This window comes from Dactylosporangium sp. CA-233914, from assembly GCF_050942935.1.
In the GTDB taxonomy this organism is placed as follows: Bacteria; Actinomycetota; Actinomycetes; order Mycobacteriales; family Micromonosporaceae; genus Dactylosporangium.
This window is the reverse complement of sequence record NZ_CP192030.1, coordinates 2225176-2282846: the sequence shown is the minus strand read 5'-3', so window position 1 is coordinate 2282846 and position 57671 is coordinate 2225176. Positions and strand designations below refer to the sequence as shown.

Annotated in this window: 50 protein-coding genes (2 of these 50 only partly in view); 14 read left to right on the top strand and 36 right to left on the bottom strand. The window is 71.7% G+C overall.

The window, feature by feature from the left end; genetic code table 11:
• From xylB to ACQPY0_RS10415, 3 genes are all read right to left on the bottom strand, one after another.
• Positions 1 to 1243, bottom strand: partial view of a xylulokinase gene (xylB, locus tag ACQPY0_RS10425; RefSeq protein WP_432987305.1) — the 5' portion only. The gene continues 152 nt to the left of window position 1, outside the view; 1243 of the gene's 1395 nt are visible here — the first part of the coding sequence; its start codon is at positions 1241 to 1243; its stop codon lies beyond the left edge, outside the window.
• On the bottom strand, positions 1240 to 2400 hold the full coding sequence (xylA, locus tag ACQPY0_RS10420) for a xylose isomerase (protein ID WP_432987303.1): 1161 nt from the start codon (positions 2398 to 2400) through the stop codon (positions 1240 to 1242). Before xylA ends, xylB begins: the two co-directional genes overlap by 4 nt.
• A gap of 91 nt (positions 2401 to 2491) precedes the next feature.
• Complete coding sequence (locus tag ACQPY0_RS10415; RefSeq protein WP_432987301.1) at positions 2492 to 3733, bottom strand: ROK family protein; 1242 nt, start codon at positions 3731 to 3733, stop codon at positions 2492 to 2494.
• A gap of 100 nt (positions 3734 to 3833) precedes the next feature.
• Here ACQPY0_RS10415 and ACQPY0_RS10410 point away from each other — a divergent pair, with 100 nt between their 5' ends.
• Positions 3834 to 4289, top strand: a complete 456-nt coding sequence (locus ACQPY0_RS10410; RefSeq protein ID WP_223102116.1) for an RrF2 family transcriptional regulator — start codon at positions 3834 to 3836, stop codon at positions 4287 to 4289.
• Between the two features lie 46 nt (positions 4290 to 4335).
• Positions 4336 to 4560, top strand: a complete 225-nt coding sequence (locus ACQPY0_RS10405) for a hypothetical protein (protein ID WP_432987299.1) — start codon at positions 4336 to 4338, stop codon at positions 4558 to 4560.
• 2 nt (positions 4561 to 4562) lie between these two features.
• Here the strand turns inward: ACQPY0_RS10405 and ACQPY0_RS10400 are convergent, their stop codons facing one another.
• From ACQPY0_RS10400 to gltB, 11 genes are all read right to left on the bottom strand, one after another.
• Positions 4563 to 5057, bottom strand: coding sequence for an NADPH-dependent FMN reductase (locus ACQPY0_RS10400; RefSeq protein WP_432987297.1), 495 nt, complete (start codon positions 5055 to 5057; stop codon positions 4563 to 4565).
• A gap of 59 nt (positions 5058 to 5116) precedes the next feature.
• Positions 5117 to 5572, bottom strand: coding sequence for an RrF2 family transcriptional regulator (locus tag ACQPY0_RS10395; protein ID WP_432987295.1), 456 nt, complete (start codon positions 5570 to 5572; stop codon positions 5117 to 5119).
• Positions 5573 to 5576: 4 nt separating this feature from the next.
• Positions 5577 to 6446 (bottom strand): acyl-CoA thioesterase, encoded by an 870-nt coding sequence (locus ACQPY0_RS10390; RefSeq protein WP_432995156.1) that lies wholly within the window; start codon positions 6444 to 6446, stop codon positions 5577 to 5579.
• A 47-nt stretch (positions 6447 to 6493) separates the two neighbouring features.
• On the bottom strand, positions 6494 to 7915 hold the full coding sequence (pyk, locus tag ACQPY0_RS10385) for a pyruvate kinase (RefSeq protein ID WP_432987293.1): 1422 nt from the start codon (positions 7913 to 7915) through the stop codon (positions 6494 to 6496).
• A gap of 370 nt (positions 7916 to 8285) precedes the next feature.
• Positions 8286 to 9440, bottom strand: a complete 1155-nt coding sequence (locus tag ACQPY0_RS10380) for a mechanosensitive ion channel family protein (protein ID WP_432987291.1) — start codon at positions 9438 to 9440, stop codon at positions 8286 to 8288.
• Between the two features lie 85 nt (positions 9441 to 9525).
• Positions 9526 to 10602, bottom strand: a complete 1077-nt coding sequence (locus tag ACQPY0_RS10375; RefSeq protein WP_432995154.1) for a S8 family serine peptidase — start codon at positions 10600 to 10602, stop codon at positions 9526 to 9528.
• A gap of 29 nt (positions 10603 to 10631) precedes the next feature.
• The gene (locus ACQPY0_RS10370; protein ID WP_432987289.1) at positions 10632 to 11822 is read right to left on the bottom strand and encodes a hypothetical protein; all 1191 of its coding nucleotides are present in this window, start codon (positions 11820 to 11822) and stop codon (positions 10632 to 10634) included.
• Positions 11822 to 12220, bottom strand: coding sequence for a hypothetical protein (locus ACQPY0_RS10365; protein ID WP_432987287.1), 399 nt, complete (start codon positions 12218 to 12220; stop codon positions 11822 to 11824). The genes ACQPY0_RS10370 and ACQPY0_RS10365 overlap by 1 nt, the downstream gene beginning before the upstream one ends.
• A 279-nt stretch (positions 12221 to 12499) precedes the next feature.
• Complete coding sequence (locus ACQPY0_RS10360; protein WP_432987285.1) at positions 12500 to 12694, bottom strand: hypothetical protein; 195 nt, start codon at positions 12692 to 12694, stop codon at positions 12500 to 12502.
• Between the two features lie 175 nt (positions 12695 to 12869).
• Positions 12870 to 14345, bottom strand: a complete 1476-nt coding sequence (locus tag ACQPY0_RS10355; RefSeq protein ID WP_432987283.1) for a glutamate synthase subunit beta — start codon at positions 14343 to 14345, stop codon at positions 12870 to 12872.
• A complete protein-coding gene (gene gltB / locus ACQPY0_RS10350; RefSeq protein ID WP_432987282.1) occupies positions 14338 to 18879 on the bottom strand; it encodes a glutamate synthase large subunit in 4542 nt (1513 codons plus the stop codon). Before gltB ends, ACQPY0_RS10355 begins: the two co-directional genes overlap by 8 nt.
• Positions 18880 to 19327: 448 nt before the next feature.
• Between gltB and ACQPY0_RS10345 the strand changes: the two genes are divergently transcribed.
• The 3 genes from ACQPY0_RS10345 to ACQPY0_RS10335 all read left to right on the top strand — a co-directional run bounded on the left by ACQPY0_RS10345 (position 19328) and on the right by ACQPY0_RS10335 (position 22727).
• Complete coding sequence (locus tag ACQPY0_RS10345) at positions 19328 to 20584, top strand: Ig-like domain-containing protein (protein WP_432987280.1); 1257 nt, start codon at positions 19328 to 19330, stop codon at positions 20582 to 20584.
• A gap of 154 nt (positions 20585 to 20738) precedes the next feature.
• On the top strand, positions 20739 to 21527 hold the full coding sequence (locus ACQPY0_RS10340) for a hypothetical protein (RefSeq protein WP_432987278.1): 789 nt from the start codon (positions 20739 to 20741) through the stop codon (positions 21525 to 21527).
• Positions 21528 to 21635: 108 nt separating this feature from the next.
• The gene (locus ACQPY0_RS10335) at positions 21636 to 22727 is read left to right on the top strand and encodes an IS630 family transposase (protein WP_432987276.1); all 1092 of its coding nucleotides are present in this window, start codon (positions 21636 to 21638) and stop codon (positions 22725 to 22727) included.
• A gap of 72 nt (positions 22728 to 22799) precedes the next feature.
• On the opposite strand, the gene ACQPY0_RS10330 is transcribed toward ACQPY0_RS10335, so the two are convergent.
• A complete protein-coding gene (locus ACQPY0_RS10330) occupies positions 22800 to 23579 on the bottom strand; it encodes a transposase family protein (protein ID WP_432987274.1) in 780 nt (259 codons plus the stop codon).
• Between the two features lie 128 nt (positions 23580 to 23707).
• Between ACQPY0_RS10330 and ACQPY0_RS10325 the strand changes: the two genes are divergently transcribed.
• On the top strand, positions 23708 to 24031 hold the full coding sequence (locus ACQPY0_RS10325) for a hypothetical protein (protein ID WP_432995152.1): 324 nt from the start codon (positions 23708 to 23710) through the stop codon (positions 24029 to 24031).
• Positions 24032 to 24293: 262 nt separating this feature from the next.
• Here the strand turns inward: ACQPY0_RS10325 and ACQPY0_RS10320 are convergent, their stop codons facing one another.
• The gene (locus ACQPY0_RS10320) at positions 24294 to 25190 is read right to left on the bottom strand and encodes a hypothetical protein (RefSeq protein WP_432987272.1); all 897 of its coding nucleotides are present in this window, start codon (positions 25188 to 25190) and stop codon (positions 24294 to 24296) included.
• Positions 25191 to 26068: 878 nt separating this feature from the next.
• Between ACQPY0_RS10320 and ACQPY0_RS10315 the strand changes: the two genes are divergently transcribed.
• A complete protein-coding gene (locus ACQPY0_RS10315; protein WP_432987270.1) occupies positions 26069 to 26401 on the top strand; it encodes a PadR family transcriptional regulator in 333 nt (110 codons plus the stop codon).
• A gap of 261 nt (positions 26402 to 26662) precedes the next feature.
• Here the strand turns inward: ACQPY0_RS10315 and ACQPY0_RS10310 are convergent, their stop codons facing one another.
• The 7 genes from ACQPY0_RS10310 to ACQPY0_RS10280 all read right to left on the bottom strand — a co-directional run bounded on the left by ACQPY0_RS10310 (position 26663) and on the right by ACQPY0_RS10280 (position 34294).
• Positions 26663 to 27373 carry a permease prefix domain 1-containing protein gene (locus ACQPY0_RS10310; protein ID WP_432987268.1) on the bottom strand — a complete coding sequence of 237 codons (711 nt, stop codon included), beginning with the start codon at positions 27371 to 27373 and terminating at the stop codon, positions 26663 to 26665.
• Between the two features lie 3 nt (positions 27374 to 27376).
• Positions 27377 to 28930, bottom strand: coding sequence for a thiol reductant ABC exporter subunit CydC (gene cydC, locus ACQPY0_RS10305; RefSeq protein ID WP_432987266.1), 1554 nt, complete (start codon positions 28928 to 28930; stop codon positions 27377 to 27379).
• Complete coding sequence (gene cydD / locus ACQPY0_RS10300; protein WP_432987264.1) at positions 28927 to 30603, bottom strand: thiol reductant ABC exporter subunit CydD; 1677 nt, start codon at positions 30601 to 30603, stop codon at positions 28927 to 28929. The genes cydC and cydD overlap by 4 nt, the downstream gene beginning before the upstream one ends.
• Positions 30604 to 30616: 13 nt before the next feature.
• A complete protein-coding gene (locus tag ACQPY0_RS10295) occupies positions 30617 to 31588 on the bottom strand; it encodes a cytochrome d ubiquinol oxidase subunit II (protein ID WP_432987262.1) in 972 nt (323 codons plus the stop codon).
• A complete protein-coding gene (locus ACQPY0_RS10290) occupies positions 31585 to 32853 on the bottom strand; it encodes a cytochrome ubiquinol oxidase subunit I (protein WP_432987260.1) in 1269 nt (422 codons plus the stop codon). The genes ACQPY0_RS10295 and ACQPY0_RS10290 overlap by 4 nt, the downstream gene beginning before the upstream one ends.
• 107 nt (positions 32854 to 32960) lie before the next feature.
• Positions 32961 to 33494, bottom strand: a complete 534-nt coding sequence (locus ACQPY0_RS10285) for a hypothetical protein (RefSeq protein ID WP_432987258.1) — start codon at positions 33492 to 33494, stop codon at positions 32961 to 32963.
• A gap of 23 nt (positions 33495 to 33517) precedes the next feature.
• Entirely contained in the window at positions 33518 to 34294 is a 777-nt protein-coding gene (locus tag ACQPY0_RS10280; protein ID WP_432987256.1) for an amino acid-binding protein, read from the bottom strand.
• 222 nt (positions 34295 to 34516) lie between these two features.
• On the opposite strand from ACQPY0_RS10280, the gene ACQPY0_RS10275 reads away from it, so the two are divergent.
• Both ACQPY0_RS10275 and ACQPY0_RS10270 read left to right on the top strand, forming a co-directional pair.
• Positions 34517 to 35539, top strand: coding sequence for a phosphotransferase family protein (locus ACQPY0_RS10275; protein WP_432987254.1), 1023 nt, complete (start codon positions 34517 to 34519; stop codon positions 35537 to 35539).
• A complete protein-coding gene (locus ACQPY0_RS10270; RefSeq protein ID WP_432987252.1) occupies positions 35539 to 36750 on the top strand; it encodes an acyl-CoA dehydrogenase family protein in 1212 nt (403 codons plus the stop codon). The genes ACQPY0_RS10275 and ACQPY0_RS10270 overlap by 1 nt, the downstream gene beginning before the upstream one ends.
• 79 nt (positions 36751 to 36829) lie before the next feature.
• Here ACQPY0_RS10270 and ACQPY0_RS10265 read toward each other — a convergent pair whose 3' ends face one another.
• The 13 genes from ACQPY0_RS10265 to ACQPY0_RS10205 form a co-directional block, all read right to left on the bottom strand.
• The gene (locus ACQPY0_RS10265) at positions 36830 to 37810 is read right to left on the bottom strand and encodes an NAD-dependent epimerase/dehydratase family protein (RefSeq protein WP_432987250.1); all 981 of its coding nucleotides are present in this window, start codon (positions 37808 to 37810) and stop codon (positions 36830 to 36832) included.
• Positions 37807 to 38247, bottom strand: a complete 441-nt coding sequence (locus tag ACQPY0_RS10260) for a MerR family transcriptional regulator (protein WP_432987248.1) — start codon at positions 38245 to 38247, stop codon at positions 37807 to 37809. Before ACQPY0_RS10260 ends, ACQPY0_RS10265 begins: the two co-directional genes overlap by 4 nt.
• A 145-nt stretch (positions 38248 to 38392) precedes the next feature.
• On the bottom strand, positions 38393 to 38638 hold the full coding sequence (locus tag ACQPY0_RS10255; RefSeq protein WP_432987246.1) for a hypothetical protein: 246 nt from the start codon (positions 38636 to 38638) through the stop codon (positions 38393 to 38395).
• A gap of 664 nt (positions 38639 to 39302) precedes the next feature.
• Entirely contained in the window at positions 39303 to 39491 is a 189-nt protein-coding gene (locus ACQPY0_RS10250; protein ID WP_432987244.1) for a hypothetical protein, read from the bottom strand.
• Positions 39492 to 40230: 739 nt separating this feature from the next.
• Complete coding sequence (locus ACQPY0_RS10245; RefSeq protein WP_432987242.1) at positions 40231 to 40668, bottom strand: hypothetical protein; 438 nt, start codon at positions 40666 to 40668, stop codon at positions 40231 to 40233.
• Positions 40669 to 40738: 70 nt separating this feature from the next.
• A complete protein-coding gene (locus ACQPY0_RS10240) occupies positions 40739 to 41806 on the bottom strand; it encodes a LacI family DNA-binding transcriptional regulator (protein WP_432995150.1) in 1068 nt (355 codons plus the stop codon).
• A gap of 61 nt (positions 41807 to 41867) precedes the next feature.
• Positions 41868 to 44297, bottom strand: a complete 2430-nt coding sequence (locus ACQPY0_RS10235; RefSeq protein ID WP_432987240.1) for a GH36-type glycosyl hydrolase domain-containing protein — start codon at positions 44295 to 44297, stop codon at positions 41868 to 41870.
• Between the two features lie 19 nt (positions 44298 to 44316).
• Positions 44317 to 45375 carry a LacI family DNA-binding transcriptional regulator gene (locus tag ACQPY0_RS10230; protein WP_432987238.1) on the bottom strand — a complete coding sequence of 353 codons (1059 nt, stop codon included), beginning with the start codon at positions 45373 to 45375 and terminating at the stop codon, positions 44317 to 44319.
• A 1-nt stretch (position 45376) separates the two neighbouring features.
• Positions 45377 to 46780 carry a GH1 family beta-glucosidase gene (locus ACQPY0_RS10225; RefSeq protein WP_432987236.1) on the bottom strand — a complete coding sequence of 468 codons (1404 nt, stop codon included), beginning with the start codon at positions 46778 to 46780 and terminating at the stop codon, positions 45377 to 45379.
• Complete coding sequence (locus ACQPY0_RS10220) at positions 46777 to 47691, bottom strand: carbohydrate ABC transporter permease (protein WP_432987234.1); 915 nt, start codon at positions 47689 to 47691, stop codon at positions 46777 to 46779. The genes ACQPY0_RS10225 and ACQPY0_RS10220 overlap by 4 nt, the downstream gene beginning before the upstream one ends.
• Complete coding sequence (locus ACQPY0_RS10215; RefSeq protein WP_432987232.1) at positions 47688 to 48665, bottom strand: carbohydrate ABC transporter permease; 978 nt, start codon at positions 48663 to 48665, stop codon at positions 47688 to 47690. The genes ACQPY0_RS10220 and ACQPY0_RS10215 overlap by 4 nt, the downstream gene beginning before the upstream one ends.
• Before the next feature lie 97 nt (positions 48666 to 48762).
• Entirely contained in the window at positions 48763 to 50073 is a 1311-nt protein-coding gene (locus ACQPY0_RS10210) for an ABC transporter substrate-binding protein (protein ID WP_432987230.1), read from the bottom strand.
• A 393-nt stretch (positions 50074 to 50466) separates the two neighbouring features.
• Positions 50467 to 51012, bottom strand: coding sequence for a plasmid pRiA4b ORF-3 family protein (locus ACQPY0_RS10205; RefSeq protein ID WP_432987228.1), 546 nt, complete (start codon positions 51010 to 51012; stop codon positions 50467 to 50469).
• 74 nt (positions 51013 to 51086) lie between these two features.
• On the opposite strand from ACQPY0_RS10205, the gene ACQPY0_RS10200 reads away from it, so the two are divergent.
• From ACQPY0_RS10200 to ACQPY0_RS10180, 5 genes are all read left to right on the top strand, one after another.
• Positions 51087 to 51797 carry a pyrimidine reductase family protein gene (locus ACQPY0_RS10200; RefSeq protein ID WP_432987226.1) on the top strand — a complete coding sequence of 237 codons (711 nt, stop codon included), beginning with the start codon at positions 51087 to 51089 and terminating at the stop codon, positions 51795 to 51797.
• Between the two features lie 193 nt (positions 51798 to 51990).
• Positions 51991 to 53763: an ATP-binding protein gene (locus ACQPY0_RS10195; RefSeq protein ID WP_432995148.1), complete on the top strand. Its 1773-nt coding sequence runs from the start codon at positions 51991 to 51993 to the stop codon at positions 53761 to 53763.
• A gap of 14 nt (positions 53764 to 53777) precedes the next feature.
• The gene (locus tag ACQPY0_RS10190; protein WP_432987224.1) at positions 53778 to 54923 is read left to right on the top strand and encodes an exonuclease SbcCD subunit D; all 1146 of its coding nucleotides are present in this window, start codon (positions 53778 to 53780) and stop codon (positions 54921 to 54923) included.
• Entirely contained in the window at positions 54920 to 57397 is a 2478-nt protein-coding gene (locus ACQPY0_RS10185) for an AAA family ATPase (protein ID WP_432987222.1), read from the top strand. The genes ACQPY0_RS10190 and ACQPY0_RS10185 overlap by 4 nt, the downstream gene beginning before the upstream one ends.
• Positions 57394 to 57671 carry the 5' portion of a hypothetical protein gene (locus ACQPY0_RS10180; protein ID WP_432987220.1) on the top strand. The gene runs 658 nt beyond the window's last position, so the window shows 278 of its 936 coding nt (coding positions 1–278); its start codon is at positions 57394 to 57396; the stop codon falls past the right edge of the window. The genes ACQPY0_RS10185 and ACQPY0_RS10180 overlap by 4 nt, the downstream gene beginning before the upstream one ends.

Sequence of the window (57671 nt, the reverse complement as noted above, 5' to 3'; positions counted from 1 at the left end):
CCAGCGCCACGTACTCCCCCGGCTCCGGCACGCTCACCGGCACCCCGAGCAGCCCGGGCGCGATCGCCCGGACCGCCGGCGACGCCGCCGCGCCGCCGATGAGCAGCACCCGCTCGACCGGTACGCCGAGCGACCGGACCGCGTCGAGGCCGTCCGCGAGCCCGCACAGCATGCCCTCGTACGCGGCCCGGGCCAGGTTCGCCGGGGACGCGTTGCCGCGCGTGAGCCCGTTGAGCAGGCCGCGGGCGTCGGGCAGGTTGGGGGTACGCTCGCCGTCGAGGTAGGGCAGCAGGGTCAGTCCCCCGGCGCCCGGCTCGGCCGACAGCGCCAGGTCGTCCAGAGTGGACAGTGCCACGCCGAGCAGCCCGGCCGCCGCCGTGAGCACCCGGGCCGCGTTGAGCGTCGCCACCAGCGGCAGGTGGCGGCCGCTCGCGTCGGCGAAGCCGGCCACGGCGCCGCTCGGGTCGGCGACCGGCGCCTCGCTGACCCCGAACACGGTGCCGGACGTGCCGAGCGACACCACGAGGTCGCCGGGGCGCAGGCCGAGGCCGAGCGCCGCGGCCATGTTGTCGCCGGTGCCGGGGGCGAGCAGCGCGCCGGACGCGGTCTCGCCGACGACCTGCGCCGGCCCGGCGACCCGGGGCAGCGCGAGGTCGCGGCCGAACGCCATCCGGACCAGATCGGGGCGGTACTGCCCGGTCGCCGGCGACCAGTATCCGGTCCCGGACGCGTCGCCCCGGTCCGTGGTCGGTCCGCCGCCGCGGTCCGCGCGCAGCAGGTGCGTGATCCAGTCGTGCGGCAGGACCACCGCGGCCGCTCGGGCCGCGACCTCCGGCTCGTGCCGGGCGACCCAGCGCAGCTTGGTGACGGTGAAGCTCGCGACCGGCACCAGCCCGACGGCCTCGGCCCAGCCGGCCGCTGCGCCGGGCAGCTCGGCGATGAGGTCCTCGGCCGCGCCGGCGGAGCGGGTGTCGTTCCACAGCAGCGCGTCGCGCACGACCTCGCCGGCCTCATCCAGCAGTACCATCCCGTGCTGCTGGCCCCCGACGCCGATCGCGGCCACGCCGTCGAGCAGGCCGCCCGCCGTCGCCTCCTGGAAGGCGCGCCACCAGTGCCCGGGCGCGACCTCGGTCCCGTCGGGATGCCCGGCGCGGCCCTCCCGCACGACCGCACCGGTGTCCGCGTCGCAGACCAGCACCTTGGTCGACTGGGTGGAGGTGTCCACCCCGGCGACGAGCGTCATGAACGGACCCCGAGCAGGTGCTCCATCGCGAGCTGGTCGAGCGCCTCGAAGGCGCCCCCGCGCGCGGCGAGCTTGTCGACGTCGAACTCCTCCTCGCGCAGCGACTCGATGGTCTCGCCCGCGGCCAGGGTCGGCTGGGACAGCTCGTCGACGCGCGCCGCCGCCAGGGCCGCCCGCACGTCCGGGTCGGCGCGGAACGTGCGGACCCGCTCACGCAGGATGAGGTAGTTGCGCATGCAGGCGCGGGCGGTCTCCCACACCCCGTCGTAGTCCTCGGTGCGCGGCGGCTTGTAGTCGAAGTGGCGGAAGCCGGTGTAGCCGCCGGTCTCCAGCACGTCGACGGTCCAGAACGCGCCGCGCAGGTTGCCCGCGCCGAAGCGCAGGTCCTGGTCGAAGCGCGGCCCGTGCTGGCCGTTGAGGTCGATGTGGAACAGCTTGCCGTGCCACAGGGCCTGGGCGATGCCGTGCGCGAAGTTCAGCCCGGCCATCTCCTCGTGGCCGACCTCGGGGTTGAGCCCGACCCGGTCGGGCTCGTCGAGCGTCGCGATGAGCGCGAGCGCGTGGCCGATGGTGGGCAGCAGGATGTCGCCGCGGGGCTCGTTCGGCTTGGGCTCGAGGGCGAAGCGGATGTCGTACCCCTGATTGCGCACGTACTCGCAGAGCAGGTTGAGGCCCTCGCGGTAGCGGTCGAGCGCCGCGGCCACGTCCTTGGCGGCCCCGGACTCGGCGCCCTCGCGGCCGCCCCACAGCACGTAGGTCTCGGCGCCGAGCTCGGCGGCCAGGTCGATGTTGCGCAGGACCTTCTTGATCGCGAAGCGCCGTACCGCGCGGTCGTTGGAGGTGAAGCCGCCGTCCTTGAAGATCGGGTGGCTGAAGAGGTTCGTGGTCACCATCTCCACGCGTATGCCGGTCTCGGCCAGCGCGTCCTTGAAGCGCCCGATGAGCTTGTCCCGGGTCGCGTCGTCGCTGCCGAACGGGAACAGGTCGTCGTCGTGGAACGTGACCGCGGCGGCGCCGAGGTCGGACAGGCGGTGCACGGCCTCGACCGAGTCCAGCGGGGCACGGGTGGGGCCGCCGAACACGTCCTGGGCCTGCCAGCCGACGGTCCACAGCCCGAAGGAGAACTTGTCTTCGCGGCGGGGCTGGTAATCGTTCATGGGCACCTCTTCGCGGCGGGGTGTTGGCGGATGTGGGGCCCAGGTTACGCCGACCGCAGGGGTTTGTTCAAGATAAGAACTAACCCCGGGCTCAGGCCCGGAAGACCACCCGGTAGTACGTCTCGGAGTGCTGCAGCGCCAGCAGTACCGCCCCGCGGACCTCGGCGTCCGGCCCCAGCTTCGACGCGCGGATCTCGACCCCGCGCAGCGCCGGCGCGAGCGTGTGCCGGGCCGCGGCCGCGCGCAGCGGGCCGAGCAGCGGGTCCCCGATGGCGGCCAGGCCGCCGCCGACGACGACGAGCGCCGGGTTGTACGCGTTGATGAGCCACGACGCGGCCAGCCCGAGGTGCTCCCCGGCCTCGGCGATGACCCGCCCGGCGACCGCGTCCCCGTCCCGGGCCGCCGCGGCCACGTCCCGGGCGTCGAAGTTGTCGATCCCCGCCAGCCTCGTCGGTTCCCCCGCCTCGACGGCCCGGCGCGCGGCCCGCACGATCGCCGGCCCGGACGCGACGGTCTCCAGGCACCCGACCTTGCCGCAGTTGCACGGCTCGGCCAGCCCCGGCACCGCGTTGTGCCCGATCTCGCCGGCGGTGCCGCCGACGCCGTGGAAGACCCGCCCGTCGGAGAGCACGCCCGCCGACAGGCCGGTCCCGGCGTACAGCAGCGCGAGGTCCCCGGCCCGCTCCCCGGCGCCCTCGAGGTTCTCGGCGACGGCGGCGGCCTGACCGGCGTTGTGGACGTACACCGGAGCGCCGTCGAGCTCGGCCGCCAGCACGTCGCGGACCGGCACGTCCCGCCAGCCGAGGTTCGGCGCGAGCAGGCACACGCCGGCGTGGAAGTCGGTGAGCCCGGGCAGCACCGCCCCGACGGCGGCGATCTTCGCCCCCGGCAGCCCGGCACCGGCGATCGCGTCCTTGGCCTCCGCCGCGACCCGCCTCAGCACGGCCGCCGGCTCCCGGTCGCCCGCGCCGGTCGGGGTCGCAAGCTCCCGCCGGACGATCTCCTCGCCGGCGGCGTCGCCGATCGCGACGGTCGTGCGCCGCGCGCCGATGTGCACACCGACCACGAGCTGGGAGCGGGCGTTGAACTCCAGCAGGATCGGCGGCCGCCCGCCGCTGACCGCGGTCGAGCCGGGCCCGATCTCGCGCACGAGCCCGTCGGCGATGAGCTCGTCGACGATCGCGGAGACCGTCGGCTTGGCCAGCGTCGTGGAGCGGGCGATGCTGGCGCGTGAGACCGGCCCGCCCTCCTTGACCAGGGCCAGCACCAGCGAACGGTTGACCTCCCGCATCACGTTGTGGTCGGCGCCGCGGCGGGGCTCTTCTGGTCGCATAATCCGACAACGCTACCCCGGCGATCTCCCGCGAACGGGCACCCTACATTGTTATCGGACAAACCTTCCTCACCAGCCCGGCCGGAAAGGCAGTCTTTCGATGCACATCTCGGCGCGCGGGGACTACGCGGTACGCGCCTCCCTGGGGCTCGCGGCGGCCTACCCGGCGGTGGTTTCGGCCGCCGGACTCGCCGACGAACAGGACATGCCCAGAAAGTTTCTCGAGGCCGTCCTGGGCGACCTGCGCCGCGCGGGCCTGGTCCGCGGCCAGCGCGGCGTCGACGGCGGCTACGTCCTGACCCGGCAGCCCTCCGAGATCATGGTCGGCGACGTCCTGCGCGCGGTGGACGGCCCGCTGGCGGAGGTGCGGGGCGTGCGCCCGGAGGAGGCCATGTACTCCGGCACCGCCGAACACCTCCAGCAGCTGTGGGTGGCGGTCCGGGCGGCGGTGCGCAACGTCCTGGACGAGGTGAGCCTGGCCGACGTGGTCCGCGGCCGCATGCCGGCCCACGTCCGCCGGCTGACCACGCCCCCGGCCGCCTGGCAGCCGAGATAACCCCGATTCGCGCCACGACGGGCCCGGGCGGACCTACGCTCGGGTTATGTCGAAAGCGCACGACCCGTATCTGCAGGCCGCCGAGGGCTTCCTGCACAGCATCCGCGCCGAGCTGGACATGGCCGACGACCTGGAGATGGACCGGACGCTGCGGGTGACGCAGACCTACGCGCTGGTCAGCATCGCCCGCTCCCTCAATGTGCTCAGCGACCACGCCGCCCCCGAGGAGTCCCTCTCGCTCGTGAGCGCCGCGGCCGCGCAGCACAACTGACGCTAGACGCCGGCGGCGAAGGAGCCGGCGATCCGCGTGACGTATCCGGCGACGGCGGTGCCCGCGTCGGCCAGCTCCGGCTCGGCGAGCGCCAGGCCCGGCTCGACGGGCGTGGCGCCGAGCTCGCCGAGCAGCTCCCGCAGGTGCCGCGTGGCCGCGTCGGCCTGGGGCTGCACGCCCGCGGTGACCACGCTGACGGCCGCGATGCCCCGCAGAGCGTCCGCCGGGAGCTGATCCAGCAGCACCTTGAGCACGCCGGTGTAGCTGCCCTTGTACGTCGGCGTCGCCACCACCAGCAGGCTCGCCCGCCGCAGCGTCGCGAGCGCCTCCGCGACCGCCTCGTCGCCGGACTGCAGCAGGCGCGCGCCGAGCTCCGCCACGTCGACGGTCAGCGGTGCCGGCCGGCCGAGCCGGGCGGCGAGCGCGCCCCCGACCGCCTCGGCGAGGTGCAACGTCCGCGAGTCGGGCCGCGGGTTCCCAGACACGACAACAATCACGGCCCGATGCTATCTCCTATTTATCCGATAGAAAATAGCGACTTGGAGTCCCGGCGCGTCTACACCCAGGCCCGCGGATCGGCGACCAGGTCGCGGACCCGCTCGGGCAGCTCGCCCGTCACGACGTCCTCGATCGTGACCGTCTCCAGGATCAGCCGCTCGTTGGCGCGCAGCGCGATCCAGACGTCCTGCAGCGCCTGCGCGGCACCGTGGTAGCCCAGCTCCTCCGGGCGCTGGCCTCGCACATTGGCCAGCGGGCCGTCGATGACGCGGATGACCTCGGCCAGGGAGATGTCGCCGGCCGGACGGGCCAGGCGGTAGCCGCCCTCGGGGCCGCGCTGGGCCACGACGACGCCGCCGCGGCGCAACTGGAGCAGGATGCTCTCCAGGAACTTCGGCGGAATCTGCTGGGCGGTCGCCAGGCGATCCGCGGTTACCAGTTTGGCGTCGGCGGAGCTGGCCGCCAGCTCCGCCACCGCGCGCAGCGCGTAGTCAACTCGGGCCGAAAGGCGCATATGCTCATCCTCCCACGCGCCGCAACAGACCCTCCTGCACGGCCGTGGCGATGTGGCGGCCGTCCAGCGTGAACATCCGCCCCGTGGCCAGGCCCCGGGCACCGGAGGCCGACGGGCTGGAGCTGTCGTAGAGGAACCACTCGTCGGCGCGGAACGGGCGGTGGAACCACATCGCGTGGTCGAGGCTCGCGCCGACGAAGCCGCCCGGGCCCCACACGGCGCCGTGCGTGGACAGCACCGAGTCGAGCAGGGTCAGGTCCGAGGCGAACGTGAGCACGCACGTGTGCAGGACCGGGTCGTCGGGCAGCTTGCCGGCCAGGCGCATCCAGACGCGCTGGCGGGACTCGGCCGGCCGGTCGCCGGCGGGGACCCAGCCGGGCTCGCCGACGTAACGCACGTCGATCGGCTTCGGCACGAGGGACCAGATGCCGGAGCGCTCCTCGTACTTCGCCAGGCGCTCCATCATCGTCGGCACCTCGTCCGGCGGGGGCACGTCGGCCGGGGCCGGCTCCGCGTGGTCCAGGCCCTCCTCCGGGCGGTGGAAGGAGGCGGACATGAAGAAGATCACCTCGCCGTGCTGCTCCGCGACCGAGCGGCGCACCGAGAAGGAGCGGCCGTCGCGGATGTTCTCCACGGTGTACGTGATGGGCACGTCCGGATCGCCCGGGCGCACGAAGTAGCCGTGCAGCGAGTGGACGCGGCGCTCGCGGTCCACCGTACGGCCGGCGGCGACCAGGGCCTGGCCCGCCACCTGGCCGCCGAAAACGCGCTGGGGGCCGTCCGGCGGGCTCATGCCCAGGAACCGGTCGTCCCCCAGCGCTTCCAGGTCCAGGAGCCGGACGAGCTCGTCCACCGCGTCCTGTCCGCCAGCCAGTTCGCTCACACGGACAATCTACGCAAGCGGCGGCCCGCCGGGTCGCTTCAGTCCTGTGAGAGTCCTCCCAGCTGGTGCACCCTCAGCGTGTTGGTCGAGCCCGGGGTTCCGGGCGGTGAGCCGGCGACGATGACCACGTCGTCGCCGGGCGCGAGCCACGGCAGCCCGACGAGGGCCAGGTCGACCTGCTTGAACATCTCGTCCGTGTGCTCCACGAACGGCACGTCGAAGGTCTGCACGCCCCAGCTGAGGGTGAGCTGGTTGCGGACCGTCGGCTCCGGGGTGAAGGCCAGCAGCGGCAGCTCGCAGTGCAGGCGGGCGAGGCGGCGGACCGTGTCACCCGTCTGGGAGAACGCGACGAGCGCCTTCGCACCGATGTTGCGGGCGATGTTCGACGCGGCCGAGGTGAGCGCGCCACCCTTGGTGCGGGGGTCGTGCTGCAGGCGCGGCACGGTGAGCGCGCCACCCTCGGTGGTGGCGACGATGCGCGCCATCGTGGAGACCGTCAGGATGGGATACTTCCCGACGCTCGTCTCCCCCGACAGCATCACCGCGTCGGCGCCGTCGAGCACCGCGTTGGCCACGTCCGAGGCCTCGGCCCGGGTCGGCCGCGCGTTCTCGATCATCGAGTCGAGCATCTGGGTCGCGACGATGACCGGCTTGGCCTGCTCGCGGCACAACTGCACCGCGCGCTTCTGCACCAGCGGCACCTGCTCCAGCGGCATCTCCACGCCCAGGTCGCCCCGAGCGACCATGACGCCGTCGAAGGCGCCGACGATGGCCTCGAGCGAGGCGACCGCCTCGGGCTTCTCGACCTTCGCCAGCACCGGGCGGCGGATGCCCTCCTCCGCCATGATCTCGTGGACGAGCTTGATGTCGTCCGGCGAGCGCACGAAGGACAGCGCGATCCAGTCCACGCCCAGGCGCAGCGCGAAGCGCAGGTCCTCGGCGTCCTTGTCCGACAGCGCGGGCACGCTCACGGCCACGTTCGGCAGCGAGACACCCTTGTTGTTGGAGACCATGCCGCCCTCGGTCACGAGGACGGTGATGTCGTTGCCGGTGACGGCGGTCACCTCGACGGCGACCTTGCCGTCGTCGATGAGCAGCCGGTCGCCGGCCTTGACCTCCTGGGGAAGCTTCTTGTACGTGCACGACACCCGGTCGGCGGTGCCGACGACGTCGTCACTGGTGATGACCGCGGTGTCGCCGGTCCGCCACTCGTGCGGACCATCGGCGAAGCGGCCGAGGCGGATCTTCGGACCCTGCAGGTCCGCAAGGATGCCCACGGGGCGGCCGGCGCCGATGGCGGCCTCCCGAACGAGGTTGTACACCGAGGCGTGGTCCTCGTGGCTGCCGTGGCTGAAGTTGAGCCGCGCGACGTCCATCCCGGCGTCGACAAGGCCACGGAGCCGCTCAGCCGATGATGTGGCGGGGCCGAGCGTACAGACGATTTTGGCGCGTCGAGTCACATCCCTGAGGCTAGTCCCTCCGCCACGGGGCGTATCCGCTGCCCCAGCCACGCCGCCATCAGTTGAGACTCCGTCCACGCAGGCTTTCCCCGCTACTGGCCCGATGTCCACCCTGCACCGCCCACAGGCCGCGCCCGTGCACCCGAACACCAGCGGTGACCCCCGCTCGGCTGACGGCGGCGCGGCCGCTCACCGCCTGTCTCACAGTCCCCACCTGGGCCGCCGCACCGCCCACAGCCATCCCGCACCGCCCACGCTCAATCCCGCACCGCCCACGCCCATCCCGCACCACCTACCGCGATCCCGGCGCGCCCCGCCGCGCGCGGTGCAGGCGCTGGCGAACTTGTCGGACTTTTCCATCTTTTTCCGATCACAACTCCGGCCCGGTGAACGCCTCGGCCCGGGCACGCCCGTCGACGCTGTGGCTGAACACCCGCGAGTCCCCGTCGGTGGTGACCGTCTGCCCGGTGAGCGTGGCGTGCAGCGGCATCGCCGAGGTCACCTCCGCCCGCACGCGCGGCAGCGCCGTCGGGTGCGAGTCACGCAGCCAGGCCACGAGGTGCTCGCGTATGAAGCATCGCAGGTCCCACAACTTCGGCGCGTCCGTCGCGCTGACCAGCGCCCGCAGCTGCATCGCGCTGCCGGTAGCCTCGACGACCTGCAGGACCGACACCCGCCCGTCCCACAGATCGGTGGACTCCAGCGCGCGCCGGAGTTCTTCGCGCATCTCCGGCACCGGCAGCCACCAGTCGACGTCGAACATGACGGCCCCGAGCAGCGCGGAATCGGTCCGGGTCCAGTTCTCGAACGGTTTCTCGGTGAAGTACGAGGTAGGAAGGATCAGACGCCGGTCGTCCCAGACGTGCACGACGACGTACGACAGCGTGATCTCCTGGACCCGCCCCCACTCCTTCTCGACGATCACCACGTCCCCGAGCCGCACCGCGTCCGAAAACGCCAGCTGCAGCCCCGCGAACACGTTGCGCAACACGCTCTGGGCCGCCAGCCCGGCGAGGATGCCGGCAAACCCGGCGCTGGCCAGCACGGATGTCCCCACCAGCCGCGCCTGCGGAAACGTCATGAGCATGACGGCCCCGGCGATCACGGCGATCACGGCCACGGTGACCCGCCGGATCATGACAACCTGGGTATGGACACGCCGAGCCGTACGGTTGTCGGGCACATCGGTCCGGAACCGCGCGAGAGCCGCGTCCTCGCCCACGACGAGCAACGCCCCGATCAGCCACGCCCCGGCCGCGATGATGATCAGCTGATCGGCGTGCAGAAACGCGTGCCGCCACGAAGCCCCAGCGGCCGTGGCCCGCACCGTGAAGTACACGGCGCACAGCACCACGACCCACTGCGTGGGCCGATGCGCCCGCAGCGCCAACTCGGTGACCAGCGCCGAGCGCCGCCCGGCCCGAGCCAGAAGCTTGTGCAGAACATGTACCGCCAGCAACGCCAGAAACGCAGCTCCAAGCGCAATCCCCAGCAGCACGAGCGTGTCAAGGACCGTATCCCGCATTCTGCGCGCCCTACCCGCGAGGGGTGATCCCCACACGCCGAGGCCGGGTGACCAACGCTGAAACTCAAAGCAACACTGGCCCGGTCTACTGCCGCGCCCTGGCCCGCAACAACAGCCCCAGCCCCGCGAGCAGCACAACGAGAACCCCACCACCGAAAGCCCACTTCACCGCGCTGCCACCGGAGTCGCCCGGGCCGGCAGCATCGGACGGCGGCGCTCCGACCGACGAACTTCCATCAACAGAAGGCGAGGCCGGCGACACATCGGCGGTCAATGCGGCGACAGGATTGACGATGCCATACCCGAACTCGTCGTCTCGCCCCGGTCTCCCCTTGTCGGTTGCCGTAGCCGTGATCCGGCGCACCACCTCGGGGCCAGACAGGTTCGGGTACTTGGCCCGCACCAGCGCCACAACTCCGGAAACAATCGCCGTCGCATCGCTCGTCCCAGTGCCGACCGAGTACCTGCCAGACGGGCTCGTGGAGACAATCTTGACTGCAGGGGCGGCAACAACCATCTCCGCACCGGTCGCCGAGATGTCCGCATGATCCCCGGCGCTATCGGTTCCACCGACAGCCAATACACCCGGCACCCTTGCCGGAAACGCAATAGAGGTCGAATCTGGCTTGTTGCCGGCGGCAGCGACCACAACAACATCAGATCGCAACGCGCGTTCGACGGCTTGCTGGACATGCTCGTCTTCGTCAGTCGCTGCAGCGATACAGATGACTTTGGCGCCTCGGTCAACAGCCCAGTCAATGCCGGATGCGAGTGGCAACGGGGAGCCGAATCCGTCGTCGCGGCTGAGCGTCTGAAGCGGAAGAACCATCGCCTTCGGCGCGACCCCGAGAACCCCACCACCATTCGGAAGGCCACGCCCAGCAATGAGGCCCGCCATCGCGGTTCCGTGACCGATTCGATCGACCCGGCCGTCGCTGTTGTTGCCCTCGCCAAAACCCTTGCCCGGCAAAACAGCCCCGGCAAGCTCTGCATGCCTGTCGTCAACGCCGGTGTCCGCTACAGCAACAACCACGCCTTCACCCTGGCTGACCTGCTGCGCCTCCGGAATCCGAAGGGCGGCAAGGTGCCATTCTTGATCCCGAATACTGTCGGCAACCGCCGGATTTGCAACCACTAACAGAACTAATGCGGTGGTCGCCATGCTCACCACGGCTCGCCAGGCCCTGCCGATCAACGGTCCATCCCGATCACACCTGGACCAGGATCATGGGGCCGCTCAGTCGCCACATCGATCACCGGCGGCACCCCTTCCTCGACCGACCACAGCTCCTCGCCTTCGGTGTGCTTCGACCGCCGACGCTCAACATAGGACTCGAAAGATCGATCCCGGTAGCCACCGCTTGCGGGACCGTTTCCTCGCGCCCCGCCCGCGTCCGGCTGGCCGATCGATCGTCCTGCAGCCGACCGACGTGACGTTGCGGTCGGATTCGTTCGCGAGCCCGGGCCAGCCATCGGAACAGCACCCGGCTGGCTTCCGCCTGGGCCAGTCGGCCGTGATGTACCGATCACGCTGCCTGGCGGAAGCGCGAAGGGGTCGACTCGCCCGACTGCTGGACTGCCAGTCTTCGCACCGTCGTTTCCAATGATCAGCCCGGTCGGACCTGGCACCGATGTCGGCACGGAGGTGCCAGCCGACGCCGGCTGAACACCGGATCCCCCGGTGAGCATCAGGCCATCGTCGCCGCGAACTCGACCGCCCTCGAATGCGCTGGAGCCGTCATCCGCCCCGGACGGAACCGGCGGATCGAACACGGGTGCTCGAAGCATCGCCGACTGCGCGTTTTGGCCTGACGTATGCGACCCTCCGCTACTGCCAGGACCGGCTACGCCAGACTGATCCGTGCTCGCCAGTTCGCGAGAGTCTTCTTTCTGGTAGTGCCAGGCGATACCAGAATTGATCAGCACAGACGCCCTGACAACCTTGGCATCCGCAGCAATGTAGGCATCGCGGGCTTGCTGGTCGAGTTGGGGATTGCCGGCATTCGAAACCGTCAGGCCGGCGCCCGCAGGACGTTTCGAGTACTGGGCCATCATCGACTCCAGTTGACGCCGAACCTCTCGCATGGCCGAGTACGCCTCATCGACACCGACGCAGATCCGCCCGGTTGCGCCGGCCGTGGCGGTCAACACGTCGATCAAGCCGTTGATCCGGTCCACAAACGTGGCCGCCGCCTCGCTGCGTTCCGGGGGCCAGCCCTCGACGAGGCGATCCCGGTGAATCCTAAGGTTGTCGCGCTGTTGCTCAAGCGCGACGCGAAGCCGGTTTAGGGCGTTGACATGCGCAAACCCGGCCTCGGGGTCCTCTGCCGCGACAGACTTCCACAGATCCGGCAGTCGGTACTTCGCATACGTCTCCGACATCAAACCGGCCTTCCCGTGACCGGATCAACAACAAGGGCATCCGCGTCGGTCTGCTGCTGTGCCACGCCGACCGCCCTGTGCACGTCGTCATCAGAGATCGCATCCGCCTCTGCGTACGCATTCGCGATGGCTTGCGCGGCACGAGCCATGACCGCACCCTCGTGCAGCAACGCATCCATCGTGTCGAACAGCTCCAGCAGCTTGCTGCGATAGTCCGTCGCCGCTTGGTGGACGTCAGGGCTCGCGGTGCCCGAGCCGAACAGCTGAGCCTCCGAGAAGATGTGCAGGGTCTGGACCTTCTCCGAGGACAGGTGTGCGTCCAGGTCGTGCTGGAAGTCGAGGCCGAAGGTCTCCAGGGCCCTCGGGTCGACGACGAAGCCGCTGCTGTGTTCACTCATCGCGCCCTCCCCGCCACGATGCGCATCGAACACGGTGACCGTACCGGAGCCCTCTCCCGCCCGACGACCCCCAAGCGGACTTCCTGCACAACGCGCAAACCGGGCGCTCGCCAACGAACCGCTGAGCGGTGCGGGAACGCTTCATCAACGGGGTCACGCGAACGGGGGCCAGGAAGGAGTGGTGGAGAGGTGGATACGGATCGGGTGGGCAGGTCGCAGAACACGGGTCGCGCGCCGAGATCCCCAGGGGCAGGCCGCCGGTGCGGATCGCGGCGCCGGCTAAAGCAGTCCGCGCTGCTGGATGCCGTGGCCGTGCTCGTGGCCCAGCAGGTAGAAGAAGACGACGGCGTCGCCCATGTCGTTGTAGGCCTGCTCGGACCGGTTTCGGTCGTAGGCGAGGAAGTCGCCGGATCGGGCAATATGCCGCGTTCTCGGCCGGGATCGGCTGGGTCCGCAGGAGATCTGGCCGTCCACGGCGTACGGGATGGTTCTCGAGATCCGGCGGGAAGCCAACGATCTTCGCGGCCCAGTGGTGCTCGGAGCGACGTTCAGGTGGCTGGCGAAGCGGCCCGGGCGGTCTTCGCGGGCAGCCAGCACAGGCCATACCCGGGAGCGGGCGGGTGAAAGTAGCCCGCTCCCGAATGGCGCCTCAGGCCGACAGGGCCACCGCTGACGGGTCGACCGGCGAGGGCAGGGTGCCGTCGCCGCCGAGATACGCGTGGATCGACGCCGCCGCCGCGCGGCCCTCGGCGATCGCCCAGACGATCAGGGACGCGCCGCGGTGCATGTCGCCGGCGATGAAGACGCCGGGGGCGCTGCTCTGCCAGGTGCTGTCGGTGTCGATGCCGCCGCGGCGGTTGCGGGTCAGGCCGAGGTTGGCCAGCAGCGGGCCCTCCTCGGTGCCCTCGAAGCCGATGGCCAGCAGGACCAGCTCGGCGGGGTACTCGCGCTCGGTCCCCTCGACGACCGTGACCGTGCGGCGGCCGCCGACGCGGCTGACGCTGACCTCGGCGATGCGCACCGAGGTGAGGTTGCCCTCGGCGTCGCCCTCGAAGGACGTGACCGCCACGGCGAAGGCGCGCTCGCCGCCCTCCTCGTGGGCGGGGTAGTTGCGCAGGATCCACGGCCAGGTCGGCCACGGGTCGCGGGACTCGTCGCGGTCCTCCGGCGGGGTGGGGTACTGGTCGAGCTGCAGTACGGAGCGGGCCCCCTGGCGATGGGCGACGCCGAGGCAGTCGGCCGCCGTGTCGCCGCCGCCGATGATGATGACGTTCTTGCCCTCGGCGGTGATGGCCGCGGAGGGCTGCTTGCCGGCGACGACCCGGTTGGACTCGACCAGGTGCTCCATCGCGAGGTGGATGCCGCGAAGCTCGCGCCCGGGGGTCTCGGCAGTGTCGCGGCCGGCCAGGGCGCCGCAGGCCAGCAGCAGGGCGTCGTGCGACGCGCGCAGCTCGTCGACGGAGACGGTGACGCCGACGTTGACGCCGGTGCGGAACCGCACGCCTTCCGCGCGCAGCTGCTCCAGGCGGCGCTCGATGTGCACCTTCTCCAGCTTGAAGTCCGGGATGCCGTACCGCAGCAGGCCCCCGAGCTCGTCGTCGCGCTCGTACACCACGACGTCGTGCCCCGCGCGGGCCAGCTGCTGGGCGGCGGCGAGCCCGGCCGGGCCGGAGCCGACCACGCCGACGCTCTTGCCGGAGCGCTCGGGCGCCGGGCGGGGCCGGACCCGGCCGGCCTCCACCGCGCGGTTGATGATCTCGACCTCGACCTGCTTGATGGTGACCGCCTGGCCGCCGGCGATGGACAGCACGCAGGCCGCCTCGCACGGGGCCGGGCAGAGCCGGCCGGTGAACTCCGGGAAGTTGTTCGTGGCGTGCAGCGCCTCGATCGCGAACTCCCAGTCGCCGCTGCGGACCAGGTCGTTCCAGTCCGGGATGCGGTTGCCCAGCGGGCAGCCGTCGTGGCAGAACGGGATGCCGCAGTCCATGCACCGGCTGGCCTGTTCCCGGACGAGCTCGTCGCTCGCCGGCGGGTACACCTCCCGCCAGTCCCGCAGCCGCACCGGCACCGGCCGCCGGGCCGGCAGCCGCCGCTCGTAGCGCAGGAAACCGTTCGGGTCAGGCACGGGCCACCTCCATCACAGCCGCATCCACGTCGCGGCCGGCTGCCTCGGCGGCCCGCATCGCCTCCATCGCGCGCTCGTAGTCGCGCGGCATGACCTCGGTGAACTCCGCCAGGGCGGCGCCCCAGTCGGCCAGCATGCGCTCGGCCACCGCCGAGCCGGTCTCGGCCAGGTGCTCGGCCACGTGGCCGCGCAGCGCCTCCGGGTCGCTCACCGCGCGCAGGTCGACCAGCTCCGCGTTGACGAGGCTCCGGTCGAGCTTCCAGACGTACGCCACGCCGCCGGACATGCCCGCGGCGAAGTTGCGGCCCGTGGTGCCGAGCACGACGACGGTGCCGCCGGTCATGTACTCACACCCGTGGTCGCCGACGCCCTCGACGACCGCGAGGGCGCCCGAGTTGCGCACCGCGAAGCGCTCCCCGGCCCGGCCTCGCATGAACAGCTTGCCGCCGGTCGCGCCGTAGAGCACCGTGTTGCCGCCGATCGTCTGCTCCTCGGCGACGAACGGCGCCCGCTCGTCCGGGCGCACGATGAGCCGCCCGCCGGACAGACCCTTGCCGACGTAGTCGTTGGCCTCGCCCAGCAGCCGCAGCGTGACACCGCTGGGCACCCAGGCGCCGAAGGACTGCCCGGCCACGCCGCGCAGCGTGATGTCCACGGTGTCGTCGGGCAGGCCGTTGCCGCCGACGCGCCGTACGACCTCGCCGCCGAGCATCGCCCCGACTGAGCGGTGCTCGTTGCGCACCGGGATCTCCAGCTTGATCGGCTCGCCGGCGTCCAGGGCCGGGGAGACCGCGGCGATGAGCTGGTTGTCCAGCGCCCGCTCCAGCCGGTGGTCCTGCTTGGTGGTCTGGCGCCGGACGGCGTCGTCGGCGAGCGGCGGCACGTGCAGCAGCGGGGTCAGGTCGAGCCCGCCGGCCTTCCAGTGGTTCACGGCCGGGCGCACGTCGAGCAGCTCGGTGTGGCCGATCGCCTCGTCGAGGGTCCGGAAACCGAGCTCCGCCAGGTAGCCGCGGACCTCCTCGGCCAGGAACCAGAAGAAGTTCTCGACGAACTCGGGCGAGCCGGTGAACCGCTTGCGCAGCACCGGGTTCTGCGTGGCGATGCCGACCGGGCAGGTGTCGAGGTGGCAGACGCGCATCATGATGCAGCCGGAGACGATGAGCGGCGCGGTGGCGAAGCCGTACTCCTCGGCGCCGAGCAGCGCCGCGATGATCACGTCCCGGCCGGTCTTGAGCTGCCCGTCGACCTGGACGCTGACCCGGTCGCGCAGGCCCGACAGCAGCAGGGTCTGCTGGGTCTCGGCCAGGCCCAGCTCCCACGGCGTGCCCGCGTGCTTGAGCGAGTTCAGCGGCGAGGCACCGGTGCCACCGTCATGTCCCGAGATCAGGATCACGTCGGCCTTCGTCTTGGCCACGCCGGCCGCCACCGTGCCGACGCCGACCTCGGAGACCAGCTTGACGTGCACCCGCGCCGACGGGTTGACGTTCTTGAGGTCGAAGACCAGCTGGGCGAGATCCTCGATGGAGTAGATGTCGTGGTGCGGCGGCGGGGAGATGAGCCCGACGCCGGGCGTGGCGTGGCGGGTCCTGGCGATCCACGGCCACACCTTGTTGCCCGGCAGCTGGCCGCCCTCGCCCGGCTTGGCGCCCTGGGCCATCTTGATCTGCAGGTCGTCGGCGTTGACGAGGTACTCCGTCGTCACGCCGAAGCGGCCGCTGGCGACCTGCTTGACCGAGGAGCGCCGGCGCGGGTCGTGCAGCCGCTCCGAGTCCTCGCCGCCCTCGCCGGTGTTGGACTTGCCGCCGATGTTGTTCATGGCGATCGCGAGCGTCTCGTGGGCCTCGGCGGAGATGCTGCCGTACGACATGGCGCCCGTCGCGAAGCGCTTGACGATCTCGACGGCCGGCTCGACCTCGTCGATCGGCACCGCCGGGCGCGCGCCGGTGCGCAGCTCGAACAGGCCGCGCAGCGACCCGGCCCGGCCCGCCAGCTCGTCGACCTTCGCGGTGTAGCGCTGGAAGATGTCGTACTGCCGCGAGCGTGTCGCGTGCTGCAGCAGGAACACCGTCTCCGGGTTGTACAGGTGCAGCTCGCCCTCGCGGCGCCACTGGTACTCGCCGCCGACCTCGAGGCGCCGGTGCGCCCGCTCGGCCTCGTTGGACGGGTAGGCGCGGGAGTGCCGGGCGGCGATCTCGGCGTGCACCTCGGCCAGGCCGATCCCGCCGATCTTGCTCGGGGTGCCGGTGAAGTAGCGCTCCACCAGGCGCGGGTCGAGGCCGACGGCCTCGAAGACCTGGGCGCCGCAGTACGACGAGACGGTCGAGATGCCCATCTTGGACATGATCTTCAGAACGCCCTTGCCGAGCGCCTTGACGTAGTTGTGGATCGCCTTGTCCGCGTCCAGGCCGGGCAGCGACCCGGTGTTGATGAGGTCCTCGACGCTTTCGAAGGCGAGGTACGGGTTGACCGCCGACGCGCCGAACCCGGACAGCAGAGCGACGTGGTGCACCTCGCGGCAGTCGCCGGACTCGACGACCAGCGACACCTGGGTGCGGGTCTGCTCCCGGACCAGGTGCTGGTGGACGGCCGCGGTGAGCAGCAGCGACGGGATCGGGGCCAGGTCGGCGGTCGAGTCGCGGTCGGACAGCACCAGGATGCGCACGCCGTCCTCGATCGCCTCGGAGACGCCGCGCATGATCTCGACGAGCCGGCGCTTGAGGCCGGTCGCGCCGTCGCGGACCGGGTAGAGGCCCGACACCCGCACGGCCTTGAAGCCGGGCAGGTCGCCGTCGTCGTCGATGTGCAGGATCTTGGCCAGGTCGTCGTTGTCGATGACCGGGTACGGCAGGGCGATCTGCCGGCACGAGGCCGGGCCCGGGCGCAGCAGGTTGCCCTCGGGGCCGATGGTGGCCGCGACGCTGGTCACCAGCTCCTCGCGGATCGCGTCCAGCGGCGGGTTGGTGACCTGCGCGAAGAGCTGGGTGAAGTAGTCGTACATCAGCCGCGGCCGGGTGGAGAGCACGGCGACCGGGGTGTCGGTGCCCATCGAGCCCAGCGGCTCGGCACCGGCGCGCGCCATGGGGCCGATGAGGATCTTGAGCTCCTCCTCGGTGTAGCCGAACGTCTGCTGGCGGCGCTGCACCGAGTCGTGCGTGTACACGACGTGCTCGCGCTCGGGCAGCTGGTCGAGGTCCATGAGGCCGGCGTGCAGCCACTCCTCGTACGGCTCGGCGGAGGCGAGCCCGGCCTTGATCTCGTCGTCGGTGCGGATGCGGCCCGCGGCGGTGTCGACCAGCAGCATCTTGCCCGGTGCCGAGCGGCCCTTGGCCACGATGGTGGCCGGGTCGAGGTCGAGCACGCCGGCCTCGCTGGCCAGCACCACCAGGCCGTCGCTGGTCTGCCACCAGCGGCCCGGCCGCAGCCCGTTGCGGTCGAGCACGGCGCCGACCACGGTGCCGTCGGTGAACGCGACGCTCGCGGGGCCGTCCCACGGCTCCATGAGGCACGCGTGGAACCGGTAGAACGCCCGGCGCAGCGAGTCCATGCGCGGGTCGTTCTCCCAGGCCTCCGGGATCATCATCAGTACCGCGTGCGGCAGGCTGCGCCCGGCCAGGTGCAGCAGCTCGAGGACCTCGTCGAAGTTGGCCGAGTCCGACGCCTCCGGCGTGCAGATGGGGAACAGGCGGCGGATGTTGCCGGGGAGGTTCTCGGTGGCCAGCAGCGCCTCGCGGGCGGCCATCCAGTTACGGTTGCCGCGGATGGTGTTGATCTCGCCGTTGTGGGCGATGATGCGGTACGGGTGCGAAAGCTCCCAGGAGGGGAACGTGTTCGTCGAGAAGCGCGAGTGCACCAGGGCGATCGCCGAGGCGACCCGCTCGTCGGACAGGTCCGGGTAGAACGACACGACCTGATCCGGGGTGAGCATGCCCTTGTACGTGATCGTGCGGCAGGACAGCGACGGCAGGTACAGCTGGATGCCCCGCTCCCGCGTCTCCCGCTCGGCCTGCTTGCGCACGCAGTAGACGACCCGGTCGAGCTCCAGGCCCGCGAGCACGGTGCCGGGCGCGCCGAGCTTCTCCGCGCTGAGGAACACCTGGCGGATGCGGGGCATGGCGGCCAGCGCGGTCGCGCCGAGGTCGGTGGCGTCGACGGGCACGTCCCGCCAGCCCAGCACCTGGGCGCCCTCGACCAGCGCGTACTTCTCCAGCACCCGCTGCGCGCGGGCGGCGGCCTCGTCGTCGGTGGGCAGGAAGGCCAGGCCGGTCGCGTATTGCCCGGCGGGGGGCAGCTCGAACGGCACGACCTCGCGCAGGAACGCGTCCGGGATCTGGATCATGATGCCGGCGCCGTCGCCCGTGTTGGGCTCGGCACCGCGGGCGCCGCGATGATCCATCCGGCGCAGCGCCGAGAGCCCCTTGAAGACGACGTCGTGGGACCTGCGGCCGTGTATGTCGGCGACGAAGGCGACCCCGCACGCGTCGTGTTCAAAGGCAGGGTCGTAGAGGCCCTGCTGCTGCGGTCCGGGGTACACCATCGGGCCTCCTGCTGACGTCATCGGGTGCAAATCGGGACAACGTCGGCCCTGAGGAGCGGTCTTGCCAGTGTACGCGAAGAGCGGGCGCAAGTTGCATGATCGATACTCGAGTCCATATCGCATGCCCAGCGCGCCCGCCGCGTATGTTGCCGCACAACCTACCGTGTACACCGGCGCGAGACCTACAGCGCGTGATCGTGACAAATCCCACGAGTTGGCAGGTCGGACCCCGGTTCGGACGCCGTTACAGAACTGTCACGCAACCTCTGACAGTCCGGAAGACGTCCATGGAGCGGATGGCCTGGGTCATCCGTTACTTCCTACGATGATGCACGGCAAGATCGCCCGCCACCACGCACTTTCCGGAACATTGAACTGGTGGCACTAACACGGGATACACCGGTGTCGTAACCGGTGCATGCTCTAGCCCAACGAAGGAGGTGTGGACATGGGAGTCTCCGCACGAGCACTGGCCACGATCGCCGCTCTGACCAGCGTCGTCGTCCTCGCTGCGGGCTGCAGCAGCGACGACGGGGCCAAGCCGAAATGGAGCGGCGCTGACAGCAGTGCCGGCGGCCCCTCGGCTTCCGCGTCCGCCGCCGAGCTGCCGAAGGCGGCCTTCGCCGCTCCCAACGACGGCGCGAACAACGTCTCCACCGCAACCGAACTGTCCCTGCAGACGACCCCGGGCTCCAACGCCCAGGTCGCGCTGACGGACGCCTCGGGGGCCGCGGTGACAGGCGCGCTCAACGCCGACGGGACGGCCTGGATCCCCGCGACTCAGCTCAAATACGGCACGCAGTACACGGCAACCGTGACCTCCGCCGGCGACACGGCCGGCAAGAAGGTCACGTTCACCACCATGGGGAAGCCCGGCAAGACGGTCAACGTCTCCACGGCTGTCTCCGACAACAAGACGTACGGCGTGGGCATGCCCATCGTCGTACGGTTCGGCTCCAGCGTCCCGCAGGAACTGCGGGCCTCGGTGGAGAAGCGGCTGATCGTCACGTCCGACCCGCCGCAGATCGGCACCTGGTACTGGTTCAACGGCGGTGAGGTCCACTACCGCACGAAGGAGTACTGGCAGTCCGGCACCAAGATCAACGTTCGGCTCGCCGTCGGCGGGCTCCAGCTCACCAAGACCGGCTGGGGTACCAAGGACGTCACGAGCACGTTCAGCATCGGCGACAAGATCGTCATGACGACCGACGACCAGACCCACCAGATGACGGTGGAGCAGAACGGCCAGGTCATCAAGACGCTCCCGGTCAGCCTCGGCAAGGCCAGGACCCCCTCGTCCTCCGGGAACATGGTGGTCATGGACAAGAACCAGTCCGAGCTGTTCGTGGGGACCGACCCCGAAGACCCGTACCGCGAGACCGTCTACTGGACGCAGCGGATGACCAGCGGCGGGGAGTACATCCACTCCGCCCCGTGGTCGGTCGGGGACCAGGGCAAGCGCAACGTGTCGCACGGCTGCACGAACGTCTCGGAGTCCAACGCGAAGTACCTGTACAACCTGACCAAGATCGGCGACGTCGTGATCGTGAAGAACACGACCCGCAAGCTCGCCTGGGGCAACGGCTGGACCGACTGGGACAAGACCTGGGACGAGTACGTCAAGGGCAGCGCACTGCCGCCGCCGGCCGCGACCACGACGTCCCCCTCGACGTCCGCGTCGTCCGCGGCCTCGGCCTCCGCTTGATGCATCACAGGGCAGCAACATCTTCGGCAGGGCCGTTGCTCACCCGGTGAGCGACGGCCCTGCCGCTTGTCGTAATCCCTACATGCAACCGGGCGCGGATCCGATGACACCCCGCTGCATCATCATCGATGCAACAGGAGCTAGCCTCTCGCGCATGGCACTGGTCCGGCGCAACGCCGTCCTCGGCTCCTCCAGCAACCGGGTCGTGGCGGCCGCCACGGTCGCACCACAGAACCTCGCGCCGGCTCCCTCCCTGGCCGAGGACGTCACGCAGCGCATCCCGGCCCAGGCAACGCCCCCCGCCGCCGAGGTCGGCGCCGCCCTGGCCGCGGTCGGCACCGAGGCGCCCCCGGCTCCCGGCGGCGAGGCCGCCGCGGTGGCCACCCAGCCGGCGAGCATCGGCGCCCTGATCACGGCCTTCCTGCTGATGGCGGCGGGCGGCGCGGGCTCGTGGGCGCTGTACCACTGGGGCGTCAACGCCGACGAGATCCACCTGCCGGACGCGACCGCCCTCTTCGGCGTGCTGTTCGCCTTCGCCACGGCGGTCGAGCGCATCCTGGAGCCGTTCGCCCGCTTCATGCCGGGCCAGCACGCCAAGGGCGAACTGGAGAAGGCGGTGGCGAACATGGCGAACAAGTACCACGACGCGACCCTGGACGACCTGATCCAGGTGGCCCACGCCAAGTCGATGGTCGACCGCGGCCGCGCCAACCGCGGCCTGATCTCATGGGGCATCGCGGTCGCCCTGGCCACGGTAGCCTCGTCGTCCGGGGGCCTGTACCTGCTGCACTCCATCGCCGGCGACGGCTGGCAGGGCATCCCGGTGTGGATCGACGCGATCATCACCGGCGTGGTGGTGGGCAGCGGCACGAAGCCCCTGCACGACGTGATCAGCAAGGTCCAGAAGAACAAGGAGAAGTCCGAGGACACGACGGCCGCATAGCGTCACCGTCCACGCACCGTCCGACTTTTCCGGATCGATTAGGTCGGGTGGACTAGTGTTCCGTGATGCTGGTTGTGTTATGTGGGGTCGGTCGTTGATCCTGGTGTAATGCTGACCGAGGCCCAGACCGCGGAGCTGCGGGCGGTGATCAACAGTCGGGACGTGCCAGCGGTGGTGGCGACTCGGGCCCGGATCGTGTTGTGGATGGCGGAGGGTCGGCGTCGGAAGGATGTTGCGGCGCTGGCCGGGGTGTCACTGCCCACTGTGGACCGTTGGGTCGACAGGTACGCGGGCAACGGGCTGGCCGGCTTGGCGGATGGATCGCACGCAGCGCCCCGTGAGCAGGTGCCGGCCGCGGTTCGGGCCCGGGTCCTGGCGTTGAGTCGGGCCACGCCACCGGTGGAGACCGGGTTGTCGCACTGGTCGAGCCGGCAACTGGCCGCGTACCTCAAACGGACCGAGGGTGTGTCGGTGTCCTGGCACTACGTGGCGAAACTGTGGCGGGACAACGATCTCAAGCCACACCGGCAGGGCACCTTCAAGCTGTCGAAGGACCCGCGTTTCGCCGAGAAGGTCGCCGACATTGCCGGCTTGTATCTCGCCCCGCCCGGCGGCGCGGTCGTGCTCTCGATCGACGAGAAGACCCAGATCCAATCATTGGACCGAACGCAACCGTTGCTGCCCATGGACTTCGGGGTCACCGAGCAACGCACCCACGACCACAAGCGCCATGGCTTCACCAACCTGTTCGCCGCCCTGGACGTCGCCACCGGGCACGTCGTCGCCGACTGCCAGCCGGTCCGCGACAGCGCCCGGTTCCTAGCGTTCCTGCGCAAGGCCGTGAAACCCCATGCCGGGAAAGAAATCCACGTGGTCCTGGACAACTTGTCCACCCACGACACCCCCGACGTGCGGGCCTGGCTGGCGGCGAACCCGAACGTCACGGTCCACTTCACCCCGACCGGCAGCTCCTGGCTCAACATGATCGAGATCTGGTTCGGGCTCATCACCCGCCAGTCCATCCGCCGCGGCACATTCACCTCTGCCAACGCCCTCATCGTCCGCATCCGCGACTACGTCGCGCACTGGAACACCGACGCCAAACCCTTCACCTGGACCGCCAGCACCGAGGAGATCCTCGCCAAGGTCCGCTGGGCCCAGACCAGCGTCAAGCAACTCGTCAACAACAATGGGAGGTAACGACACCAGGATCACGCAACACTAAAGGATGTCTCGTAACTCGGATCTCGGGTCTCCGCGGCGGGTTCGGCGTCATCGGGTGAGGGCGATGTTGTGGAGATGGGCGATCGCTGAGGCGGTGTGCGCCAGGGTGTGCGCGGCGCGGCGGTAGTCGCGCAGGATCTTGTAGGTCTTCATCCGGGCGAAAGTGTGTTCGATGCGAGCGCGGATGGTGCGGTGCGTGGTGTTGAGGTGTTCCTTCCAGTCCGGTAGCGGGGTGCCGTCCGGCGGCTTGCGGTACGGGATGATCACCTCGGGGTTGCCTCGGTAGCCGCCGTCAGCCATCACGGTCCGACCGGCCAGAGCCTGTTGGATGCCGTTGGTGCGGTAGACGACGGTGTCGTTGCGGTTGCCCGGTTGCGGCTCGCCCAGGGCGATCACCAGGCGGGTGTTGGCGTCGATGGCGACCTGCAGGTTGGTCGAGTAGCGGTAGTTCTTGCTCTGGGCGGCCAGTCTATGGTCGCGGGTAGGGATCAGGGTGCCGTCGACTACAGCGATCTGCTTGGCCGGTCGACGGCGGACCGGCAGCAGAGTCAGCAGCGGTCCGAGGCTGTCGATGACGCGGTGGGCGGCGGAATGCGACACCCCGAACAGGGGCCCGAGTTGGCGCATGGTCAGGTTGGTGCGCCAGTAGGCGGTGACCAACAGGACCCGGTCGGCCAGTGGCAGCGTCCACTGTCGGCCGGGGCGTCCGCCGGCGATGGCGTCCCCGCCGCGTTGGGCGACGAGGCGCACCAGCCGGCGGAACTGGGCCGGGCGTAACCCGGTGAACGGCACGGTCCACTCCGGGTGTGCTGCCGAGATCACCTGCACCGGGACATCGTCATGGATGACTGGACGGTTTCCGGCGCCGGGTGACGAGACGTCGTTTGGCGGCTGTAGCGTTGTCTGCCTGGCGGGAAGGGGTGCGCGTGGACGTCAGGCGTGACGAGCCGGTTGTCGTGGTTCCATTGGAGCACGCCATCGAGGTGGCTCGGGTCCTTGAAAACGTCGTCATCTCGCTGGATCGGATCGGCTCCCGTGAGGCGTGCGGCGACGCCGATGTCCACACGTTCGACCAGTTCCTCAAAGAGTGGTGGGTCGGCCCCCGGCTTTCCCATGTGCGGGTGCTGATGTGGGAGGCGATCGCGAACGCCATCGGAGCGGAGGCCGTGGAGGAGATCGCCGAGGCGGTGCCTCGCTTCCCTGACCCGGTGCCGGAGGAAGTACGGCGGTTCGTTGCCGAGCGGAACGCACGGTGGGCCGCATACGACGAATCCCCATAATCCGCCAACAGACGCCGACAGAGTTACGAGACATCCTTTAGCCTGAGGAAATGAGGAACAGCCCCGGCGAGGCGTCTACCGGCGTGGCTTGGCCGCACCGCCCGATCCAGCCCCGCTGACCCACTCGGCCCTTGCTCGACTCGCCCGCCCGCACCACGCGCGCGGCGGTTGTCGTGCAGCAGGCGCGGTTACTATGCGGCCAACGCGGTTGTGGTGCGACCGACGCGGTTGTTGTGCGGCCGGCACGGTTGCTACGGCGGCCTTACAGCACCAGCAGCCCGTCGCTCTGGCCGCGCGCGGTAAGCTCGGCCAGGGCCGCGTCGGCGTCGAGGAACGGCAGGTAGGGCAGGTCGTAAGGCTGGGCCCGCAGCACCTGCGTGGCATGGTGGGCGGGCACGGCGCCGGATGGGTAGGCTCGCGCGCACCGCGTGTCCACGAGCGCGTGCCGCGTCCCGAAGCCGGCCACCGCCTCCCACTCGACCAGCGGCGCGGTCGTCGGCAGCGGCACCCCCGGCGGCTCGGGCAGCACGTCGACGGCGGTGTAGGGTTCGCTGCCGGCGAGCCACCAGGACAGCGCCGCGACCGTGGAGCGCAGCGGATACTCGCACCAGTAGGGCACCAGCCCCGCCCGCACCACGTGCCAGGGGTCGAGCAGGCGCCCGCACTCGACGACGAGCCGGTTGCCGGTGCGGTCGCCGGCGCGCAGCCACGCGCGGTAAAGGTCCGCGACCGCCGCGCTGAGCACGTCGGGATGGCGGTAGAGGACCTGGCGCACCGGGTGACCGTGCGCGGCCGCGAAGCGCCGGAGGTCCTCGACGAGCGCGCGGTCGACGCTGCGCTCGCCGTCGCTGTCCGCCGGCTGCTCCCCGAGGACGGCGGCGTCGCGCCGGTCGAGGTAGTCGGCCGGGCTCAGGCCCGAGGCGCGGGCGCCCAGCTGGAAGGCGTACCCGCCGGCGCCCGCCACCGTCAGCCAGCGGCCCACGTCCCGCGTCACGATGACCGCCGCCCCGGGCCGCAGGCGCTCGGCGATCAGGTCGCGGTACGCGCCCGGCAGCCGGCGCCACCGCACCACCGCGTACGCGGTCGCGGCCGCCGACCAGCCCCGCCACACGGGGTCGTAGACCTGCCGCACCGTGACGTCGGGGTTCGCCTCCAGCACCGGCCGCGCCGCGAGCTCTCCCGCGCGGGCGGCGGCGGTGTTGTCCGCGGCGGCGCCCCCGGATCGCCGCGCCGCGCCACGACGTCCGGCGTGGGCAGCTCGAACCCGGCGGGCAGCCACGGCACCCCGAGCGCCGCGGCCAGGTGCAGCGACGACCCGTGCGGCGAGCCGATCACGAGGCCGCCGAACCGCCCGGGCGGCAGTTGTCCGGTGAGCCAGCGGGCCACGGCCTCGGCGTCGACGACCGCCGCGGCGTCGCGCCGCGCATGCCGGCCCGCCCCGACACTCCACCACGACCCGGTGCCCCGGCCCGTCCCGGCATTCCCGTTGCGGTCGGCGGTCGCCCCCGGACCCGCGCCCGTACTCGTCGCGTCATCGCGCCGCGCGTGCCGCCCCGTCTCCGTACCCGGCCCGGGCCCGGCGTCCGCGCTCGCCTCGTCGTCGTCGTGGCGGGCATGCCGGCCGCTCGTCGCGCGTTGCGGCCCGGCGTCCGCACCGCTGCCGGCGTCGACGTCCGTCTCTTCGTCGCGGCGGGCATGCCGGCCGGTGGGCTCGGCACCCTCGCCCGGCTCCGAGCCCGGCTCGGCGCCGGCTCGCGGAGGCCGGTCCGTCGACGTGGTCCAGCGGGGGGCGGCGACTGCCGCGCGCGGGACGCCGCGGCGGTACGCCAGAGATCGGCCGGACGCAATCGCCAGCGCGGTTCCCAGGCCGGTGGGCCACTGCAGCTCGACGTCCCGCGCGGTGTCCGACCGCCGCCTCATGCTTCGCACCCGTCCGCTTCCCCAATCCGTGTGGCGTGCCACGGGTCCTGCCCACGGCCTGGAACCCTAAACCCCTGCCGTGGCGCGGCGGCGAGCTAACCCGTAGACTCGCTACACATGAAGGCGGACGCGCTACGCGGGCATCTCGACGCACTCCTGCTCGCGGTGCTCGACGGCGAACCCCGCCACGGTTACGCGATCATCGAGGCCCTCCAGGAGCGCAGCGGCGGCTCGCTGGCCCTGCCGACCGGCACGGTCTACCCGGCCCTGCGCCGCCTCGAGCGGGCCGGCTACGTCGAGAGCGCCTGGTCCACGGTCGGCGGGCGGGAGCGGCGGACCTACCGGCTGACCAACGCGGGCCGCAAGGTGCTGGCCGAGGAGCGCACGGCCTGGCAGGAGTTCACCACCACCATCGGCGCGGTGCTCCTGCCGCCGCCCGCCACGACCTGATCCGGCCAATCGGAAGAAAGCCACGGAAGCGGCAGAAGCCGAAATAATACGAAATTTCGGCTATCCCTTCCGGATTACGCCTCGCAGGCGTGAAATGGGACGTCGGCGCCCGACCTGATGGGTCACGCACTGTCGCCTTGAGCACGCCGGTCAGCATGTCGGTTCCCGACGAGGAGCACGAGCGGCTCATCGAGCGGGTCTGTGCGATCGACGCGTGGCCAAGGAATCAGGCAAGAGTGCCGGAAGAGAGAGACGGGCAGGTCAGACGGCGACGCGGTTGCGCAGGGCGGTACGGGCGAACTGGACGCAGCGAACCGACAGCACGCCCGCGTAGCCGAAGGCCGCCAGGTTGACCAGCATGCCCAGGATGACCGGGGGCCAGGTCGCCGCGGCCGGCCACTGGTAGATGCTCAACCCGAACACCACCGCCCCCACCACGCCGTGCAGGCCCAGGAACGTGACCGCGCCCAGGCCGACGATCCGCGTGAAGCGTACGCCGTCGCGAAGGTAGCGGCTCCCCCACGAGAAGCCGAGGACCACCAGGGCGGCGACCGCCGCGGCCAGGAACGACGTGTACTTGAAATGGTCCACGAGCACCCAGTAGAGATGGGTGGCGTGGTTGGCGACGCTCCACGGGCTGTCCCACCACATGAGCGGGGCGAGGACGTTGACCAGGGGCAGGGCCAGCGCGATCCATGTCGCCGTGCGGCGGCCCTGCTGGGCGGCCAGCTCGGCCTGGTATCCGGGGACGACCTCGCCCAGGGTGCCGAACTCGAGCACCGCGCGGCGCTGGGCGTCCAGGGGCGGCAGGCCGAGATCGTCCTGGAAGGCGGCGGCCGCGTCCTGCAGGCTGTGGCGCGCCTCCGTGATCATTTCAGCACGCGTGCGGAGCGGCCCGCGCAAGGCCGCGGCGAGCCCGTCGACATACGTGTCGATCGGCCCCGCGTCGTCGGGCAGAAAGACCCTGGACACCCGTCAAGGGTCGCACACTGCCGGAACGCTGTGCAGTCGCCCGTCGGCGACCGTGACGACGTCGTCGAACCGGTCGAGGTCGGCGCGGCGGTGCGTGACGACGACGACCGTGCGCTCCCCCGCGGCCCGCAACGCCGTGGCGAGGACCGCGTCGGCGGCATCCGCGTCGAGGCCCTCGGTGGGCTCGTCCAGCAGCAGGACCGGTGGCGCGTCCAGCAGTGCCCGGGCGAGCAGCAGCCGCTGCCGCTGCCCTCCGGACAGCCGCCCGCCGTCCTCGCCCACGACGTCGTCGAGCCGGTCCCCGTACTCCCCGAGTCCCGCGGCGGCCAGGGCGGAGCGCATTGCCGCATCGCCGAACCCGTCCCGCCCGAGCGTGAGGTTCTCCCGGACGGTGGTGTGGAACACGTGCGCGTCGGCGAACACACCGCCGGCCACCTGCCACGCCTCGGCACCGTCCGGCACTCCTTCGACCCGCCCGGCGACGACCGGCGCCCGGCCCGCGATGACGTCCAGCAGCGTCGACTTCCCGGCGCCGCTGGGGCCGACGACTGCCACCCGCCGCCCGGCCGGCAGTTCGAGATCGACGTCGGCGAGGGCGTCCCGGGCGCCGTGCGGATACCGGACCCTGACTCCGCGCAGCCGGACCGAGACCGGCTCGGCCAGCGCCCGCCGGTCCGGCGGCGGCGAAGCCTCGGCCCGATCACCGACGAGCGCCCGGACCCGCCGGACCGCCCCGAGCACCTCGCCGTGGCGGGCCGCCGCGGCGGCCAGCGGTACCACGACCTCACCGACGGTCAGCGCGACGAGCGCCGGCACCGGGCCGCCGCCGAGCGCCCCGATGGCCAGGGCGGCACCGGCCGGCACCAGCGCCGCCGCCCCGCTCACGACCCCGCTGAGGGCGGCGGCCCGGGCCTCCAGGCGAGCCAGCCGCCGGCCCCGCGCGGAGGCGGTGGCCAGCGCGGCGGGCAGGGCGCCGAACGCGGTCAGCTCGGCGGCGCCATGGGCGAGGTCCACGGCGCCGGCGGCCACCGCGCCGCGCGCCGCGGCGAGCCCGGCCGATCCACGCGAGCCGGCCCGCCCGAGCAGCGGCAGCAGCACCCCGCCGAGCACCAGGGCGACGGCGAGCACCAGCCCGGCCACGGGCGAGAACAGGGCGACCCCGGCGACGGAGGCGGCACCGATCACCGCCGCGACCCCGGCCGGCAGCACGGCCCGCAGCAGCAGATCCTGCACGGCGTCCACATCGGACACCACGCGGCTGAGCGCGTCGCCGGCCTTCACGTCGGCCAGCGAGGCGAAGGCGCGCGCCCGCAGGTCGGCCAGCACCCGCAGGACGACGTCGTGCCCGGCGAGCCGCTCGACGTATCGTATCCCGCCCTTGAGCAGTGCGAATGCCCGCACCGCGGCGATCGCCACGGCAAGCGCGGCCAGCGGCGGCTGATCCGCCGCCCGCACGATCATCCACGTGGCGGTCCCGACCAGCCCGACCCCGGCGGCCTCGGCGAGCACCCCGAGCACCCCGGCGGCGACGAGCCGCAGCACCACGCCCGCGCTCACACGGCCACCTCGGCCTGGTCTGGCTCGATGGCGCTTCGCGGTGATCGACCCAGGCCAGGCGCCTCGCTCAGCCGGCCGTCCACGGTGACGGTCCGCGTGGCGATCGACAGCAGCGCCGGCCGGTGGGCGACGAGCAGCGCGGTGCGCCCGGCGGCGAGCCGGGCCGCCGACGCGACGACGGCCGCCTCGCTGGCCGGGTCGAGCCGCGCGGTCGGCTCGTCGAAGAGCAGCAGCGAGGCGTCGCGCCGCAGCCAGGCCCGCGCCATGGCGAGCCGCTGCCGCTGCCCGCTGGACAGCCCGTGCACCGACAGCTCGGTGTCGTACCCGTCCGGCAGCGCCCGTACGAACCCGTCCGCCTCGGCGGCCCGCGCGGCGGCGACCACGGCGTCCAGCGGCGTCGAGGGCGAGCCGAGCCGGATGTTGTCGGCGACGGTGCCGGCGAACAGATGCGGCCGCTGCGGCATCCACGCCAGCCGCGCCCGCCACGCGTCCAGGTCGAGCGCGGCGAGGTCGACGCCCCCGACGAGGACGCGCCCGGCGGTCGGGGCGGTGAACCCGAGGATCAGCGACAGCAGCGTGGACTTGCCGCCGCCGCTGGGCCCGATCAGCGCCACCCGGTCCCCGGGCTCGACCTCCAGCGACGCCTCGCGCAGCGCCACGACGTCGCCGTAGCGCACCTCCACGCGCTGCAGGACCAGGCCGGCGTCCGCCGGTGGCAGGCGCGGTTCCGTCGTGGCTTTCGGAGCATCCAGCAGTACGGCATGAATCTCCGCCGAAGCCGCGAGCCCTTCCTGGCTCGCGTGGAACTTGGTGCCGAGGGCGCGCAGCGGCAGATAGGCCTCCGGCGCCAGCAGCAGCACCGTGAGCGCCGCGGCGAGCGTCAGCCGCCCGTCGAGGAGCCGCAGCCCCACGGGGACGGCGACGAGGGCGACGGAGACGGTCGCGACCAGCTCCAGCACCAGGGCGGACAGGAACGCCAGGCGCAGGGTGCGCATGGTGGCGACCCGGTACGCCTCCGCGTTCTGGCGCACCCGGCGCACGTAGGCGGCCTCGCGCCCGAACGCGCGCAGGGTCGCGAGGCCCCGGACGGTGTCGAGGAAGTGGCCGCCGAGCCGGCTGAGCTCGGCCCATTGGCGCTGGGTGCGGGCGCCGGTGGACTTGCCGACGAGGACGCCGAAGACCGGGATGAGCGGCAGGGTCAGCGCGACGACGACGGCGGAGGCGAAGTCGGTCAGCGCCAGCCAGCCGAGGGTGGCGAGGGGGACGAACGCGGCGAGGAAGACCTGCGGCAGGTAGCCGGTGAGGTATCCGTCGAGGCCGTCGACGCCCCGGCCGGCCAGGGTGGCGAGCTCACCGGCGCGGCGCCCGGCCAGCCAGGCGGGGCCGCGGCGGGCGGCGGAGTCGAGCAGCCGCTCCCGCAGGTGGGCCTTGATGCCGGCGGCCGCCCGGCCGGTGAGCGCGGTGAGCGCCCCCGCGTGCAGGCCCCGCAGCAGTACCGCGCCGAGCCCGACGGCGAGCGCGACCCGGTCGAGGCGCCCGTCGACGGCCGCGGCGAGCAGCTGCGCGAGGCTGACGGCCTGCGTCACGGTGAGCACCGCGGCCAGCAGCGCGGAGCCGGTCAGCACTGTCGCGTAGCGCCGGACCGGGCCGAGCCGCAGCAGTCTTCTGTCCACGTATCGCGCCGCCCTACCAGTACAGAGACGTCCGACGCCGGAACAGCCACCAGCAGGCGGCCTGGACGGCGACGAGCACCGGGAGCAGCGGGGCCGCGCCGAGGGCGAGCAGCCGCAGCGTGTCGCGGCCGGCGGCCGCGGCGTCGACGGTCACCGTCGCACCCGGGTCCACCGTGGACGCTAGCACGGTGGGGAACAGCGCTGACGCGGCCGCGACGACGGGTAGGGCGCAGGCCACAGCGGTGAACCCGAATGCCCGGCCGGCGGCACCGCGGCGGGCCAGCGCCGCGGCGGCGAGCGTCGCCGCCACGATCGCCCCGCCCAGGACCGTGCCGGCGACGGGGTTGCGGATGCCGGCGGGCGCGGCGAGGTACCAGCCGCCGATCGCCAGGGCGCAGACACCGCCGGCGATCGGGGCGAGGCGGGCGACGAGGCGGCGCATCCGCTCGTCGCGCCGCTTCCACAGCAGGTACGCGGCGCCGTTGGCGAGCACCAGCAGCACGTTGGCCAGCGCGGTGAACCAGACCTCGGGGGCGGCCAGCGGGGCGAGGCCGTGGACGTGGACGTCGGCGGTGAGTGCGACGCCGTGCAGCAGGACGCCGAAGAGCAGCCCCCACGCGGTGGCGAGGGTGACGCCGCTGGCTGCGATGAGCGCGTCGAAGCCGCCCCGGCGCCGGCCGCGGCTGCGCAGCTGCACGCCGGCGTTGAGGGCGAGCAGGCCGAGGACGGCGGCGACGAGCACCGGATAGGCGGCGCCGAACAGCTCGCCCTCCAGCCGCGGGAACGCGGCGATGAGCACGCCGGCCGCGCCGACGATCCAGACCTCGTTGCCGAGGAACATCGGGCCGATCGCGTTGAGGGCGGCGCGCCGCTCGCCGTCGCCCCGCAGCACGGGCAGGAGCATGGCGACGCCCTGGTCGAGGCCGCCGAGCGCGAAGTAGGTCGCGAAGAGGGCGCCCAGGATGCAGTACCACACGGTGCTCACACCGTCACCTCCTGCTGTTGGATACGGATCTCCTCGTCCTGCTGGCCGAACTCCCCACCGGGTTTTCTGGCCGCGGCCCGGGCCAGCAGCCACCAGTCGACCAGGACGAGCCCGGCGACGACGACGCTGAAGCCGAACGTGGACCAGCGCAGGGCGTCCGCGCTCATCGGGGACACCGCGTCGGCGGTGCGCAGCAGGCCGTACACCGCCCAGGGCTGCCGCCCCTCCTCCCGCACGAACCAGCCGAGGATGCCGGTGAGCATCGGCACGGGGATGAGCGCGGTCAGCAGCCAGGACATCGGCCGGGCCCAGCGGCGGCGGACGAGCGTGTCGCGGAAGGTCAGGACCTGGGCGATGAACAGCACCAGGAACAGCAGGTTGGCCACGCCGATCATCGAGTCCAGCGCGGTGCGGACGTGCTCGCTGACGAGGTAGTCGCCGGGGCCCCAGCGCTGGACCATCTCGGCCTGGTGGGCGAGCGCCTCCTCGCCGCGGGCCAGCTTCATCGGCTGGTTCTCGTCGATCGGGCCGAACTGGGCGTAGCCGAAGCCGATGGTGAGGAAGGTGCCGACCAGCCCGGTCCGGATGCCCAGGCGCAGCGAGCGGCGGAACAGCTCGTGGTCCGGCGCGGCGAGCGGCCGCCGGCGGCGCAGGCGCCAGGCGCTGATGCCGGCCATGAGCACGCCGCCGGTGAGCACGGTGGCCGAGACCGCGTGCACGAGGGCCATCCACAGGGCGCTGTTGCCCAGCAGCGCGCCGAAGCTGGTGAGGCGGGCGGTGCCGTTCGCGTCGATCGCGTACCCGACGGGGTGCTGCAGGAACGAGTTGCTCACCAGCACCCAGAACGCGGACAGCAGGGCGGTGGCGGCGACGCCCCAGATCAGGGCCAGGTGCAGCCGCTTGCCCAGGCGCCCCCAGCCGAAGATCCACATGCCGAGCAGCGTCGACTCGAGCACGAACGCGATGAGTGTCTCCAGGGCGAGCGGCGCGCCGAAGACGTCGCCGGTGAGCCGGGACAGCCCGCTCCAGTTGAGGCCGAGCTCGAACTCCATGACGAGCCCGGTGGCGATGCCGACGGCGTAGTTGATCGCGTAGAGCTGGCCCCAGAAGCGGGCCATCCGGCCGTACACCGGATCGCCCGTCGTCACGAAGCGCGTCTGCATCACGGCGACGAGCAGGACCAGGCCGAGCGTGACCATGACGAACGTGAAGTGCAGCGATGCGGTGAGACTGAACTGCAGCCTGGCGTACTCCAGCGCGCTCATACGTCGCCCCTCGACATGTACCCGACCAACATGTCGGCAGGCTACACGTAGACGCGCACGACAAGAAGCGCCCCCTCGCTCGGCGAGGGGGCGCTCTCAGCGCGTTCTCAGGCGGCCCGGTGCTTCGATGCGACGCGGGCCAGCTCCACCAGGGCCTGGGCCCGGGCGTACTCGGCCGGGGTGAACGCCGGCGCCGGCCGCCGGACGTAGAGGGTGCCGCCGGCCGGGTCCTGCAGCTGCATGCCGGTGGCCGTGAAGCCCCCGGCGCCGGTGGAGGTCTCGGCCCGCCAGGAGATGTCGCAGTCGCCGAGCAGCGCGGCCAGGGCCTCCTGGAGGCTGGAGGTGCCGTCGAGGACCTTGGCGGCCAGGGTCAGCACCCGGGTCGGCTCGTCGATCAGGCCACGCACGTCGGCCGGGGCGACCCACGGGTCGCGACCGCGGCCGCGCAGCACGGCGTCGACGAGATCGGCCCGGGTGAGCGTGTCGGGCGCCTCGACGAGGAAGTCGTCGAGGGCGCCGGACTCGGTGGTGTGCACCTGGACGGAGAGGATGTTGACCTTCCGCAGGGCCAGGCTCGCGGTGAGTACGGACAGGAAGCCCGGACGGTCGTCGACCGTCGCCCGGATGCGCCAGAGCGTCATGGGCCGAACTCCCTGTGACCGCGCTAGGCCGTCCATGTGGAGGGGCTTGTGCCGGCGGGCGCGGGGGTTCCGGCAACGGAACTCCCCGCCTTACCCGGTTCCGCCAAACCGGGCCCCGCCAGCCGTTCCCCGAGCACAGATGCGGTTGCACCGACCAGCTGCGCCAGCCGCTCCACCTCGGAACCGTGGAACGGAGGTGCTCCAGCGTCGCCGTCCGCCCCGCCGCGTCCGACAACAAGGACCAGGCCCCCACGCTGGAAAGGCGCGACAGCGAGATGAACGCCGTCAGCTGCGCTCAGAGCGCGGGGCCGCAGTGGTGCGATGTCCACCTGTGGGGGGACAACCGGAGCGCGCCAACTGGCGCTGACCACCGAGGATTCGGTCCAGGCCTGGGCACGCGCGCCGCCGCCCGCCCAGTCGGAACCGATCTGGATCGCCACCGCCCAGTCCGCGCCGAACAGTGCGGGCGCCGCGTCCACGACCGTAGCCAGGCCGTGATCGGGGTTCGCCGCCACCTGTCCGATGAGCGCGACCTCGCGGCCGCTGCTCGGCTCCGACAGCTCGGTGCCGCGCCACACACCGTCCACGCGTACGCCTGGGATCGCCGCGAGGCCGGTGAGCACGCGGTCGACCGGGCCCGAAGCCGGCCAGACCACGGTGAAGTCGTCCACCGCACGACCGCCGACCCGCTCCAGTACCACGACCGAAACGATGTCCGCGCCGACCACACCCAGCGTCCGGGCAACCTGCCCGAGTGAGCCGGGACGGTCGGGTAGTGCAACTCGCAGCCTGAGCAGCATGTGAGTCGACCTCCCGTCGTCCTGGGCTTCAGGATGTACGCCGCCGTTGGTGTACGCCTTGTGCTCTCCGGTACTGCGAACAGGTTGCCTACCGCGAGTTTCCGCGCCGTTTCGCAGCGGTGTCGGTGCCGGAACGTTTACCCGGCCGCCGAACCGTATATACCGGTTCAAAAAGCCACACGATGCTTGACAGGGAACGTGTCTCAACCCTGGACTGATCGAATGAGCACCCCGCCCGGTCTCGACCCCGCCCGCCTGCAGGCCTACCTGGACGAAAAGGCCCCCGGCCTGGTCAGCGCGCCGCTGACCGCCGAGCTCGTGGCCGGCGGACGCTCCAACCTGACGTACTTTCTCAACGAGGTCTTCGTCCTGCGCCGTCCGCCGCTCGGCCACGTCCTGGCCACCGCGCACGACATGACCCGCGAGTTCCGCGTGATCTCCGCGCTCGGCGCCACCGCGGTCCCCGTCCCCGAGGCACTGCTGCTGTGCGAGGACGACAGCGTCCTGGGCGCCCCGTTCTACCTCATGGCCCGCGTCCCCGGCGTCGTCCTGCGCCACCGCGATCAGACCGACCCGCTCGGCGAGCAGAACCGCCGCAAGGTCGCCTTCGCCATGATGGACACCCTCGCCGAGCTGCACCTGGTCGACCCGGCCGAGGTGGGCCTGGCGGAGTTCGGCCGGCCCGAGGGCTTCCTGGAGCGCCAGGTCCGCCGCTGGAGCAAGCAGCTGGAGAAGTCGTACAGCCGCGACCTGCCCGCCGCCGCGGCCCTGCGCGACAAGCTCGCCGCGACCGTCCCCGCCGGCCCGCGCGCCGGCATCGTGCACGGCGACTACCGCCTCGACAACCTCATCGTCGACCCGGACACGCTGCGCGTCGCCGCCGTCCTGGACTGGGAGATGGCCACGATCGGCGACCCGCAGACGGACCTGGGGCTGCTGCTGGCGTACTGGAACGTGCTGGAGCGCATCAAGACGGTCCGCAACCCGATCGCCGACGGCCTGGGCGTCGCCGCCGGCTTCCCCGACGGCGACGAGCTGCTGGCCCGCTACGCCCGCACCGCGCCGCTGAGCGAGAACCTGGACTGGTACGTCGGCCTGGCCTGCTACAAGCTCGCCGTCGTGCTCGAGGGCATCCACTACCGGTACACCCACGGCCAGACGGTCGGGGCCGGCTTCGACGAGATCGGCGAGCTGGTCCCGCCCCTGCTGGAAGCGGGCATCGCAGCGATCGACGGAGAGAGCTGATGGACTTCGGTTTCGACGAGCGCACCGCCGGACTGCACGAGAAGCTCACCGCCTTCATGCAGGAGGAGGTGTACCCCGCGGAGCCGGTGCTGGAGCGGCAGCTGGCCGAGGCCGCGGACCCGTGGGCCCGCCCCCCGATCATCGAGGACCTCAAGCGCTCCGCCCGCGACCGGGGCCTGTGGAACCTCTTCCTCCCCGACGCGACCCACGGCGCGGGCCTGACCAACCTGCAGTACGCCCCGCTGGCCGAGATCACCGGCCGCAGCCCGAACCTGGCCCCCGAGGCGCTCAACTGCGCCGCCCCCGACACCGGCAACATGGAGGTCCTGGCCCAGTTCGGCTCCCCCGGGCAGCGGGACCGCTGGCTCAAGCCCCTGCTCGAGGGCCGGATCCGCTCGGCGTTCTGCATAACGGAGCCGGAGGTGGCATCGTCGGACGCGACGAACATCTCCACGCGCATCGAGCGCGACGGCGACGCCTACGTCATCAACGGGCGAAAATGGTGGTCGTCGGGCGCGATGAACCCCAACTGCCGGCTCCTCATCGTGATGGGCAAGACGGACCCCGCCGCGCAGCGCCACCGCCAGCAGAGCATGATCTGCGTCCCCCGCGACACACCGGGCATCACGGTCAAGCGCGGCATGCACGTCTTCGGCTACACCGACGCCGCCCACGGCGGCCACGCCGAGGTGCTGTTCGAAAACGTACGGGTCCCGGCCGACGCCCTGATCGCCGGCGAGGGCGAGGGCTTCGCGATCGCCCAGGCCCGCCTGGGCCCCGGCCGCATCCACCACTGCATGCGCCTGATCGGCATGGCGGAGCGCGCCCTGGAGCTGATGTGCGGCCGGGTCAGCCGGCGCGTGGCGTTCGGCCGCCCCCTGGCCGAGCAGGGCGTCGTCCAGGAGTGGATCGCCGAGTCGCGGGTCCGCATAGAACAGGCCCGCCTCCTGGTGCTCAAGACGGCCTGGCTGATGGACAAGATCGGCAACAAGGGCGCCCACACCGAGATCCAGGCCATCAAGATCGCGGTCCCGTCCATGGCAGAGTGGGTGATCGACAAGGCCATCCAGGCGCACGGCGCCGGCGGCGTGAGCCAGGACACGCCGCTGGCGTCGCCGTGGGCGAGCGCGCGCTCCCTCCGCTTCGCCGACGGCCCGGACGAGGTCCACCGCGCGTCGCTGGCCCGCCGCGAGCTGCGCAAGTACAACTGATCCGGGCTCCACCCCGACGCCCGCGGGCGTGGGCCGCAGGTCCGATAAGTCGGGCGCTCCGCGCCACGACTTATCGGATTTATACCTCGCCTGGCGAAAAATCCGTTATGCCAAGATCCAGCATGCTCTGGACGGTCTCGACGAGGGTCGTCTCGGCCGGCCGGGGCCGGAATCCCAGCTCCCGCCTCGCCCGGTCGTTGTGGATGGTGAGCGGTGGCGGTTCGTCGCCGGACGCCTCGTCGAGCGTGACCCGCCCGGCGAATGCTCCGAACCGGTCGCGGAACAGCCGCGCCACCTGTACGAACGTGGTCGTCGGGCCATCGGCGAGCGCGAGGTAGCGCCTGCCGGCCGCCTCGGGCGTCCGCATCGCCGTGATGTGCAGTTCGGCGACGTCCCGTACGTCGGCGACGCCGAAGCGCTGACGTGGCACGACGGTCACGGTCCCCTCGATGAGCGCCTTGACGACGTGCAGCGAGGACCGCACCTCGGTGGTGAGCGTGGGCCCGGCGATCCAGGTCGGGTTGATCGCGACGAGTTCCGTGCCGCCGCCCTCACGCTCGACGAAGTCCCAGGCAGCGCGTTCGGCGATCGCCTTCGAACGCGGATACGGTGCGAGCCCCGGGGTGTCCGGGTCCGTCCAGTCGTCCTCGGTGTAGTCACGCCCCGGCTTCGGCGAATAGCCCACCGCCGCGAACGACGAGGTCAGCACGACCCGCCGGGCGCCGGCGTCCCGGGCGGCGCGCAGGACGTGCAGCACGCCGTCGCGGGCGGGCCCGACGATCCGCTCCGGGTCGAGCCCGTGGTGCATCGGCGTGGCGAGATGGTAGACCTCCGCGACGCCCGCGAGGGCCTGGTCCCAGCCGTCGGCGGCGGTGATGCCCGCCACGACGAGTTCGAGACCGTCGTCGTCGGTGCCGCCGCGGCGTACGGCCTCACGCAGCCCCGCCTCGACGTCGAGGGAGCGGACCGCGGCGCGCACCGGGGTCCCGTCGCGCAGCAGGTCCGCGACCAGGCGCGTGCCGAGGTAGCCGTTCGCGCCGGTGACCAGGACCCGGCTCATCGCAGCACCGCCTCGAGGCTCGGGAGGATGTCCCGTACCCGCAGGTTCGCCTCTTCCTCACTCGCGACGTCTCCGCGGTCGCGGGCATCCCACAACACAGCCTTCCGCCGCAGGTATTCGAGGTGTACCTGGAGCGTGGCGATCTGGCCTTCGATCCGCTCGGCGTGGCGGCGCAGTAGATCCCGCTGCTCGCCCGCCGCGGCGCGTCCCAGCGCACGGTTCGCCTGGTAGGTGCGCATATCCTCGATGCCGACGCCCATCGCGCGCAGGCAGGCCAGCGCCTGGAGGGTGTCGAGGTCCTCCTCGCGGTAGCGGCGATGCCGGCTGCTGGGATCGCGGCGGATCGGACCGATGAGCCCGACCTCCTCGTAATAGCGCAGCGTCGCCTCACTCAACCCACTGCGCCGCGCAACGTCTTGAATCGTCAACGTGGTCACGAGACCAGCGAATCAAACCTCAAGCGCTTGAAGTCAAGACCCACGCGCCCCAAGCACCAAGGCGCCCGCGATCTCTCGCCGACCACCGCCAGTTCAAGATCACACCGTCGCCCCTTGACGTCAGCCGGGCCGCCGTTTGCCCTGGTCACCGGGTTTTGTCGTACCCCTGTTCTAGGTTGTCTCCATGAGCGAGGTGCTGACCGGGACCGCTGATTCGGAGTGGCGTGTTCGGTTGGATGCGATGCTGGCTGAGCAGCGTCGTCGTGTGGCTCGTCGTCGTGCGGTGCGTGCCGAGTTCGCTGAGGCTCGCCGTCGTGGTTTGGAGGCGCGTCATGCCGAGCGCCTGGCCCGTCTGGACGCCGAGGCCCGGACCGCCGAGATCAGCGCTCATTGGGCCGAACAGGACGCCCGAGCCGCCCGCCGCCGCGCTCTGACCACCCACCCCGGTCCGGGCCGCCCGTCGCCCCAGCCCGACCGGGGCAGTCCACCAATCCAGCCCGACCCCGGCCTTCCACCGACTCAGCCCAACCCCCGCCGCCCGCCGCCCCAGCCCGAATCCCACCGCCCACCAACCCAGCCCAACCCCAGCCATCAGCCGACTCAGCCCGAATCCCGCCGCCCGTCGACCCAGCCCAACCCCGGCCATCAGCCGGCTCAGCCCGAATCCCACCGCCCGTCGACCCAGCCCAACCCCGGCCGGCCGGCCACCCAGCCGAACCCGCGCTCCGATCCATCCGCGTCCGCCCTGCCCGGACCGTCTCGCCCTCACGACGTTTCCGCCCCATCGATGCCGCCGCCGACATGTCGTACGGAGTCGCTGAGGCCATCGTCGCCGCCGATGTCTCGTGCATCGCCAGGGCGTTCGCTGTCGCCGCGTTCCCAGCCCGCACCGAGGCCACCGCGCACCCGACCGGTCCAGTCGGCGTGCTGTCGATCCGTAGTGTCATCACCAACGCACCAGCCGAGCCGTTACGGCGACGACGCTGCGTCACCACCGCCGAAGCAACGACCGAGCCGCTCCGGCGACGCCGCTCCACCACCCACCGCGCCACCACCTACCGCTCCGGCGCCCGCCATCGATCGGGCCGCCGCTGCACCGGCGCATTCCTCGCCACCGCTGAGCCCGCCTCCCGCGACAGCCGCCGCAGGTAGTGCAGCTTCACGAAGTGCGGCGGGACCGGGGGGCCGCCGGCCGGCCCGGACGCCATGTGCTTCACCCAGGTCGCGTCCGCCTCGTCATCCACGCACCCGATTTCGCCGACCGTCGTCTTCGACCGCCAAATGGCCTCGAAGCGGCCGCTGGACACGCGGCTCGACGACATCGCCACGGCCGGCTCGGGGTCCGGCGCTCCCCGCGTTCGCCGCCTCGGCGGGCAGGGGCGCAGCAGGAGCGGGAGCACGGTCCCCGCCGAAATGACCGTGATGTCGTCACCAAACGGAGTTGAGGCTCCGTCGTCGCCCTGGTCGCCGAGCCGATCGCCCGGCTTCGCTGACTCATGCGAGCCCGGGCCATGCCGCGCGGCCTGAACTGCCGCGACGCGGGCACACCGGCGGGTGGGCAAGCGCAAGCTGGGCCTGTCTGTCGGGCTCCACGCCGCTACGCGAAACGCCCGGATTCATCGCGCGCAGAAGTCGAAAGGGAGCCCGACAACAGGCGATCCGGACGTGTCGTCATTGGAGTGGGTCACGGGGTCTATCGATCATGGGGGTCTCTCGCTCCGTGAGCGACTACCGGGTGCGCTCTGGTCGGCATGCGAGGCGACCGGCCCCCGGCGACCGCTGGCCGGCACCCCGCACGGCGCCGGCATGCGAGGCAACCGGCGACCGCGGGCCGGCACCCCGCATGGCGCTGGCATGCGAGGCAACCGGCGACCGCGGGCCGGCACCCCGCATGGCGCTGGCATGCGAGGCGACCAATGACTGCGGGCCGGCGCCCCGCATGGCGCTGGCATGCGAGGCGGTTCGGGCAATTCGCGGATTGTCTCAGTTCGGCGGGGGGAAGACCGGCTCGTACGGGGCCGGGGGCTCTGCTGACGACGGTAGGTGGTCCGGCTCGTCGTTGGCGCCGAGGCGGGCCGACGCGGCCTGGATGGCCTTCGGGGCCGAGGCCGCCGCCGCCCAGCCCACCGCCACGCCGCCCAGGACCGCCACCGCGATCCAGCCCCACGGCTTGCGCGGGCGGCGGCCGGACAAGGCGTCCAGGGCCAGGTTCGCGCGCTTCCAGGCCTCCGTGCTCGCCGAACCGACCCGGTCCGACGCGGTGCTGTAGCGGTCCGAGGCCTCACCGGCCAGGTCGGATGCGCGGTCCTTCATGCTGCCGCCGAAGGTGCGCGCGCTGTCCAGGGCCGAGACCAGGTGCTCCCAGGCCTCCTCGGCCACACTCTGCGCGCGGCGCCGCCGCTTCTTCCACTCGTTGCTCATCGACTCTGCCACCTCCTCCGATCTCCCGGTGCCCGTAACCGCCGAAACGCAAACGGGAGGGCGGGGGGGCTCAGGCCGAGGCGCGGCGGACCAGGTGGGTCTCGACCATCACCGACGAGGACGCGGCGCCGGCGATGCGGGAGATGAGCAGGCGCGCCATCTCGCGGCCCATCGCCTCGACCGGCTGGTGGACGGTGGTCAGCGGCGGGTCGGTCTGGCGGGCGATCGCCACGTCGTCGAAGCCGACCAGGGCGACGTCGCCGGGAACGTCCTTGCCCAAGGACCGTAGCGCGCGCAGTGCGCCGACCGCCATCAGGTCGGAGGCGGCGAAGACCGCGTCGATCGTCGGGTCGGCCTCCAGCAGTTCGCGGACGGCCCGCTCGCCGCTGGCCTCGGAGAAGTCGCCGTACGCGATGAGGCGCTCGTCCACCGGCAGCCCGGCGCGCTCCAGGGCCTCGCGGTAGCCGGTCAGGCGGGAGACGCCCACGGCCATGTCCTGCGGTCCGGCGATCGCGGCGATGCGGCGGCGCTGCCGGTCCAGGAGGTGGCCGACGGCGATGCGGGCCCCGCCCTCGTTGTCGGCGTCCACGTAGGAAAGCTGCGAGAGCTGGGCGGTGAAGTTGAGCTGCTCGTCGTCGACGAGCATCTGGGCGGGGCGGCCGCCGAGGACGACCGGCAGGCCCCGGCGCTCCAGCAGCAGCGGCAGCGGGTCGGCGTCGTGCAGTGACAACAGCATCACGCCGTCGACGTGCTGGCTGGTCAGGTGGTGCTCGACGCGGTCACGCTCGGCCGGGGACTGGGCCATCGCCAGCCAGAGCTGCAGCTGGGTGTCGGCCAGGGCCGAGCTGATGCCGCGCACGATGCCGGCGAAGAAGGGCTCCCCGAAGACGCGCTCCTCCGACTCCGAGACGACCAGGGCGACCGAGTCGGTGCGCTGGGTGACCAGGGCGCGGGCGGCCCGGTTGGGCACGTACCCCAGCTCGTCGATCGCCTTCTGCACGGCGGCGCGCGCCTCGGGGCTCACCTGGGGCGAGCCGTTCACCACGCGCGACACGGTGCCGCGGCCGACACCGGCGCGCTGGGCGACCTCGTCGAGCGTGGGGCGGCCGGCGGAGCGGGGGCGGCCCGGGGACGGGATGTTCACGCCTCATTGTGCGCACATTCCGTCACCCGGCCACCGGTGGGACTGACGATCTTTTTCAAGAAATCGTCAAATTGACCTCAACGTCCGCGCCGGCGGGGGCCAGCGGGAGGACCGCGTCGGGGTCGGCCTCGTGCCCGTCCACCGTCAACGTGCGCACACCGCCGCGCTGGACGGTGATGTTGTACGTCGCCCCGCGGAACCGGCGCACTGCGGTGAATCCGGACCATTCGGACGGCATGACCGGATTCAGGCGCAGACCCGTGAGCTCGGGCCGGATGCCGAGGATCCACTGCGTGATCGCGGCGTAGTTCCAGGCCGCGGTGCCCGTCAGCCAGGAGTTCTTCGCCTCGCCGTGGGTGGGGGCGTCGCGGCCGGCGATCATCTGGGCGTAGACGTAGGGCTCGCACCGATGCACCTCGCTGATGGCCTCGCGGGCCGCCGGCAGGATGCGCTTGTAGTAGTCGAACGCCCCGTCGCCGTTGCCGACGATCGTCTCGGCGATCATCAGCCACGGGTTGGTGTGGCAGAAGATGCCGGCGTTCTCCTTGTAGCCGGGCGGGTAGGAGGAGATCTCGCCGAGCTCGATGCGGTAGGAGCTGTACGCCGGCTGCTGCAGGACGATCCCGTGCGGCGTGGCGAGCCGCTCGCGCACGCTGGTCAGGGCCGTCGCCGCGGTGCCGTCCTCGACGCCGACGCCGCCCATGATGCACATGCCCTGCGGCTCGATGAAGATCTGTCCCTCGTCGTTGGAGGCCGAGCCGACCACGTTGCCGTGGAAGTCGTACGCCCGGCGGAACCAGGCCCCGTCCCAGCCGTGCTCGGCGATCGTGCCGGCCATCTTCTCGGCCGCGTCGAGGTACTCCTGCGCGGGCTTGCCCACGAACGCGGCGATCCCGGCGAGCTCCCGCGCGGCGAGCACGAACTGCCCGGCGATGAAGACGGACTCGGCGACCCCGCCGATGGCGTTCTCCGTGGTCTGGAAGGGCTCGCCGGGAGTGTCGGAGAAGCAGTTGAGGTTGAGGCAGTCGTTCCAGTCGGCCCGCCCGATCAGCGGCAGGCCGTGGGGGCCGAGGCGCTCCAGGGTGTACCGCAGGGAGCGCTGCAGGTGCTCGTAGAGCGGCTGCTCCGTGCCGGGATCGTTGTCGTACGGCACCGCCGCGTCGAGGATCGAGGTGTCACCGGACTCCTTGAGGTAGGCCGCGACGCCCAGGATGAGCCACAGCGGGTCGTCGTTGAAGCCGGAGCCGATGTCGTTGTTCCCGCGCTTGGTCAGCGGCTGGTACTGGTGGTACGCCCCGCCGGTGGACAGCTGCGTGGCCGCGATGTCGAGGATCCGCTCCCGGGCCCGCTCCGGGATCATGTGCACGAAGCCGAGCAGGTCCTGGTTGGAGTCGCGGAAGCCCATGCCGCGGCCGATGCCGGACTCGTAGAACGAGGTCGAGCGGCTCAGGTTGAACGTGACCATGTTCTGGTACGCGTTCCAGATGTTGACCATCCGGTCGGTGTCCGAGTCGGGGGTGGCCACCTGCAGGCCGCCGAGCAGGCGGTCCCAGTTCTCGCGCAGGGCCGCGAAGCCCTCGTCGACGGTCTCCTGCCGCAGCCAGCGCTCGATCACCGGGCGGACCATGTGCTTGTTGACGGTCTGCGAGCCCGGCGGGTCGAACTTGGCGTCGCGCGGGTTCTCCCAGTAGCCGAGCACGAAGCCGATCTCGCGGGTCTCCCCCGGCTGCAGCGTGACGCGCACGTGGTGGGAGCCGTGCGGCTGCCAGCCGTGGGCGATCGAGTCGCTGGAGGCACCGCGCTCGACGGCGATCGGGCGGTCCCACGAGCGGTACGGGCCGAGGAACGCCTCGCGCGCGGTGTCGAAGCCGGCCAGCGGCTCGCTGCAGGCGAAGTACGCGAAGTGGTCGCGGCGCTCGCGGTACTCGGTCTTGTGGTAGATGACCCCGTCGACGACCTCGACCTGGCCGGTGCTGAAGTTGCGCTGGAAGTTGGTGGCGTCGTCCTGGGCGTCCCAGAGGCAGAACTCGACGGACGAGAAGACCGACAGCTCCGCGGCGGAGTCGCGCTCGTTGGTCAGCCGCAGCCGCCACACCTCGAGGGTCTCGCCGAGCGGCACGAAGTACGACACCTGCGCCCTGACCCCGCGGTAGGCGGAGGAGATCCGCGTGTAGGACAGCCCATGGCGGCACTCGTACTCGTCGAGCTCGGTCTGCGTCGGCTGCCAGGTGGGCGACCAGAACTCCCCGCTGCCGGCGTCGCGCAGGTAGAGGTAGCGGCCGCCGAAGTCGAAGGGCGCGTTGTTGTACCGGTACCGGGTGAGCCGGCGCAGCCGCGCGTCGCGGTAGAACGAGTAGCCGCCGGCGGTGTTGGAGATGATGCCGAAGTACGCCTCCGTGCCCAGGTAGTTGATCCAGGGCAGCGGGGTGTCGGGCCGGTCGATCACGTACTCGCGACGTTCGTCGTCGAAGTGGCCGAAGCGCACGGTTGCCTCCTGCGGGGTCTTAGGCCGACTCGCGCACCACGAGGTGCGTGTCGAGCACAGTCGAGTGGGCCGGCCCGCCGGCGATGCGGGCCAGCAGGAGCCTGGCCATCTCACGACCCATCCCCTCCACCGACTGGTGCACGGTGGTGAGCGGCGGCAGGGTCTGCCGGGCCACGGCGGAGTCCTCGAAGCCGACCACGGCGACGTCCGCGGGGACGTGGCGGCCCTGCTCGCGCAGGGCTCGGATGGCCCCCGCGGCCATCAGGTCGGAGGCGGCGAAGACGGCGTCGAGCCCCGGGTTGAGATGCAGCAGGCGGTACATAGCTTCGGCGCCGCTCGCCTCGCTGAAGTCGCCGTATGCGACGAGACGGTCGTCGAACGGTTGAAACGCGAGGCGCAGTGCCTCCCGGTAGCCGAGCAGGCGGGCCTTGCCGACCCCCATGTCCTGCGGGCCGGCGATCGCCGCGACGCTGCGACGCCCCAGGTTGAGCAGGTGCTCGACGGCCAGCCGGGCGCCGCCCTCGTTGTCGTTGTCGACGAACGAGACGCCGTGCCCGTTGTGACCGTCGGTGTTACCGGCAGTGTCACCGGTGAAGCCGGCCGCCTCGAGCATGTGCGCGGTGCGCCCGCCCAGGACGGTCGGCAGCCCACGCCCGGCCAGCAGGCCGGGTAGCGGGTCGTCGTCGTGCAGCGACAGCAGCAGGACGCCGTCGACGTGCTGGTCGGAGAGGTGTCGCTCGACCAGCACGCGCTCGGAGACCGACTGCGCCATGGCGAGCCACAGCTGCATCTGGGTGTCGGCCAGGTGCGAGCTGACACCGCGGACGATGCCGGCGAAGAACGGCTCGCCGAAGACCCGCTCCTCGGACTCGGAGACGACGAGCGCCACCGAGTCCGTACGGCGGGTGACGAGCGCGCGGGCGGCCCGGTTGGGCACGTACCCGAGCTCGTCGATCGCCTTCTGCACCGCCGCCCGCGCCTCCGCGCTCACCTGCGGCGAGCCGTTGATGACCCGCGAGACCGTGCCGCGCCCGACACCGGCCAGGGCAGCGACCTCGTCAAGTGTCGGGCGGTGCACGCTACTGGGCCAGGCCGTTGCGCTTGATGACCTCGCGGTAGCGGTGCCCGCTGGTCTTCATCGTGCGCTGCTGGGTGGTGTAGTCCACGGCGACGAGGCCGAAGCGCTTGGTGTACCCCCACGCCCATTCGAAGTTGTCCAGCAGCGACCACGCGAAGTACCCCTTCAGCGGGGCACCCTGCTCGAGCGCGGCGAGCGCGGCGCGCAGGTGCGCGTCGAAGTACGCGGCCCGCTCGACGTCGTCGATCTGCCCGTCGGGGCCGGGGACGTCGACGTACGCCGCCCCGTTCTCGGTGACGTAGAGCGGGATGGCCGGGTAGTCGCGCGCGACCCGGACCAGGGTCTCAGTGAGCCCGGGCGCGTCGACCTCCCAGTCCATGTCGGTGACCGGGACGCCGGCTCGCTTGAGGAACCGCACGTCCTCGCTGCCCGGCCACGACGTCGGCGCCCGCCAGTAGGGCTCGACGGGCGCGCCGGGGTCGGGCGCGGCGACGACGTGCCGGCTGTAGTAGTTGATGCCCAGCAGGTCCAGCGGGGCGGCGATCGTTTCCAGGTCGCCGTCGTGGACGAAGCCGAAGTCGCTGATCCCGGCGAGGTCCGCCCGCACGTCCTGCGGGTAGGCACCGCGGAGTACGGGATCCAGGAAAATGCGGTTGGCCAGGCCGTCGATGCGCCGGGCGGCCTCGAGGTCGCCGTCGCGGGCCGGGTCCGCGGGCGAGATCGCGTAGAGGTTCAGCGTGATGCCCAGCTGCGCCTGCGGGTCGTTCGCGCGGATCGCCCGGACCGCCTCGCCGTGGCCGAGCAGCAGGTGGTGCATGGCGGCGAGGGCGTCGGGGGCGTGCCTGCGGCCCGGGGCGTGCACGCCGGAGGCGTAGCCCAGCAACGCCGAGCACCAGGGCTCGTTGAGCGTGGTCCAGTGCCGCACCCGGTCGCCGAGCGCGCCGTGCACGAGCGCGGCGTACTCGGCGAACCGGTGGGCGGTGTCGCGGGCCGGCCAGCCGCCGGCGTCCTCGAGCTCCTGCGGCAGGTCCCAGTGGTACAGCGTGACCCAGGGCGTGATCCCCTGCTCGAGCAGCTCGTCCACGAGCCGCTGGTAGAAGTCGAGCCCCTTGTCGTTCATCGACCCGCGGCCGCCCGGCTGCACGCGGGGCCACGCGATGGAGAACCGATAGGAGCCCAGCCCCAGATCGGTCATCAGCGCGACGTCCTCGCGGTAACGGTGGTAGTGGTCGCACGCCTCGTCGCCGGTGTCGCCACCCTTGGTCCGCCCGGGGGTGTGGCTGAACGTGTCCCAGATGGACGGGGTGCGGCCGTCCTCGGCCGCCGCCCCCTCGATCTGGTACGACGCGGTCGCCGCCCCCCACAGGAATCCGGGTGGGAACGTCAGCGGGTCGATGTTGCTCACGCCTTGACCGAGCCTTCCATGATGCCGCCGATGATCTGGCGGCCGAATGCGATGAACACGATGAGCAGCGGCACGATCGCCAGAGCTGTCCCGGTAAAGACTTGCACGTAGTCCGTCTTGTAGTAACCGGTCGCCAGAATGTTCAGCGAGACCTGCACGGTCGGCGTGTCACCGTTGAGCACCACATACGGCCACAGGAAGTCGTTCCACGTCTCCATGAACGTCAGCAGGCCGAGGACGGCGGCGGCGGGGCGCAGGGCCGGGAGCACGACGCTCCAGTAGGTGCGCCACGTCGAGGCGCCGTCCACGCGGGCCGCCTCGATCAGCTCGTCGCTGATCGCGGACTCGGCGTACTGCCGGATCATGAACACGCCGAAGCCCTTGACCAGGAAGGGCACGATGACCGCCTGCAGCGTGTTGGTCCAGTCGAACTTCACCATCAGCAGGTACAGCGGGATGATGTTGACCTGCGTCGGAATCATCATCGTCATGATGATGACGAGCAGCAGCGCGTTCTTGCCGCGGAACTTGAGCTTGGCGAACGCGAAGCCGGCCAGGGTGGAGAAGAACACCACCGACAGCGTCACGCAGCTCGACACGATGGCCGAGTTGATGAGGCCGTAGACGAAGTTGGCGTCGGTGTTCTCCAGCACCCGCTGGGCGTTGGAGAAGAAGTTCGGGCCCGGCAGGAGCGGCGGCGGGATGGACGACACCGCGCTGTTGTCCCGCGACGCCACGATGAACGACCACACGATCGGGAAGACCGACAGCACGATCGTGATGATCAGCGCGAGGTACGTCAGCGGGCTGGCCTCCCACAGCGCCGCGGAGGCGCTGCGGACCTTGCCGGCGCGCTTGGGCGCCGGGCCGGCGGGCGGGCGGGCGGACTTGACGGGAGTCATCGTGCTCATGACGTCGTCCCCTTGACCGACCGACGAACCAGCAGGAAGTTGACCAGCGCGAAGATGAGGATGATCAGGAACAGCAGCCAGGAGATCGCCGAACCCTTGCCCACGTTGAAGTTGTTGGAGAACGTGGTCTCGTAGATGTACATCGCGACGGTCTGGAACTCGTTGAGCGAGCCGCCCTGGATGCGGCCGTAGTTGAACAGCAGCGGCTCGGTGAACAGCTGCATGCCGCCGATGGTCGAGATGATCACCGTGAAGAGGATCGTCGGCTGGATCAGCGGGACCGTGATCCGCCAGAAGCGGCGCATCGCCGAGGCGCCGTCCAGCGAGGCCGACTCGTAGAGCTCCTTCGGGATGGCCTGCATCGCGGCGAGGTAGATCAGCGCGTTGTAGCCGGTCCAGCGCCAGTCGACCATGAAGGCGATCGCGGTCCACGAGGACCAGCGGTGGTTGCGCCACTCGATCGGGTCGAAGCCGACGCTCTGGATCAGCCAGTTCGCCAGGCCGTAGCGGTCGGCGAAGATGAGGCCGAAGACGATGCCGACGGCGGCGACCGAGGTGATGTTCGGGACCAGCACGCCCATGCGGATCGCGGTGCGGGCGCGCATCTTCTTGTTCAGCCAGCTCGCGATCATCAGCGCCGCGATCAGCTGCGGCACGGTCGAGACGATGAACAGGCCGAACGTGTTGCCGATGACGATCCAGAAGTGCTCGTCGGTGAGGACCTTGGAGTAGTTCTCGAAGCCGACGAAGCCCTGGTCGCCGCCGGTGAGCGTGTTCTTGCGCAGCGACAGGACCGCGGTGTAGACGAGCGGGTAGGCGCCGAACACCGCGAACAGCACGAAGAACGGCGCGACGAAGAGGTACGGCGAGATCTTGAGGTCCAGCCGGCCGATACGTACGGAGCGCCGCCTCGGCGGCGTCACCTGGTCCTGTCGCCCGTGACGAGGCCGGGCGACCCCGACGTTGGTGGTCATGGTGGTGGTCCTTCTTCCGTAGCGTGCGGTTGCCGGTCGCTAGCGGGCGGAGGTGGCGAGTTGCCGCCACCTCCGCCCGGTGTCGATCGGCTACCGATCAGCCTTCGGCCAGCGCCTTGCTGTCCTTGATGGCCTTGTCCCAGCCCGCCGCAGCGGAGAGCTTGCCCTGCTCAGCGGCCTGCATGGCCGGCTCGAAGCCGTTCTCCCACAGGGCCTGGTGCTTCGGGCCCAGGTAAATCGGCTTGAGGGTCTTCGCCGCGTCGACGTAGATCTTGCCGACCGGGGCGTTGTTGAAGTACTCGTTCGTCGCGCCGGCGATCTGCGGGTCGGCCAGGGCCGCGTTCGACGACGGCAGCGGGCCCGCCTCCTTGAAGGCGTCGATGCCACCCTGCTTGCCGGTCAGGAACTTCACGAGCTCGAACGCGGCCTTCTTGTTCTTGCTCTGCTCCGGGATGGCGAGGTACGAGCCGCCCCAGTTGCCGCCCTTGCCGGGGATCGAGGCGATGTCCCACTTGTTCTTGCCGGCGTCGCCGGCCCGCTCCTTGATGACACCCGTGTACCACGGCGGGCACGGCACGGTCGCGAACGCGGCGTTCTTGAACGCGGCGTCCCAGTCGGCCTGCCAGCGGGCCAGCTTCGCGGTCAGGCCCTTGGCGGCCATGTCCAGGCCCAGGTTGTAGGCCGTCCGCACGGCCGGGTTGCTGTCGCCGATGTACTTGTCGCTCTTGTCGTAGAACCACGTGTCGGCGTTCTGCATGATGTACGGCTGCATGATCGACGTCGCCGAGTCGATCCACGCGGCGCCGGTGTTCGCGGCCTTGAACTTCTCACCCTGCTTGACGTAGTCGTCCCAGGTCGGCCACAGCTTGCTGACCTCGTCGCGGCTGATCGGCAGGCCGGCCTTCTGGAAGAGGTCGGTGCGGTAGCACATGGCCAGCGGGCCGACGTCGGTGCCGAGGCCGACGAGCTTCTTGCCGTCCGCGGTGAACGCGTTCTTCCACTTGAACGGCAGGTACTCGCTCTCCAGCGAGGAGGCGCCCAGGTCGAGCAGGTTCGCGAAGGACTTGTTGTCCTTCAGGTACTGCAGGAGCATGCCCTCTTCGAGCATGACCACGTCGCTCGCGCCACTGCCGGCGGACAGCTGCTGGGCCAGCTTCGGCACGAAGTCCTTGGTCTGGCCCTCGTTCTTGACGTCGACCTTGATGTTCGGGTTCGCGGCCTCGAAGTCCTTGACGGCCTGCGTGAACCCGGGCGTGCCGAAGTAGGACAGCGAGATGGTGACGGGCCCGTTGCTGCCGTCGGAGCCGCCTTCGTCCTTCTTGGCACTGCAGGCGCCGATGCCGAGGGCGAGCCCGACGGTCAGCGCGGCCGCGGCGACGGATCGCATGCGGCGCGAGGTGAAGCTCATCCTGACCCCTCTCTCAGGTCGTGATGGGTGTGCGGGTGTGGGGGTGTTGATGCGTGCGGCGGCGGGCACACTGGAATCCCCGCCGGGGTATGGCGGACATGCGAGTTGATGTCTCCCACGGCTGCGGGGTGTGTCACCGGCCACAGCCGCGGGAGCGCTCCCATGAGCCTGGACTGCGAACGCCGACGTGTCAATGGGGCAATGGGAGCGTTCCCATTTCGTTACCGCAAGATTTCTTAGGGGCGATTTGTACGGCTTTATCGCGCCATGGCACTTTGCCGGGTTCTACGCAGGGTCATGACCCGCATGCGGGGCTGGACCCATCGATGCGATAGGAGTTTCTATCGACGAGAACGCATCGGTACCGGCGGCGAAACTTACCGGACCATCGATCTAGGTCATGCGGCGCAGGAGGGTGGTGCGCGGCCCCGGGTCGAACGCGGCGGGGTCGAACGGGCGGCCGAGCCATTCGTGCATGGCGGCATGGTCGGGGTGGTACGGGTCGGCGTACGCGGCGAGGAACTCGCGGTAGCCGGCCGTGCCCCCCACGTCCTCCGGCGGGCACGCCCGCTCGCCGCCGGCGCACACCGGATAGCGGGCGCCGAGGTCGGCCGGGGCCACGTCCTCGACCGTCACCTCGTGCTCCCACCAGTCGCCGAAGTCGTAGGTGTATCGTAGCCGCGATCCCCTGCCCACCACGGCGTCGAGGCGGTACTCGATCTCGTCGCGGACCTCCAGCAGCCCGTCGGGGTCCGGCACCCCGTACTGCACCCCGTCGATGTCGAACACGTGCAGGTGCCGGTCGCTCCAGCCCATCGCGAACTGGATCACCCGGTGCAGGCGGTCCAGGGTGAACGCGCCGGGCACGAGCACCCGCCGCCAGACCGGCGGGTCGACGTCCCGCAGCGCGATGCGCAGCTGGTAGATCATGCGAGCCATGGTGGAGCCATTGTCGGGTGTACGGGCCGCGCCGCGCAGCAGGAACGCATGATCCGGGCGAGTAGGGTTTCCAGGTGCGCAAGCTCTACCCGGCGGCCGACCAGCCATCCGACCTCGTCGATCTCTACCGGCCCCCGCCCGGGCCGTGGCTGCGACTGAACTTCGTCTCCAGCCTCGACGGGGCCGGGCACGTGGACGGGCGCAGCGAGCCGCTGTCCGGCCCGGCCGACAAGCGGGTCTTCGGGGTGCTGCGCATGCTGTGCGACGCGCTCGTGGTGGGGGCGGGAACGGTGCGCGAGGAGGGATACCACGCGCTGCGCCTCGACGCCGGCCGCCGCGCCTGGCGGGCGGCGAACGGCCTGCCGGAGTACCCCGTCCTGGTCGTCGTCTCCGCGCGCCTCGACCTCGACCCGGGCCACCGCGCGCTCGCCGAGGCCCCGGTCCGCCCGATCGTGCTCACCCACGCCGGCGCCGAGCCCGGCCGGCTGGCCGAGGTCGCCGACATCGTCGCGGTGGGTGACGGCGAGGTGGACCTGGCGGCCGGCATCGCGGCGCTGCGCGAGCGCGGCCTGGCGCACATCCTCAGCGAGGGCGGGCCGCGGCTGTTCGGCTCGCTCACCGCGGCCGGGCTCGTCGACGAGCTGTGCCTGACGCTCTCGCCGCTGCTGGCCGGGCCCGGCGCCGGCCGCATCACCGCGGGGCCGGGCGTGGACGCACCAACCCATCTCACGCTGCGTCACGTCCTGCTCGACGACGGGTTGCTGTTCCTGCGGCACTCCCGATAACCACAGGCCCATCCACAGCCCTGTGGAAAACCGGCCGCGGGCCTGTGGACAAAGGTGTGTCTCGGCCGGTTTCGTACCGTTTTGTCCAGTTGAATCGGACACTCATCCATCCACCGCTGGCGTGGTGCCTTCGACCTCGCGGCGATGGTGGGGCACGATGCACAGGCGAACACATGTACTGGGGGTCGACACCATGGAGGACGAGTCCGCGCCGGCTCCGGGCGGTCCGATCGTCGGGCGCGTGCTCGGCACGGCCGACGCCACGCCGCTGACCTTCTGGGTCGCCGTGGAGGACGGCGCCTACCTCCAGCTCGACGACGTCGTCGTCACCGAGCGTGACCTGCCCGAACACGACCCGGTGACGATCGCCGGCGTCGTGACCGCGGTGCGGGCCCGGCACGAGGGGGTCGTGTTCGACTCCGACGTGTTCCTGGTCGCCGACGGCACGCTGCCGGCGACGATCCAGGAGGCCGCCGAGATCACCACGACCCGGGTCGACCCGGAGGTGTACGTCCCGCCGACCCCGGGCGCGCTGGTCCACCGGGCGCAGGGCGACGCGCGGGCCGGGGCGCTCTACTTCGACCGGATGGACCGCACCATCCCGATGGGCTTCGGGCGCGACGGTGCGCCGATGTATCTCAACGCCGACTTCCTCGACGGCTCGCGGGGCGCCCACGTGTCCATCTCCGGCATCTCCGGCGTGGCGACCAAGACCAGCTTCGCGACCTTCCTGCTGTACTCCGTCTTCCGCTCCGGCGTGCTCGGCGGCGCCGGGGAGACGGCCAACACCCGCGCGCTGATCTTCAACGTCAAGGGCGAGGACCTGCTCTTCCTGGACCACCCCAACAGCCGCCTGGTCCCGCAGACCGAGGACGCGTACGCGCGCCTGGGCCTGGTCGCGGGCCCCTTCCCGGACGTGCGGGTCTACGCCCCGCCGCGGGCCGGCGACTCCTCCGGCACCCCGGACGTGAGCAGCCGCCTGTCGGGCGTGGACGCGTTCTACTGGACGCTGACGGAGTTCTGCACCGATCGCCTCCTGCCGTACGTCTTCGCCGACGCCGACGACGAGCGCCAGCAGTACACGATGGTGGTGCACTCCGTCACCGCCCACCTGGCGCGCGTCGCGCAGCCGGCCGAGGGCGGCGTCGCCGTCGACGGCACCCGCCTGAACTCCTACGCCGACCTCGTCGACTACCTCGTCGAGCAGCTCAACGACGACGCCACCCGCGGGCAGTGGGCCGGCAGCGCGGTCGGCCTCGGCACCGTCAACGCCTTCGCCCGCCGGCTCATCGGCAGCAAGAAGGACCTGTCCCGGCTCATCCGCGGCGACCTCGCGCAGCGCAAGCCGCACCAGATCAACACCGCCGAGTCGGCCCAGGTCACCGTCGTGGACCTGCACAACCTGCCGGACCGGGCGCAGCGCTTCGTCGTCGGCGTGACCCTGCGCACCGAGTTCGAGCGCAAGGAGAAGGCCGGGACCGCCAAGCCGCTGCTGTTCGTGGTGCTCGACGAGCTGAACAAGTACGCGCCGCGGGAGGGCACCAGCCCGATCAAGGAGGTGCTGCTGGACATCGCCGAGCGCGGGCGGTCGCTGGGCGTGGTGCTCATCGGCGCGCAGCAGACCGCGAGCGAGGTGGAGCGGCGGATCGTGGCGAACTCGGCGATCCGGGTCGTCGGGCGCCTGGACCCGGCGGAGGCGTCGCGGCCCGAGTACGGCTTCCTCCCGCCCGCCCAGCGCCAGCGGGCGCTGCTGGCCAAGCCCGGCACCATGTTCGTGTCGCAGCCGGAGATCCCGGTGCCGCTGTGCATCGAGTTCCCGTTCCCGTCGTGGGCGACCCGGCCCGCGGAGGCCGGCCCTCCCCCGTCCTCGACGCTGCGCTCGATCGCCCAGGCCGCCACCGACCCGTTCGCCGTCGTGGCCCGGGTCGGCGCCGGCGGCATCAGCGATGACGACATTCCGTTCTAAGGAAGGACACGGGTTTGCGCGTCCTGCACACCTCCGACTGGCACGTCGGCAAGGTCCTCAAGGGACAGTCCCGCTCGGCCGACCACATCGCGGCGATCAACGGCCTGGTCGACATCGCGAAGGCCGAACAGCCCGACCTGGTGATCGTCGCCGGCGATCTCTACGACACCGCGACCCCGACGCCGGAGTCCACGAAGATCGTCACCCGGGGGCTCTCGGCCCTGCGCAGAACCGGCGCCGAGGTCGTGGTCATCGGCGGCAACCATGACAACGGCAAGGCCCTCGACGCGCTGCGCCCGTGGGCCGAGGCCGCCGGCATCACCGTCCGCGGGGCCATCGGCAAGCCCGAGGAGCATCTGCTGTCCGGGACTACCGGTGGTGGAGAGCAGTGGCGGCTCATCGCGCTGCCGTTCCTGTCGCAGCGCTACGCCGTGCGCGCCAGCGAGATGTTCGAGCTCTCGGCGGCGGAGATCACCCAGTCCTACGCGCACCACATCGGCGACCTCGTCAACCGGCTCGCGCAGGGATTCGGCACGAACACGGTGAACCTGCTGACCGCGCACCTGACCGTCATCGGCGCCACGATGGGCGGCGGCGAGCGGGAGGCGCACACGATCATGGGGTACGCCGTGCCCGCCTCGGTCTTCCCGTCCTCCGTGCACTACGCGGCGCTGGGCCACCTGCACCGCGCCCAGAACGTCAGCGGCCCCTGCCCGATCCGCTACAGCGGCAGCCCGCTGCCGATCGACTTCGGCGAGGAGGAGAACCTCGCCTCCGCCGCGGTCGTCGACGTCACCGCCGCCACCGCGGCCCGGGTCCGGGAGGTCCCGCTGCCCGTCGCGACGTCGCTGCGCACCGTCCGCGGCACGCTGGCGCAGCTGGCGACGCTGAAGACCGGCGAGGCGTGGCTGCGGGTGTACGTCCAGGAGGCCCCCCGCGCCGGCCTGCGCGAGGAGGTCCAGGAGCTGCTGCCCAAGGCCCTGGAGGTGCGCATCGACCCCAAGCTGCTGCCCGGCTCCGGCTCGGGCAAGGCCGAGCGGGCCCGAGCCGGGCGCTCCGCGGGCGAGCTCTTCTCCGACTACCTCGACCAGCGCGGGCACGCCGACGAGGCGACCGTGGCCCTGTTCCACCGCCTGCACGACGAGGTGATGCACTCATGAGGCCCATTCGGCTGGACCTCGACGGCTTCACCGTGTTCCGCGAGCCGACGACCGTGGACTTCACCGACACGGACTTCTTCGCGCTGGTCGGGCCGACCGGCTCGGGCAAGTCCACGGTGCTCGACGCGATGTGCTTCGCGCTGTACGGCACGGTGCCCCGCTGGGGCGACCGGCGCGCCATCGCCAACGCCCTCGCCCCGTCGGCCGCCGAGGCCCGGGTGCGGCTGATCTTCGAGTCGGCCCAGAAGCGATACGTGCTCACGCGGGTCGTGCGCCGTGACGCCAAGGGCGCCGTCACCACCAAGCACGCGGGCCTGGAGATGCTCGCGCCCGGGCTCGACCTCGGCAAGCTCGAGTCCGGCCTGGAGCAGCAGGACATCGCCGAGGTCCTGGCCGGCACGCCCGGCGAGGTCGACACCGCGGTGCTGACCGTGGTCGGGATGCCCTACGAGCAGTTCACCAAGTGCGTCGTGCTGCCGCAGGGCGAGTTCGCCGCGTTCCTGCACGCCAAGCCCGCCGAGCGGCAGAAGATCCTGGTCAACCTGCTCGGGCTGGAGGTGTACGGCCGCATCCGCGAGCGCGCCCAGACCGAGGGCGCCACCGCCGAGGCGAAGCTCAAGGTCCTCGACGACACGCTGCACGCCTTCACCGACATCGACGACGCCACCCTGGCCGCGGCCGCCAGGCGGGTCGAGAGCCTGCGCGGGGTCGCCGCCGCCGTGGAGGAGATCGCGCCGCGGCTGGCCGACGCCGGGCACGCCGCCACAAGCGCGAAGGCCACGCTGGACACGCTCGATGCGCAGATCGCCCGCCTTTCAGCTGTGACAGTACCGTCCGATGCGGCCGGCCTGGCCGCCTCCGCCGCCACCGCGCGCGCGGCGGTCGCCGGGGCGATGGACGCCGCCCGGGCGGCCGAGGAGCGGGAGGAGAAGCTGCGCGGCGAGCTGCAGTCCGCCGGCGACGCCACGGCCCTGCGCCGCCTGCTGGACCGCCACGCCGAACGCGCACGTCTCGTGGCCGAGTCCTCCTCGGTTCGTTCGGCTGTCACGGCCGCGGAGCGCGAGCACACCACGGCCGCCGCGGCGCTGGAGTCGGCCCGCGCCGACGCGCGTTCGGCCCTGGCCGATCTGGAGGCCGCTCGCGAGGCCTATCAGGCCGCCGTCGCCACCGACCGCGCCGTGGCCCTGCGGCCGCACCTGAAGGTCGGCGACTCCTGCCCCGTCTGCACGCAGACCGTCCACGAGCTGCCGGCCGTGCCGCACGACTCGGCCGTCGCCGCCGCCGAGACCGCCGGAAAGCGGGCACGCAAGCGCAGCGAGGCCGCGGATCGCGTGGTGGAGGAGCGCGACCGCGCGGTGCGCGACCTCGACCGCGGGCTCGCCGCCGCGCGGGCGCACGCTCAGCAGTTCGCGCAGCGGGTCGAGGCGCTGGATCGCGAGCTCGAGGGCGCTCCCCCGGCCGAGGTGCTGCAGCGCGACCTCGACGGGATCGCGGCGCTCACCCGGCGGCTGGACCAGGCCGGGGCCGAGGTCCGCAAGGCCCGCGAGGCCCACCGCACCGCGGCCGGCCAGGCCGACCGGGCCGAGGAGCGGCTGCGGACCGCCTGGCGCGGCTTCGACACCGCGCGCGACGGGCTCGCCGCGTTCGCCCCGCCGCCGGCCAACCGCGACGACCTCGCCGATGCCTGGTCGACCCTGCACGCCTGGGCCACCGGCGAGGCCGGGCGTCGCCGGGCCGGGCGCCAGGCCACGCTCGACGAGGTCGCCGCGGCCGAGCGGCGCGCCGGCGACGTGCGCGACGAGCTGGCCGCCGCGTTCACCGGGGCCGGGCTGCCGGCGCCCGGCGGCGACCCGGTCCGCGACGCCGCCGTCGCCCTGGAGCGCGCCGACGCGGCCAGGCGGCGCATCGAGGAGCGGCGCGCCGACGCCGAGCGGATGCGCGCCCAGCGCGACGAGCTGGCGCGCGAGGCCCAGGTCGCCAAGGCCCTCGCCCAGCACCTGCGGGCCGACCGGTTCGAGCGCTGGCTGCTCGCCGAGGCGCTCGACACGCTGGTCGACGGGGCGTCCAGCACGCTGCGGGAGCTCTCCGGCGGGCAGTACGACCTCGGCCACGACAAGGGCGAGTTCTACGTCGTCGACCACCACGACGCCGGGCTGCGCCGCGCCGTGCGGACCCTGAGCGGCGGCGAGACGTTCCAGGCCTCGCTTTCCCTCGCGCTGGCCCTGTCCGAGCAGCTCGCGGGCCTGTCGGCGGCGTCGGCGAGCCTGGAGTCGATCGTGCTGGACGAGGGCTTCGGCACCCTGGACACCGCGACGCTGGACACGGTGGCGGTGACGCTTGAGAACCTGGCCGCCCGCGGGGACCGCATGGTCGGCGTCGTCACCCACGTCGGGGCCCTGGCCGAGCGGATCCCGGTCCGCTTCGAGGTGCGCCGCGACGCCCGGACCGCCCGGATCGAACGGGTCGGGCTGTGAAGCTCCACGTCGATGCCTGGGATCCGGGGTACGGCCAATCCTTCGAGGCCTCGGAGGGGCCGCAGGGGCAGAGCAGTGCACAGGTCGAGCCGGACGTCGAGCTGCCCGCGGACGCGTGGCGGCCGCTCGACCCGCCGCCCGGCCTGCGCCCGCCCGGCACCGTGCTCATCGTCGACGGGGTGCAGCGCATCGACGCCCGGGTCTGGATCACCGACGACACCGGCACCACCCACCCCGGGATCGCCGCCTCCTACGCCGCCGGGGTGGTCCGCTG

Bases quoted from the DNA above. Each gene is read 5' to 3' on its own strand.
- ACQPY0_RS10215 (WP_432987232.1), bottom strand. From the start codon at position 48,665: ATGACCACCAACGTCGGGGTCGCCCGGCCTCGTCACGGGCGACAGGAC.
- ACQPY0_RS10270 (WP_432987252.1), top strand. From the start codon at position 35,539: ATGGACTTCGGTTTCGACGAGCGCACCGCCGGACTGCACGAGAAGCTC.
- gltB (WP_432987282.1), bottom strand. From the start codon at position 18,879: ATGGTGTACCCCGGACCGCAGCAGCAGGGCCTCTACGACCCTGCCTTT.
- ACQPY0_RS10380 (WP_432987291.1), bottom strand. From the start codon at position 9,440: ATGCGGGATACGGTCCTTGACACGCTCGTGCTGCTGGGGATTGCGCTT.
- ACQPY0_RS10415 (WP_432987301.1), bottom strand. From the start codon at position 3,733: ATGCGACCAGAAGAGCCCCGCCGCGGCGCCGACCACAACGTGATGCGG.
- ACQPY0_RS10340 (WP_432987278.1), top strand. From the start codon at position 20,739: ATGGCACTGGTCCGGCGCAACGCCGTCCTCGGCTCCTCCAGCAACCGG.
- ACQPY0_RS10255 (WP_432987246.1), bottom strand. From the start codon at position 38,638: ATGAGCGCTGATCTCGGCGGTCCGGGCCTCGGCGTCCAGACGGGCCAG.
- ACQPY0_RS10315 (WP_432987270.1), top strand. From the start codon at position 26,069: ATGAAGGCGGACGCGCTACGCGGGCATCTCGACGCACTCCTGCTCGCG.
- ACQPY0_RS10405 (WP_432987299.1), top strand. From the start codon at position 4,336: ATGTCGAAAGCGCACGACCCGTATCTGCAGGCCGCCGAGGGCTTCCTG.
- ACQPY0_RS10205 (WP_432987228.1), bottom strand. From the start codon at position 51,012: ATGGCTCGCATGATCTACCAGCTGCGCATCGCGCTGCGGGACGTCGAC.
- ACQPY0_RS10210 (WP_432987230.1), bottom strand. From the start codon at position 50,073: ATGAGCTTCACCTCGCGCCGCATGCGATCCGTCGCCGCGGCCGCGCTG.
- ACQPY0_RS10280 (WP_432987256.1), bottom strand. From the start codon at position 34,294: ATGCTGCTCAGGCTGCGAGTTGCACTACCCGACCGTCCCGGCTCACTC.
- ACQPY0_RS10285 (WP_432987258.1), bottom strand. From the start codon at position 33,494: ATGACGCTCTGGCGCATCCGGGCGACGGTCGACGACCGTCCGGGCTTC.
- ACQPY0_RS10395 (WP_432987295.1), bottom strand. From the start codon at position 5,572: ATGCGCCTTTCGGCCCGAGTTGACTACGCGCTGCGCGCGGTGGCGGAG.
- ACQPY0_RS10275 (WP_432987254.1), top strand. From the start codon at position 34,517: ATGAGCACCCCGCCCGGTCTCGACCCCGCCCGCCTGCAGGCCTACCTG.
- ACQPY0_RS10410 (WP_223102116.1), top strand. From the start codon at position 3,834: ATGCACATCTCGGCGCGCGGGGACTACGCGGTACGCGCCTCCCTGGGG.
- ACQPY0_RS10365 (WP_432987287.1), bottom strand. From the start codon at position 12,220: ATGAGTGAACACAGCAGCGGCTTCGTCGTCGACCCGAGGGCCCTGGAG.
- ACQPY0_RS10195 (WP_432995148.1), top strand. From the start codon at position 51,991: ATGGAGGACGAGTCCGCGCCGGCTCCGGGCGGTCCGATCGTCGGGCGC.
- ACQPY0_RS10265 (WP_432987250.1), bottom strand. From the start codon at position 37,810: ATGAGCCGGGTCCTGGTCACCGGCGCGAACGGCTACCTCGGCACGCGC.
- ACQPY0_RS10220 (WP_432987234.1), bottom strand. From the start codon at position 47,691: ATGAGCACGATGACTCCCGTCAAGTCCGCCCGCCCGCCCGCCGGCCCG.
- xylA (WP_432987303.1), bottom strand. From the start codon at position 2,400: ATGAACGATTACCAGCCCCGCCGCGAAGACAAGTTCTCCTTCGGGCTG.
- ACQPY0_RS10185 (WP_432987222.1), top strand. From the start codon at position 54,920: ATGAGGCCCATTCGGCTGGACCTCGACGGCTTCACCGTGTTCCGCGAG.
- ACQPY0_RS10245 (WP_432987242.1), bottom strand. From the start codon at position 40,668: ATGAGCAACGAGTGGAAGAAGCGGCGGCGCCGCGCGCAGAGTGTGGCC.
- ACQPY0_RS10335 (WP_432987276.1), top strand. From the start codon at position 21,636: ATGCTGACCGAGGCCCAGACCGCGGAGCTGCGGGCGGTGATCAACAGT.
- ACQPY0_RS10375 (WP_432995154.1), bottom strand. From the start codon at position 10,602: ATGGCGACCACCGCATTAGTTCTGTTAGTGGTTGCAAATCCGGCGGTT.
- ACQPY0_RS10290 (WP_432987260.1), bottom strand. From the start codon at position 32,853: ATGAGCGCGCTGGAGTACGCCAGGCTGCAGTTCAGTCTCACCGCATCG.
- ACQPY0_RS10370 (WP_432987289.1), bottom strand. From the start codon at position 11,822: ATGTCGGAGACGTATGCGAAGTACCGACTGCCGGATCTGTGGAAGTCT.
- ACQPY0_RS10345 (WP_432987280.1), top strand. From the start codon at position 19,328: ATGGGAGTCTCCGCACGAGCACTGGCCACGATCGCCGCTCTGACCAGC.